This window comes from Streptomyces sp. NPDC088252 (assembly GCF_044740965.1).
Classification (GTDB): Bacteria; Actinomycetota; Actinomycetes; order Streptomycetales; family Streptomycetaceae; genus Streptomyces.
Map to the genome: position 1 here is coordinate 1 of NZ_JBIURS010000024.1, position 57,671 is coordinate 57,671.

Annotated in this window: 38 protein-coding genes and 7 pseudogenes; 16 read left to right on the forward strand and 29 right to left on the reverse strand. The window is 69.8% G+C overall.

Annotated elements, in window-relative coordinates; translation table 11 throughout:
• Nucleotides 1-235: pseudogene (locus ACIOHC_RS34415) on the forward strand (hypothetical protein); the annotation flags it as partial.
• A 21-nt stretch (nucleotides 236-256) separates the two neighbouring features.
• Here ACIOHC_RS34415 and ACIOHC_RS34420 read toward each other — a convergent pair.
• The 3 genes from ACIOHC_RS34420 to ACIOHC_RS34430 form a co-directional block, all read right to left on the reverse strand.
• Nucleotides 257-796: a GNAT family N-acetyltransferase gene (locus ACIOHC_RS34420; RefSeq protein WP_351086725.1), complete on the reverse strand. Its 540-nt coding sequence runs from the start codon at nucleotides 794-796 to the stop codon at nucleotides 257-259.
• Between the two features lie 135 nt (nucleotides 797-931).
• Nucleotides 932-1,132 carry a hypothetical protein gene (locus ACIOHC_RS34425; protein ID WP_351086727.1) on the reverse strand — a complete coding sequence of 67 codons (201 nt, stop codon included), beginning with the start codon at nucleotides 1,130-1,132 and terminating at the stop codon, nucleotides 932-934.
• Nucleotides 1,129-1,806, reverse strand: a complete 678-nt coding sequence (locus tag ACIOHC_RS34430) for an HdeD family acid-resistance protein (RefSeq protein ID WP_351086742.1) — start codon at nucleotides 1,804-1,806, stop codon at nucleotides 1,129-1,131. The genes ACIOHC_RS34425 and ACIOHC_RS34430 overlap by 4 nt, the downstream gene beginning before the upstream one ends.
• 1,118 nt (nucleotides 1,807-2,924) lie before the next feature.
• On the opposite strand from ACIOHC_RS34430, the gene ACIOHC_RS34435 reads away from it, so the two are divergent.
• The 5 genes and pseudogenes from ACIOHC_RS34435 (at nucleotide 2,925) to ACIOHC_RS34455 (ending at nucleotide 9,789) form a co-directional block, all read left to right on the forward strand.
• Nucleotides 2,925-3,977 (forward strand): sulfite oxidase, encoded by a 1,053-nt coding sequence (locus ACIOHC_RS34435; protein WP_351086729.1) that lies wholly within the window; start codon nucleotides 2,925-2,927, stop codon nucleotides 3,975-3,977.
• Between the two features lie 393 nt (nucleotides 3,978-4,370).
• A pseudogene (locus ACIOHC_RS34440) lies at nucleotides 4,371-4,686 on the forward strand (glutamate synthase-related protein); the annotation flags it as partial.
• Between the two features lie 1,103 nt (nucleotides 4,687-5,789).
• Nucleotides 5,790-7,421, forward strand: coding sequence for an MFS transporter (locus tag ACIOHC_RS34445; RefSeq protein WP_365694545.1), 1,632 nt, complete (start codon nucleotides 5,790-5,792; stop codon nucleotides 7,419-7,421).
• Between the two features lie 4 nt (nucleotides 7,422-7,425).
• Nucleotides 7,426-9,225, forward strand: a complete 1,800-nt coding sequence (locus tag ACIOHC_RS34450; protein WP_401845369.1) for a DEAD/DEAH box helicase — start codon at nucleotides 7,426-7,428, stop codon at nucleotides 9,223-9,225.
• A 3-nt stretch (nucleotides 9,226-9,228) separates the two neighbouring features.
• On the forward strand, nucleotides 9,229-9,789 hold the full coding sequence (locus ACIOHC_RS34455) for a hypothetical protein (RefSeq protein WP_351086734.1): 561 nt from the start codon (nucleotides 9,229-9,231) through the stop codon (nucleotides 9,787-9,789).
• 683 nt (nucleotides 9,790-10,472) lie between these two features.
• Here ACIOHC_RS34455 and ACIOHC_RS34460 read toward each other — a convergent pair.
• The 8 genes and pseudogenes from ACIOHC_RS34460 to ACIOHC_RS34495 all read right to left on the reverse strand — a co-directional run bounded on the left by ACIOHC_RS34460 (nucleotide 10,473) and on the right by ACIOHC_RS34495 (nucleotide 16,328).
• Complete coding sequence (locus tag ACIOHC_RS34460) at nucleotides 10,473-10,982, reverse strand: hypothetical protein (protein WP_351086736.1); 510 nt, start codon at nucleotides 10,980-10,982, stop codon at nucleotides 10,473-10,475.
• Between the two features lie 90 nt (nucleotides 10,983-11,072).
• Nucleotides 11,073-11,342, reverse strand: a pseudogene (locus ACIOHC_RS34465) (transposase); the annotation flags it as partial.
• Nucleotides 11,343-12,033: 691 nt separating this feature from the next.
• On the reverse strand, nucleotides 12,034-12,312 hold the full coding sequence (locus tag ACIOHC_RS34470; RefSeq protein WP_351086738.1) for a hypothetical protein: 279 nt from the start codon (nucleotides 12,310-12,312) through the stop codon (nucleotides 12,034-12,036).
• Nucleotides 12,313-12,513: 201 nt separating this feature from the next.
• Nucleotides 12,514-13,014 (reverse strand): S26 family signal peptidase, encoded by a 501-nt coding sequence (locus tag ACIOHC_RS34475; RefSeq protein ID WP_401845371.1) that lies wholly within the window; start codon nucleotides 13,012-13,014, stop codon nucleotides 12,514-12,516.
• Nucleotides 13,015-13,035: 21 nt separating this feature from the next.
• Nucleotides 13,036-14,928, reverse strand: a complete 1,893-nt coding sequence (locus tag ACIOHC_RS34480; protein ID WP_351081781.1) for an ABC transporter ATP-binding protein — start codon at nucleotides 14,926-14,928, stop codon at nucleotides 13,036-13,038.
• Nucleotides 14,925-15,524 (reverse strand): hypothetical protein, encoded by a 600-nt coding sequence (locus tag ACIOHC_RS34485; protein ID WP_351081779.1) that lies wholly within the window; start codon nucleotides 15,522-15,524, stop codon nucleotides 14,925-14,927. The genes ACIOHC_RS34480 and ACIOHC_RS34485 overlap by 4 nt, the downstream gene beginning before the upstream one ends.
• Before the next feature lie 35 nt (nucleotides 15,525-15,559).
• On the reverse strand, nucleotides 15,560-16,087 hold the full coding sequence (locus ACIOHC_RS34490) for a MauE/DoxX family redox-associated membrane protein (protein ID WP_365693782.1): 528 nt from the start codon (nucleotides 16,085-16,087) through the stop codon (nucleotides 15,560-15,562).
• A 19-nt stretch (nucleotides 16,088-16,106) separates the two neighbouring features.
• Nucleotides 16,107-16,328 (reverse strand): hypothetical protein, encoded by a 222-nt coding sequence (locus ACIOHC_RS34495; RefSeq protein WP_351081775.1) that lies wholly within the window; start codon nucleotides 16,326-16,328, stop codon nucleotides 16,107-16,109.
• A gap of 406 nt (nucleotides 16,329-16,734) precedes the next feature.
• Here ACIOHC_RS34495 and ACIOHC_RS34500 point away from each other — a divergent pair, with 406 nt between their 5' ends.
• A complete protein-coding gene (locus ACIOHC_RS34500; RefSeq protein ID WP_401845377.1) occupies nucleotides 16,735-19,341 on the forward strand; it encodes a BTAD domain-containing putative transcriptional regulator in 2,607 nt (868 codons plus the stop codon).
• A gap of 358 nt (nucleotides 19,342-19,699) precedes the next feature.
• Here the strand turns inward: ACIOHC_RS34500 and ACIOHC_RS34505 are convergent, their stop codons facing one another.
• Complete coding sequence (locus ACIOHC_RS34505; protein ID WP_401845380.1) at nucleotides 19,700-19,960, reverse strand: hypothetical protein; 261 nt, start codon at nucleotides 19,958-19,960, stop codon at nucleotides 19,700-19,702.
• 152 nt (nucleotides 19,961-20,112) lie between these two features.
• On the opposite strand from ACIOHC_RS34505, the gene ACIOHC_RS34510 reads away from it, so the two are divergent.
• On the forward strand, nucleotides 20,113-20,268 hold the full coding sequence (locus ACIOHC_RS34510; RefSeq protein ID WP_351081767.1) for a hypothetical protein: 156 nt from the start codon (nucleotides 20,113-20,115) through the stop codon (nucleotides 20,266-20,268).
• Nucleotides 20,269-20,333: 65 nt separating this feature from the next.
• Nucleotides 20,334-20,741, forward strand: coding sequence for a DUF6174 domain-containing protein (locus ACIOHC_RS34515; RefSeq protein WP_401845441.1), 408 nt, complete (start codon nucleotides 20,334-20,336; stop codon nucleotides 20,739-20,741).
• Nucleotides 20,742-21,202: 461 nt separating this feature from the next.
• Here ACIOHC_RS34515 and ACIOHC_RS34520 read toward each other — a convergent pair.
• Together ACIOHC_RS34520 and ACIOHC_RS34525 are read right to left on the reverse strand one after the other, a co-directional pair.
• Nucleotides 21,203-21,413 (reverse strand): annotated as a pseudogene (locus tag ACIOHC_RS34520) (transposase); the annotation flags it as partial.
• 691 nt (nucleotides 21,414-22,104) lie between these two features.
• Nucleotides 22,105-22,479, reverse strand: a pseudogene (locus ACIOHC_RS34525) (transposase); the annotation flags it as partial.
• Nucleotides 22,480-23,222: 743 nt separating this feature from the next.
• Between ACIOHC_RS34525 and ACIOHC_RS34530 the strand changes: the two are divergent.
• From ACIOHC_RS34530 to ACIOHC_RS34540, 3 genes are all read left to right on the forward strand, one after another.
• Nucleotides 23,223-23,654 carry an SH3 domain-containing protein gene (locus ACIOHC_RS34530; protein ID WP_351081763.1) on the forward strand — a complete coding sequence of 144 codons (432 nt, stop codon included), beginning with the start codon at nucleotides 23,223-23,225 and terminating at the stop codon, nucleotides 23,652-23,654.
• Between the two features lie 78 nt (nucleotides 23,655-23,732).
• Nucleotides 23,733-24,743 (forward strand): teichoic acid biosynthesis protein C, encoded by a 1,011-nt coding sequence (locus ACIOHC_RS34535; protein ID WP_365693786.1) that lies wholly within the window; start codon nucleotides 23,733-23,735, stop codon nucleotides 24,741-24,743.
• Between the two features lie 91 nt (nucleotides 24,744-24,834).
• Nucleotides 24,835-25,653, forward strand: a complete 819-nt coding sequence (locus ACIOHC_RS34540; protein ID WP_351081759.1) for a DUF2690 domain-containing protein — start codon at nucleotides 24,835-24,837, stop codon at nucleotides 25,651-25,653.
• A gap of 249 nt (nucleotides 25,654-25,902) precedes the next feature.
• Here the strand turns inward: ACIOHC_RS34540 and ACIOHC_RS34545 are convergent, their stop codons facing one another.
• Nucleotides 25,903-27,240, reverse strand: a complete 1,338-nt coding sequence (locus ACIOHC_RS34545; protein ID WP_351081757.1) for an RICIN domain-containing protein — start codon at nucleotides 27,238-27,240, stop codon at nucleotides 25,903-25,905.
• 188 nt (nucleotides 27,241-27,428) lie between these two features.
• On the opposite strand from ACIOHC_RS34545, the gene ACIOHC_RS34550 reads away from it, so the two are divergent.
• The gene (locus tag ACIOHC_RS34550; RefSeq protein WP_365693789.1) at nucleotides 27,429-30,215 is read left to right on the forward strand and encodes a BTAD domain-containing putative transcriptional regulator; all 2,787 of its coding nucleotides are present in this window, start codon (nucleotides 27,429-27,431) and stop codon (nucleotides 30,213-30,215) included.
• Between the two features lie 275 nt (nucleotides 30,216-30,490).
• Here the strand turns inward: ACIOHC_RS34550 and ACIOHC_RS34555 are convergent, their stop codons facing one another.
• Together ACIOHC_RS34555 and ACIOHC_RS34560 are read right to left on the reverse strand one after the other, a co-directional pair.
• Nucleotides 30,491-30,754 (reverse strand): hypothetical protein, encoded by a 264-nt coding sequence (locus ACIOHC_RS34555; RefSeq protein ID WP_351081753.1) that lies wholly within the window; start codon nucleotides 30,752-30,754, stop codon nucleotides 30,491-30,493.
• A 353-nt stretch (nucleotides 30,755-31,107) separates the two neighbouring features.
• Nucleotides 31,108-32,016: an MBL fold metallo-hydrolase gene (locus tag ACIOHC_RS34560; RefSeq protein ID WP_351081751.1), complete on the reverse strand. Its 909-nt coding sequence runs from the start codon at nucleotides 32,014-32,016 to the stop codon at nucleotides 31,108-31,110.
• A gap of 858 nt (nucleotides 32,017-32,874) precedes the next feature.
• On the opposite strand from ACIOHC_RS34560, the gene ACIOHC_RS34565 reads away from it, so the two are divergent.
• On the forward strand, nucleotides 32,875-33,186 hold the full coding sequence (locus ACIOHC_RS34565; RefSeq protein WP_351081749.1) for a hypothetical protein: 312 nt from the start codon (nucleotides 32,875-32,877) through the stop codon (nucleotides 33,184-33,186).
• Here ACIOHC_RS34565 and ACIOHC_RS34570 read toward each other — a convergent pair.
• A pseudogene (locus tag ACIOHC_RS34570) lies at nucleotides 33,122-33,490 on the reverse strand (hypothetical protein); the annotation flags it as partial. The gene ACIOHC_RS34565 and the pseudogene ACIOHC_RS34570 sit on opposite strands and share 65 nt — an antisense overlap.
• Before the next feature lie 511 nt (nucleotides 33,491-34,001).
• Nucleotides 34,002-35,213 carry a Dyp-type peroxidase gene (locus tag ACIOHC_RS34575; protein ID WP_365691263.1) on the reverse strand — a complete coding sequence of 404 codons (1,212 nt, stop codon included), beginning with the start codon at nucleotides 35,211-35,213 and terminating at the stop codon, nucleotides 34,002-34,004.
• Between the two features lie 78 nt (nucleotides 35,214-35,291).
• On the opposite strand from ACIOHC_RS34575, the gene ACIOHC_RS34580 reads away from it, so the two are divergent.
• Nucleotides 35,292-36,611 (forward strand): right-handed parallel beta-helix repeat-containing protein, encoded by a 1,320-nt coding sequence (locus tag ACIOHC_RS34580; RefSeq protein WP_365691265.1) that lies wholly within the window; start codon nucleotides 35,292-35,294, stop codon nucleotides 36,609-36,611.
• A 108-nt stretch (nucleotides 36,612-36,719) separates the two neighbouring features.
• On the opposite strand, the gene ACIOHC_RS34585 is transcribed toward ACIOHC_RS34580, so the two are convergent.
• Both ACIOHC_RS34585 and ACIOHC_RS34590 read right to left on the reverse strand, forming a co-directional pair.
• Nucleotides 36,720-37,550: a hypothetical protein gene (locus tag ACIOHC_RS34585; RefSeq protein ID WP_365691267.1), complete on the reverse strand. Its 831-nt coding sequence runs from the start codon at nucleotides 37,548-37,550 to the stop codon at nucleotides 36,720-36,722.
• Nucleotides 37,551-37,667: 117 nt separating this feature from the next.
• Nucleotides 37,668-40,448 (reverse strand): SdrD B-like domain-containing protein, encoded by a 2,781-nt coding sequence (locus ACIOHC_RS34590; protein WP_401845387.1) that lies wholly within the window; start codon nucleotides 40,446-40,448, stop codon nucleotides 37,668-37,670.
• A 473-nt stretch (nucleotides 40,449-40,921) separates the two neighbouring features.
• Between ACIOHC_RS34590 and ACIOHC_RS34595 the strand changes: the two genes are divergently transcribed.
• A complete protein-coding gene (locus tag ACIOHC_RS34595; RefSeq protein WP_351081787.1) occupies nucleotides 40,922-42,166 on the forward strand; it encodes a hypothetical protein in 1,245 nt (414 codons plus the stop codon).
• 128 nt (nucleotides 42,167-42,294) lie between these two features.
• Here ACIOHC_RS34595 and ACIOHC_RS34600 read toward each other — a convergent pair whose 3' ends face one another.
• The 8 genes and pseudogenes from ACIOHC_RS34600 to ACIOHC_RS34635 all read right to left on the reverse strand — a co-directional run bounded on the left by ACIOHC_RS34600 (nucleotide 42,295) and on the right by ACIOHC_RS34635 (nucleotide 57,609).
• Complete coding sequence (locus ACIOHC_RS34600; protein ID WP_401845390.1) at nucleotides 42,295-45,108, reverse strand: hypothetical protein; 2,814 nt, start codon at nucleotides 45,106-45,108, stop codon at nucleotides 42,295-42,297.
• Nucleotides 45,105-46,229, reverse strand: coding sequence for an AAA family ATPase (locus tag ACIOHC_RS34605; RefSeq protein ID WP_401845393.1), 1,125 nt, complete (start codon nucleotides 46,227-46,229; stop codon nucleotides 45,105-45,107). The genes ACIOHC_RS34600 and ACIOHC_RS34605 overlap by 4 nt, the downstream gene beginning before the upstream one ends.
• Before the next feature lie 99 nt (nucleotides 46,230-46,328).
• The gene (locus ACIOHC_RS34610) at nucleotides 46,329-47,702 is read right to left on the reverse strand and encodes a VWA domain-containing protein (protein ID WP_365691273.1); all 1,374 of its coding nucleotides are present in this window, start codon (nucleotides 47,700-47,702) and stop codon (nucleotides 46,329-46,331) included.
• Complete coding sequence (locus tag ACIOHC_RS34615; protein WP_401845442.1) at nucleotides 47,699-49,123, reverse strand: hypothetical protein; 1,425 nt, start codon at nucleotides 49,121-49,123, stop codon at nucleotides 47,699-47,701. The genes ACIOHC_RS34610 and ACIOHC_RS34615 overlap by 4 nt, the downstream gene beginning before the upstream one ends.
• Nucleotides 49,093-49,614 (reverse strand): hypothetical protein, encoded by a 522-nt coding sequence (locus tag ACIOHC_RS34620; protein ID WP_351081735.1) that lies wholly within the window; start codon nucleotides 49,612-49,614, stop codon nucleotides 49,093-49,095. Before ACIOHC_RS34620 ends, ACIOHC_RS34615 begins: the two co-directional genes overlap by 31 nt.
• A gap of 658 nt (nucleotides 49,615-50,272) precedes the next feature.
• Nucleotides 50,273-51,786, reverse strand: a pseudogene (locus tag ACIOHC_RS34625) (carboxylesterase/lipase family protein).
• A 214-nt stretch (nucleotides 51,787-52,000) separates the two neighbouring features.
• Nucleotides 52,001-52,759: a hypothetical protein gene (locus ACIOHC_RS34630; protein ID WP_365691276.1), complete on the reverse strand. Its 759-nt coding sequence runs from the start codon at nucleotides 52,757-52,759 to the stop codon at nucleotides 52,001-52,003.
• 239 nt (nucleotides 52,760-52,998) lie between these two features.
• The gene (locus ACIOHC_RS34635; protein ID WP_365691277.1) at nucleotides 52,999-57,609 is read right to left on the reverse strand and encodes a cation-translocating P-type ATPase; all 4,611 of its coding nucleotides are present in this window, start codon (nucleotides 57,607-57,609) and stop codon (nucleotides 52,999-53,001) included.
• Nucleotides 57,610-57,671 lie beyond the last annotated feature (62 nt).

Sequence of the window (57,671 nt, forward strand, 5' to 3'; positions counted from 1 at the left end):
GACGCGGCTTCTTCCCCATGCTCTCCATGATGAACATCATCCTTCCGAGGCCAAAGCCTCTGATCTCCGATGTCCGTCAAAGCGGATCAAGCCCACCCTGCACGCCTACCTGCGCTGGCGTAGCGCCAACGCCCGCCACCCGGACGTCCTCGCGGCGCACCGTCGCGAACGCGCCCGCATCCGCAGCGAGAAGGGCATCCACTGGGGCGGACGCCCGCTTCCCGCCGTGGCCTGACAAGCGACCGGGCCGAGAGCGTCAGGCCCTCGCACCACGCGCGATTCGGTACAGCACGTTCGGGCGCAGTGGCCCTTCGGGCGCGGTGGGGTCGTCGAAATCGTCAGCCGGGTCTCGGGTCATGCCGATCCGGCGCATCACTGCTTGGGAACGGAGGTTGGTAGCAGTCGTCACTGCAAGGATCTCGGGGAGTTCGAGCGCTTCGAAGCCGAAGGCAAGGCCAGCCAGGGCGGCCTCGGTGGCGTAACCCTGGCCCCAGGCCGAGCGAGCGAGCCTCCAACCGATCTCCACCCCCGTGAACGGCATGCCATCATCCACCTGGTCCAAGCCCGCGAAGCCGATGAACTCGCCCGTGGCCTGCACTTGAACTGCCCACCAGCCATAGCCTCGCTGGTCGAACTCGGCCTGGAAATGCGCCACGGAGGCATCGCTCTGTTCACGGGTCAGCAGGTCGCCCAAGTGCTCCCGGACCTCGGGATCAGCATTCATCGCCGCCCACGGTTCAAGGTCGGAGTCTTGCCATCGACGGAGTACGAGGCGATCGGTATGCAGTTCAGCCATGCTGCCCAGCCAACGTGAGCTCTGTCCCCAAGGCAATCCATTTCTTTCTTCGGGACTGCTACCGCCTGTCAGAAGGAGAATGCCCGGCTGGCTCCAAGACTGGCGAAGCGACCACCGGCCGGCGAACCTTCCCGGTCAGAGCACTTGCAGCAGCGCGACGAGCGCCAGAAGCACCCGCAGCCAGGCATACTGACGAGCGGTGCGTGGGTGCCGCGGGGTTGGGCTCACAAAGGGGCGTCTGTCGGCAACGCCCGCGTCTTTCAGCGCATCGACCCTGAAAGCCGCTCTCTCGGGCAACCTGCACGGCACGAAGTTGACGAACTGCACGGGGTTCATGCCGTGCGCGGGATCCGCTGTGCACGGCCGTGGAGCCTGAACGCCGTTACGCACTCGACGATGCCGACCGCGACCAGCCACCAGCCGGCGACCAGGGTGAGCACGGCGATTGAGGTGAACGGCGAGGTGATCAGCACGATCCCCGCGATGAAGGTGACGACGCCGAGGAAGGCCTGCCAGCCGCGCGCGGGCATGGTGGGGTCGTGAACGGCGGCCAGAGTATGGGTGATGCCGCGGATCAGCCAGCCGATGCCGATCCACAACGCGAGCAGCAGGATCGACTCCAGCCTGCCCCGGAAGCAGAACAGGCCCAGAAGGATCGACAGGGCGCCGCTGATGAACGCCAGGACACGCAGCGAGGTCGCCCTGTGCGTGCCGAAGGCGGCAGCCAGTTGGAGCGCGCCGCTGAGAATGAGGTAGATGCCGAAGAGGATCCCGGCGACGAGCAGGGACGGGCCCGGCCAGGCCAGGATCACGATCCCAAGGACCAGGGAGGCGATGCCGGTGATCAGAACGACCTGCCAGGCGGTGCGGGAGAGGCGGTGCAGGAACCCCTCGAAGGGTGGCTCCATGTAGCCCGGGGGCGGTTTCGGCGCGTGCACGTCACCCGTGGCATGGGCGTGGCGGTCGTCGTATTCCGGTCCCCGGGGGGAGCCGCTCGGTGCGTCGGTCATGATCCATGCTTGTACCGGGCACGGGCGCCCCGCCACCTTTGCCGGTCCACCCGGCTGATGGCGGAGGCACGGACCGTGCAGCACGGGGCCGGTGAAACGCGGATCGTGTCCAACCAGGCGTGCGGCGATTGAGCACTGCCCGTCCGGACCGGGCGCGGGCGACGAGACCGGCTTGGTGCAGCACGCCCAGGTCGTACGACACCGTGGCGGGACCGAGAAAGGGGCCTGCCGCGAGTTGTGCGGTGGAAGCCGGTGGCGCCAGCGCCGCGAGCAGCCCGGCGCGGGTGGTGCCGAGCAGTCTGGCCGGGCAACGCCGCAGCCGAGAGGATGCTCAGCGGACCCGGACGCAAGGTCTCCATACCGAGGGGGCGGGCTGGGCGAGGGCGCCTCGCCTTGCGCGGTGGACAACAGCCTGACCGGGCGGCCGGCCAGGAGCCGGATCACCGCGCAGAGCGCGTCGAGGAAGGCGCGGTCGCAGGCGTGGGCGTCGTCCACGCACACCAGTACCGGCCGGGACGCTACGAGTCGGTCCGGCAACGCCAGCAGGGCGGTCTGCACCTGCGCGTCGTCCGGCCCGCCGGCCTGAGCAGTGGGACTCAGGACGGCACTCGGCACCTGGCCGTGTGCGGCGGGCAGGCCGGGCAACTCGTCCAGGACCGGCGCCAGCAGTTGCTGCAGACAGGCACGGGCGTACCGATGGTCCGCGGCCCGGCCCTGCGCGGTCAGCACGAACATGCCGTCGCCTGCGGGCAGCAGGAGTCCCGGGGCAACGGCGAGGGCCGCGATTGCGGCGGACGCGTTCCGGGCGGTCTCCTTCGACGGCTGCAGCTCGATCAAAGTCCCGGACACCGCGCCGAACCTGGCCTGGTGCGGAACCTCGGGCCACGTCGGTTACCCGATGGCGGAGCTGATGACGCTCGTCGCAGGCACCCGGGCCCTGATCGGCGCGGTGTTCGGCACCACTCGCAAAGGAGAGACAGCCTGTGCCCGGCGCCCGCTGCACCGGGTGGCCGATGACGCCGACCACGCCTGCGCTCCTCGTGGGCGACTTGGCGTAAGCACTGAACACGATGAATAGTAGCTATATGGATATATCGGGCAAATGGAACGATGTACTCGTGCACCAGACCGATCCGTACAACGCCGAATCGCCTCCCGGCGCCCTCGCAAGTCAGATCACCCCCCTGGACAGCTTCTACAGTCGCAATCACTCGTCGATTCCCCACATCGCCCCGGAGGGCTGGCGGCTGCGAGTGGACGGTCTGGTCGATCGCCCGCTTGAGCTGTCGATGGACGAACTGCGGCGCCGCTTCCCCGAGCGGAGCGTGGTGGCAACACTGCAGTGCGCGGGCAACCGTCGCGCGGACCTCATCGAGATCCGCGACATACCCGGCCAGGTCTCCTGGGGCCCTGGAGCCATCTCCACCGCGTGCTGGCGTGGGGCAAGCCTGGCGGATGTGCTGGCCGACGCCGGAGTGCAGCCGGAGGCGGCCCACATCGCCTTCACCGGTGCCGACGTGTCGCAGCAGGCCGAGCCACCGCAGCCCTTCGGAGGCTCGATACCGGTGGCGAAGGCAACCTCCAGCGAGGTGTTGCTGGCCTGGGCCATGAATGATCGGGCACTGCCCACCGCGCACGGCGCGCCGCTGCGCGTGGTCGTCCCCGGCTGGATCGGCGCCCGCAGTGTCAAGTGGCTCAAGCGCATCACCGCTCAGGCCGAACCGTCCGACAACTACTTCCAGATCGAATACAGCATCCTGCCCGCCGAAGCCGACCCTCATCAGGTCAAGCAGGCAGACGGCATCACCCTCGGCCCGATCGCCATCCACTGCGCCATCCTGCACCCTGGCAAAAACGCCCAGTTGCCGTCCGGGCCGACCGAGGTCACCGGCTTCGCCTTCGCCGGGGACGACAGAACCGTGGAACGTGTGGATGTCTCCGTCGACCACGGCGTCTCCTGGGCCCACGCCGACCTGGACCCGCCGGAGAACCCCTGGACGTGGCAGCACTGGCGCGCCACGCTTACCCTGCCCCCGGGCGAGGCCGAGCTCATCGCCCGCGCCTGGGACTCCACGGCGGCCGTGCAGCCTGAGTCCTTGACAACCGTCTGGAACCCCAGGGGGTACGCCAACAACGCCGCGGCCCGGCTGCGCGTCACATGCCGTCCCTGACCCGGACACTTCGGTCGAAGGAGTCAGCGACTGACGCAGGGACATTTCCAACCTGGCGTGTATTTCAACGAGTTGGACGGTCTGACGGGACGACGGAGCCCCCTGACAGGCGGTTTCACGACCGAGATCCACCGTCCGCCAGGAACTCCGCGTTGGTCGACGAACCAACGTCGGCGCTCGACATCCATAGCTCCTCCGGTTCGGCAGGGACATGAGCCCGCGGCCCTGACCGGCTGCCTGGTGACCAGCATCCGAGAGCTGTAGGGACGTCAGTTATGTTCGTGATCACTATGGATGGGTACCGCGCCGAGAGGGCGCTGAGGCTGGTGGACGGGTCCATAGCCTGAGTTGTTGTGGATGACGGGTTCTCGTGGCACGAGGAGTCGTGTGCGTGACCGTGGTGTCGACTTCGTGACCATCGACGGCGGCGGCGAGGGCGGCACCGCTGATCTTCACCGACTCGGAGTCGCTGCCGTTCCGGATGGGCTGCTCCCGCGTCTACTGCACGTTCACCGAGCGAGGTCTGACCGACGAACTCACCTTCATCGGCTCCGGCAAGCTCGGCCTGCCCGAGAACGCCGCCGTCGCCTTCGCCCTGGGTGTCGACATGATCAACGTGGCCCGTGAGGCGATGCTGTCGATCGGCTGCATCCGTTCGCAGAAGTGCCACACCGACAAGTGCTCCACCGGCATCGCCACCCAGAACCCGTGACTGGCCCGCGGCCGCGAAGCACCCCCGAGCGCGGCACGGCCATCGTTACAGCCTGGTTTGCCCTGCTCGACGCCCAGGCCAATGGACTTCCCTCCCTGGGCATGGACCGTCCCGTCGGGCCAGGACCGCGCGCCATCGACCTCACGTCGCGGCAGGACTGGAGTCCGTACAGCCTCAACCTCCGCTGCCCCAAACCGTCCCACCGCACTCGACAGGGCGATTGCAAAGTCTTTTGATCAAGGGGAGGTGCAGGTCAGCTGAGGCCGACCAGTTCCAGGGGGCGTTCGTAGGGGCGGCGGGCGATCTTACGGAGTCCGGCGGCGATGTTGGTGTGGCCAGCGGTGCGGAGCTGGTTGATGGCGAAGCTTCCCCCTGAATTTGCAATCGCCCTGCTACTGCATCCCCTTTCCATGCACCACTGTCACGCAACGCATGGAATATCTCGAAGACGGAGCGGTTCAGTTCGCCACCCGAGATCGCAGCTGACCACGCCAGTGAAGAGCCGGACGATCCGAATCCAACGAGAACACCGAGAGAATACCCGAGACATAACTGTCGCTCTCGCTCCACCATTGGCCCTGCAGGGTCATCTCCTTGCCTCTCCGCGCATACCCCAGCGACTTTCGGTCCGCCGTCCCGGGTGAATTCCGATCCTCCCATTCGAAACACACACAGGAAAGAACGTTCGACCTGCTGAACCGGCAGGTCGAAAGAGCCGCCCGCACGGTGTAGCCGTCTGGTTACCCCGCCGCTCCCGGCGGCCCCTGCCCAGGCGGCGGCCCAGGCGTCGGCGGGCAACCGGGCCGCCGGGAGCAGCCGCCGGCGCCCACCCCCTGCTCCGTTTCAGGTTCGGGGCACGGATTTCGCACGAGGTCAACCGCAGGATCAGGAATTGACAAGGGGCTTGGCAACATGCCCTCGAAACTTTGATAAACCAGTGCCCCGTATACGCGTCCAAGAATTGACAGAGACCTTGGCGGCGTGCCCTCGACACCGCACCAAAATCGCCGACTGCGCACGAGTGCTCAGGAATTGACACCTGCCTGATGGTTGCCTACGGTCCGCTCGTCAGGTTTTCTCGACCGCGTCCGAGGGTATTCATGACTACATCTGCGTTGCCGAAGTTCAGGCAACAGTTGATTCTCGCCGTTCTCATGGTGTGTTCACTGCTGATCTGGCTGGACAACACCGTCCTGAGTACCACCCTGGAGACCCTCGCGGACCCGGTCCGTGGACTGAACGCCAGCCCGGCCGAGCTCCAATGGGCCACCGGCTCGTACACGCTGGCCTTCGCCACCCTGATGTTCACCGCGGGCGCGCTGGGCGATCGCTTCGGTCACCGGGCCGTGCTCGCGGCGGGCCTGCTGGTCTTCGCCGGATCCTCGGTGTGGGCGGCGTACGCGGGCGACGCGGGCCAGTTGATCGCCGCCCGGGCCGCGATGGGTGTCGGCAGCGCGCTGATCACGCCCGCCAACCTGGCCATTCTCATGTGGACCTTCACCGGCCCCGCGCGGTCGACCACTATCGCCATTTTCTCGACCTCCGCCGGTGTCGGCATGGCCGTGGGTCCGGTGCTGGCCGGGGTGCTTCTCGACCACTTCTGGTGGGGCTCGGTCTTCCTGGTCAATGTCCCGGTCGTGGTGCTGGCGCTGATCGGCATCGTCCTGCTGGTCCCGAACTTCCGCAGCCCTGTGGTGCGGCCGCTGGACCCGGCCGGGATGCTGCTGTCGATCAGCGGCCTCGCGGCGCTCGCCTACGGGCTGATCCGCGCGGGTCAGGTGGCGGCCTGGGGCCGTACGGGCGTCTGGGCGCCGATCGCCGTCGGCCTGGTCCTGCTGGCCGCCTTCGTGCTCGTCGAACTGCGCGTCAAGGTGCCCAGCTTCGATCCTCGGCTGCTCGCTCAACGCACCTTCGGCGGCGGCAACGTGGCGCTCGGACTGCTCCTCTTCGCCATGGCCGCCGTCACCTTCTACAACGCGTTCTACCTCCAGGGCGCACGCGGCTTCTCGCCAATCGAGGCGGGCCTGGCCAGTCTCCCCACCGCGATCGGCGCGCTCCTAGGCGCGCCCGTCGGCGCGCGTCTGGTGCGCCGCTGGTCGCTGCGGCTCGTCAGCGTGCCGGCCCTCACCGTGGCGGCGCTGACCATGGGTGCGTACGGGCTCTTCGGGCTGCGGACCCCCCTCGTCTGGATCGAGATCCTGCTGTTCTTCCAGGGCCTGTCCATCGGCATAGTGATCGGCCCGGTGACCGCGGCACTGATCAGCACGCTGCCGTTGGAACGAGCCGGTGCCGGCTCGGCCGTCACCAACACCGTGCGCCAGACCGGCAGCGTCATCGGGATCGCCGTCGGCGGCACGATCATGTCGATCGTGTACCGGCGCGCGATCGAGCCCTCGCTGGGCGGTACGCCGGGACCGGTGCGGGAGCAGGCGCGGGTCTCCGCCGAACAGGCCCGGCATGTCGCCACCGCGACCCACCGGCCCGCGCTCGCGCACGCGGCCGACGGCGCGTTCGTCCACGCCATGCACGTCGGCGCGGTCTGGATCATGTTCATCGCACTCTTCGGAGCGGCCGTGCTGCTGATCGCCCTGCGCTCGGACCGGAAGCCCACCGCTGCCGGGCGCGAACCGGAACGCGATCAGGAAGCCGGCCCCGCTGCGCACGAGGCGTCTCCCCGGGCCGGGGCCGAAGTCCCTCCCGCCCGCGAGGGCGACGACGTGGGCAGCCACTGACGCCATGGGAACCAGGCAAAAACTCCCTCAGGTGCAGCCGGGCAGCCAGGCCACGTATCTGCCCGACCGTCACATGTTCGCCCTGTGGACCTGGTCCGGCGGCACCGTGGGGGCGGCCCCGCCCCTCGGTGACATCGAGACCATCCCCCTGGCCGTCCCGACGCCGGACCTCGGCAGGCTCAAGGTGTCCGACGTCGACTGCGCACTGATCGAGCCGGACCGGCTCGTCGATGCGCCCCTCGACTCGCCCGGCCGGTCTGTGGACGCCTGGCGGTCGTGGATCGCGGGCGGCGAATCGGCCCTGCCGGTCGCGGCGCACGCTGTTCCCGATGCCACGGGTATCGCCGTGACGACGGCGGAGCACGCCGCCGCCGTCTTCCGGCACACCACCGCGATGGGGGCCGAACTGCGCACGACACTCACCGCCAAACTGCGGCCGTACCAGGTGCGCGGCGTGAGCTGGCTGCGCGAGACCATCGCCGCACACGGCGGCGCGGTGCTCGCCGACGAAATGGGACTCGGCAAGACGTTGCAGGCCATCGGCTGCGTCGCGGGACGCGCTGCAGAGGGGCCGCAACTCGTGGTCTGTCCCACGTCGTTGGTCGGTAACTGGGCACACGAGATCGCACGGTTCGCACCCGACCTGCGGGCCACGATCTGGCGCGGCGGGCCGCTGAAAGCGGTGGAAAGCGGCACGGTGGTGCTCACCGGCTACCCTACGCTGCGCACGCACGGCCCGACCTTGGCGGGGCACCACTGGAACACCGCGCTCTTCGACGAGGCACAGGTCCTGAAGAACCCCCGTACGCATGTGTCGAAGGCCGCGCGCACCATTGCGGCCGACGCGCGGATCGCCTTGACCGGAACGCCCGTCGAGAATCACCTCGACGAACTCTGGAGCCTGCTCAATCTGGTCGCACCGCACCTGTTCGGGCACCGGACGCAGTTCCGCCGTCGCTTCGTCCGGCCGATCGGGACCGGCTCCCTGACCGCCGCCGCCCGGTTGCGCGGGGCCATCGAGCCGGTCGTGCTGATGCGGAAGAAGTCCCAGGTCGCGGGGTCACTCCCGCCGAAGATCCACGCCGACCTCATCTGCGACCTCACCGAGGAACAGGAGCAGCTGTACGACCGGTCGCTGGAACAGGTCATCGACGACGGCTTCGGCAGTGGCGCCCAGCGGCAGACCAAGGTGCTCGCGGTCCTGACCACGCTCAAGCAGGTCTGCAACCACCCGGGCCTGATCACGGACGACCTCACTGAGCTGTCGGGAAGGTCGGGAAAGCTCGACCTCTGCACCGACATCGTGACCAACAACCTGGAAAGCGGCTCTCCGACCCTCATCTTCACCCAGTACCGGCAGACCGGTGAGCTGCTGGTACGGCACTTCGACGAACAGTTCGGCCTGAGCGCGCCGTTCTTCCACGGCGGCCTGAACCAGGAGCAACGGGCCGACATCGTCCGCCGTTTCCAGAGCGACGACGGCCCGAACGTGCTCGTGCTCAGCCTGAAGGCCGGGGGTACCGGGCTCACTCTCACCCGCGCGGCCGACGTCATCCACTTCGACCGGTGGTGGAATCCGGCCGTGGAAGCACAGGCGTCCGACCGGGTCCACCGGATCGGCCAGACCCGCACCGTCACCGTCACCACTCTGACCACGGGGACCACCATCGAGGAGCACATCGCGGCCATGCATTCCCGCAAATCCGCATTGTCGGACATTGCCGATATATCAAGCGTCGCCGAGTTGACCCATCTGGACGACGACCGCCTCATCGAGGTCCTGCGCCGGAAGCGAGACAGCTGACCCATGGCCGACCACGACTTCGGCTACACGAAGTGGGGCAAGGACTGGGTCCGGTTCGCCGAGTCGTTGCGCCAGACCCGCCCCGATCCGCAGCTGCCGAGCGCGCGCCGCGCGGCACGCGACGGGAAGGCGCAGATCACGATAGACGGCCGGACCGTGCGCGCCGTCGTACACCGCGGCCGCAGCACCGCGGAGGTCACGATCGATGTCGCCCCGATGTCCCAGGGGGCGATGGCCGAGATCTCCCGTCACCTGAGCGGCATCCAGCCCCTCCTCACGGACGACCTGTACCACGCGATCGCCGACGCGGGCCACCCGCCCGCGCCGGCCCTCGTCCGCGTCGACTGCTCCTGCCCGGCCGACACCCCACGGTGCATCCATGAACTGTCCGTCTACTACGACATGGCGCGACGCATCGATGACGACCCCCGCATCGCGCTCGACGTGCAGGGCTTCTTCCGCGCTTCGGCGGACGGCACCGAGGTGTCCGCCACGGCGACACCGCAGCGCTGGATTGCGCTCAACGCCCTTGATCCGGCGGCCTACTTCATGGTGACCGAGTGACCCGCACGGTGTGCGGGGGCGTGCCCCCACGCCGCTTCACCGCCCGCTGGGCCCGCGGACGCCTCCGCATCCCCCAGCCGTAAAAACCCCGCTCGCCCGGTCGGGCCGTGCCGCGGGGTCGATCGGAGGTCCGGCGAGAAAGGCGGTGATCTCGCCGGACACCTGCTCGGTCTGTTGCGTGTGACAGAAATGGCCGAGGTCGTCGCGCAACACGACCCGGGGATGGGGGAGGTCGGCGGCCGGCGCCTCGGCCCGACACCCATTGATACCGTCGTCGCTGGTCCCGCCGAGGACGAATGTCGGTATCCTGTTGGCGCGCGGCGATCGGCGAGTGGGGGGCGGCAGTTGTACGGCGCGCAACGACCTCCTGCTCCGGATGCCCCAACACCCGGTCGACAGACAGCACGACCTGCGCCGGCACCGGCCCGGCCGCTTCGTCGGATGATGTCGCCATGGCCCCACCGTAAACAGAGGGCCGGGCCCACGAGTAACCGCACAGAAGCGCTACTCGGAGGTACTCTTCTTCGCCTTCCGGTGTCGGCGCGCACAGTCGACCTGGTCGCGGATCAGGCCGGTGAACGTCGTCTCCGGGTCGCCGGTTCTGCTCAACTTCAGTGATGCACGCACTCTCAGTATCAGGTGAGGGGTAGCAGATGAACCGCCCCGTTCCGGTATGTCGACGGTCAGTCCTGGGGCTCTTCCACCGGTCTCTTGCTCAGGAGTAGTTTCGCGGCCTCGATCGCTTCCCTGTTGAGCTCCTCGACGGAGATGCCCCAGCTCTCCTCCCATCCGTCGAGGTTGTGTGCGCAGTGGACCAGTGCCTCCAGGTCTTCGGGGTAGTCGAGGTCGTAGGCGATGTCTGCCCAGATGAGATGCGCTCCGGTGGCAGGGTTGAGGGATCCGTCGACGATCTGTTCGGCGATCCAGTAGGCCATGGCCCACTTCGCGGCCCGGGGGTCGTCCGGCGGGTGAAAGAGCAGTCCTAGTTCGTCCAGGACCTGATCGAAGAGTTCAGGCGCTTCGGGCTCCTCACTGCGCAGGAGACCGGCGAGCGCAGCGAGCGAGGGACTGTGGACGCCGACGATCAGTGCGTCCAGCCCCGACTGGATGAGTCGGTCAGAACCGACATGTCTCCCGAAAGCCCTCTCGTGCGCAAGGTGGCTGAGTCGGTTGAGGGCGTCGTCCTGGGTCATTTTGGACTTCTTCGTCGGTAGCGGGGGCAACGAACTCTCGCACGGCCGTCGAGCTGTCGCCATCGAGTTCACCTGAGCCTGCTCTGACCATCAGGACATGAGGACACGCTTCCGGAGGCGTGGAAAGGCGGCACGACCGAACATCTGGCGTTTGAGCACCTTGATGCGGTTGACGTGTCCTTCGACGACGCCGCAGTTCCAGGGCAGGGCAAGGCCGGCGGTGACGGCGTCGTGGTCGCGGTCGATGCCCGCGCCGAGGGTGTGCAGGCTGGGCATATCGTCCTTGCGGACGGCGTCGAGCCATTCGGGAAGCCGTTGGCCCTGGCGCTCAGTGAGCATCTTTGCGAAGGACCGGACGTGTGGACCTGGGTCTGTCGGCTGCCTTGGCCATCGTGGGGCAGGAGACCTGGGCCGCGGCGCAGACTCGTACGCTGCGCAGCCCACCGCGGACCGTCCCGACGGGGTGGTTGTCGCGACTACTGCCCCGTCCCGGAGGGCCGGTGAGCCGGTCCGTGTCCTGGACCGCACGTCCTGACCGATCGGTCACGTGAGGCCGGGCTGCCGTGCCGGTCCCGGCTCACGCCTGGACGCGGCGGTCCCGAATGGCACCATCCGGGCGTCGGCCCACGCAGAAGCGCTGCGGTCAGGCCCATCGCTGGCCGATGGGTGTGCCCCTGGTCGGCGGGCTGGTCCAGTTGCCGCCGGGAGTGTTGCCGCTCATTGCGCAGTTTTCAACGCGCTGGGTGAACAGGGCAAGTGCCTGCGCCCACGCCCAGCACGGGCGTTCGCTTCCTCCTCGATGCAGTCGGCTGCCTCCCGGAGGAAGTGGCGCTCGCGGTTCCTGTAGTAGCCGGGTAGTGGTCGCACCGTTCCGCAGCCGTCGTGCTCGGTCGTGTCTGACTGCGCGACGCGCGCCAGCGCGCTCCGACACCAGATGTCGTTGTCGAACTCTGGCGCGCACCATGAATAGCCATCCTCCACCCCCGACACTTCGCGGGCCCAACGCGCGAGCAGTGAGTGGAACGTGCATGGCTGTCCGCCAGCCCAGCCCCTACGCGAGGATCGCCGCCCGGCCGTGGCCGCCTGACCTGCGCAACCTGGTCGCCAAGGCCAGCAAGCGCCGCGACGACGAGCACGAGCGTATCGAGACCGAGACCACAAAGTGCGGCAACGGCGCAAGGCGAGGATGTACGCCCGCACCCGCGAGCGCCTGCCGGTCCTCGTCCGCACGATCGACCAGCGCCGCAAGGACGCCGCCGTGGTATCGGAAGCCGCGAGGCAAGCCGGTCCCGGCGAGATCTTCACCGCTGCCGCTCAGCAACTTGTACACGCCGTGGTTCCGCACGGAGCGGCCGGCAGGGTCTGGGCCGAGGATCCCGACACCGGAAAACGCCTTTCCGCAGCAAGTGAAACCGTAAGGGAACAACAACCTGAACTGCACAGCGAGTTGACCACGAACCTCATCGGAGATGCCGATATCGCACCAACGAGCCGGATCGCGCGAAACAACGCCTTGACTCGCTGTGAGTTCTCAGATACTGCCGGGGTCGCGGTGGGGGAAGGCGCACAGCACCGTACCCAGTACGCGTTCCACCGGAAAGTAACCCACCAGACGGGAGTCGAAGCCGTTCTCCGGGTTGTCGCCGAGCAGCACCACAGCCCCCGGTGGCACACAGCCCCCGGGGGCTGTGCGCAGGATGGCGGGCAGGTGGTGCGGGACCGGGTCGCCAGATGTGGCTACGGCCCGTTTGATGAGCCATTCCCGCTGCGCCTGGCCGGCGCCGCCTCTACCGCGCGGTAGAGGCGGCGCCGGCCAGGCGCCCTGCGGGGTAGGGCGTTCCACCACGACGATCTGCCCTGCCGAGACGTTGCGGGTGCGACGTACGAGCACGCGGTCGCCGTGCTCGTACGTCGGTTCCATGCTGCTTCCCTGGACGGTGACTGCGGTCAGTCCTCGCCGGAGAGCCACGGGCACGACCAGACAGGCGCCCACGGCGATGCCCCCGGCCGCCAGCAGACCTCTGCGCACCATGTGCCTCCTGCCTCGTGATGGTTAGGTTGCGTTGTCCCGGTAGCCGGATGCCTGGAGGGCGAAGAGCCGGGCGTACTCGCCCCCCATCGCCGTCAGCGAGGCGTGATCGCCCTGCTCCAGGATTCGCCCGTCCGCAAGCACGGCGATCATGTCGGCGTCGCGCACCGCACCGAGCCGATGGGAGATCAGCAGACTGGTCCGCCCGGCGCGGTACTGGGTGAGCGAGGAGTGGATTTCGGCCTCAGCCTCGGCGTCCAGGCCTGCGGACGGCTCGTCGAGGATCATGAGGTCGCGCTGATCGCGTAAGAAAGCCCTGGCCAGGGCAAGCCGTTGCCACTGACCACCCGAGAGTTCGAGGCCGGTCTGCGGGGTGCCCTTCTCACCGTCCACGCTCAAGCTCGTGTCCCTGTCCATGTCCATGAAGAACATCCGGGACAGCAGGGTGTCGTATCCGCGCGGCAGCTCAGTCAACCGGTCGTGCAGGTCGGCGCGGCGCGCGGCGGTATGGATGCGTTCCCGGTCGTCGAGTGAGGACAGGTCCCCCAGGGCGATGTTCTCGGCGGCCGTCATGTCGTACTCCATGTAGTCCTGGAAGACGGCACCGATACGGTGGCGCAGATCGGCCGGATCGATCTCGCGCAGATCCGTCCCGTCCCAGAAGATCGCTCCGCGCGTGGGGTCGTAGTACCGGCACAGCAGTTTGATCAGAGTGGACTTGCCCGCTCCGTTCAGTCCGATGAGCGCCAGCGCCTTCCCGTACGGGACACGAAGGGTGACACCCCGGAGGATCCAGGCGTGCTCGGGCGAGTATCGGAACCAGACGTCCCGGAATTCGATGGCGTCGCGGAGCGGTGGCACGGGGCGAGGGTTCGGGGCCACGGGGAGATCGGGCGGGCAGCGGATGACGGACAGATAGTGGTCGAACATCAGCAGCGACTGGTGGGTACGGGCGATCTCCAGGGCGAGTACTGCGACGGCGCCTTGGATGCCGGCCACAGCCGCCACGAAGATCGCTACATCGCCGACCGAGAGCCCGCCGGACCGGGTGGCGGACACCGCCCACAGCAGTCCGCCCGCTGCCACCAGCGCGGCGAAGCCTCCGAGACCCGACTGGACCATGGCCTCCCTGCGGTCCATGGTCCGCAGGGAGGCGTTGACGGTGCGACGGTCGGCCAGCATACGACCGCGAAGGAACGTACCGATGCCGAACAGCCGTATCTCCTTGGCCGCTTCCACGCTGGTGAGCAGCTGGCTGTAGAAAAGCTCGCGCCGTTCGACGGGGCCGAGGTCCCAGTACATACGGGCCCGGCGTCGGGACAGCGCGAGTTCTGCTGCCAGCGTCGGTACCCCGGCCAGGAGGACCATGCCGGTCATCATCGGGCTGAGCACCAGCAGGGAGGCGAGGAACCCGGTGATGGTGACCACCGCTTGGAGGAGACCGAGGGTGCCGTCCACCACCTGACCAGGTCCCGACCCTCCCGCGTCACGGGCGAGCCGCACCCGGTCCAGGAAGCGTGGGTTCTCGAACTGGGCGAGGCCAACCAGCCGGTCCACGGCGCCGAACAGGCGGTCCTGGGCGAGGAGTCCCACCGCGCGGTTGAACTCGGCGCGCAGGTACTGCGTCAGCTGGGGCAGCACTGCGGCGACGAGTCCGGCGGCGCCCAGACTGGCGGCCAGCGGGAGCAGGGTGGCTGTCCGCGCTCCGGCGGCCACATCGTCGAGTACGAGTTTGGTGAGCCAGGCGATCACCACGGGCTGAGCGCCACCGACGAGCGCCACCACGACGTGCAGCGTCAGGGTCGTAGGAGCCGCTCTGACAGCGAGTGCTCCGGCGGCCACCCCCCGCGCGACCGATGAGCGGAGCCGGGTGCCGGGCCAGGCGGCACCGTTGCCGTAGCGGATGTCGTGGCTCATGCGCCGACGGGGGCTGACCGGTCGAGTCGCACGTCGTCGGAGGTGATGACGCACCGTCCGGTGCCGGCTCCGATGCCGGGGCCGGCGCCGGGTGCCGGTGCCATCCGGAGCACCGTCGGGAAGGCGGATGTCCGGAACGCCCTGCCGAGTGGGCCGCCGGGCTGCTCCACGAACACCCGTGCCACCGGTGCGAGTTCGGACACGAAGGGGGTGCACTCCTCGGCGTCGCCGACGACGACGGCCCAGGCCAGGTCACGGCTGAGCGCGGAGGCCCTGATGTGCTGGACGAGCCGGGGCACCTCGTCCTGGCACGGCGCGCATCCGGGCGAGAAGAAGGCCACCAGAGTCTCGCTGGTGACGGTCTCCTGGCTCACCGGCTCGCCGTCCGCAGAGGTCGCCGAGAACGGGCCCACCTCCTCGCCCACGGCGATGGCCCCGGGGGCCGGGCCGGGTCCTGACTCGTACCCGGCGTCGGGCCGAGCACTCGCCAGCAGGGCCGTGTGCTCGCGCAGCCGCTTCACCACCCCCACCGTGAGGACGAGGTCCAGTGTGCACAGCAGCCCCACGAGCACGACTGCGGCCACGAGGAAAGACATGCCGACTCCCTTGGATTCATTGGTATGTGCTCGGGTCAGGCGGGGCGGAACAGCTCGACGATGTCGTCGAGCGCCATGATCACCGCAGCCAGCAGCAGGCCGCACAGAGCCGCCGTGACGGCAGCCTCCACACGCACCTCTCCTCCGACCGGTGCGCTCATCGCGCCGATGATCGCGAGGATCCCCAGCACGCCGTTCCGTACGACATGCCGGGCACCGAGCGGAGCGGACGAAGCCCCGAAGCAGCGGCAGGAGGCGCTTACTCCGCGATGCCGGGCCAGGGCGATGGCGAGCGCGAAGCCGCCCACGAGGGCGGCGGCGCCCAGGAGCCCGCAGACCCCGGTCGCAGTGGATGGCGCCGCGACCAGCGAGCTCACGAGGAGCTCGCCGGCCACGACGCCTGCCGCGACTGGGCGAACCAGCACCGGCGGCAGTACCCGCATGCTGCGCACCGACGCCGCGAAGGCGTCATACGCCTGCCGTCCGTTCGCCTTGCTGAGGAACGAGGTGAGGAACACCGTCCCGATCAGTGTGCGGACCGCGACTTCCAGATACTGCTGCATGAGATGGTCTGCCCTGCGGTCAGCGGCAGTTGGAGCAGCTGTGGAACTTCCAGGCGGTGGTGGACCCGCTGGAACAGGCGGTGCGGGTCTGCCACCAGGTGTGGTCGGTGGCGTTGCACCCGCTCGTACCGATGACGCACTTCCACTCGGTCCAGCAGTCCTGGGCCGCGGCGGAAGCGTCGATCCGGGGTACGAAGCGCTCCACGACGTTGGATCCCAGTGCTTCGATCATCTTGAACACGTCGGACTCCTTCTCTCGGTCGTTCTCCAGGTGGATCTGCGCGGTGCAGCCGCTCGCCCTCCGCTCTCGGAGCGTCAGGGGAGAGTGCCTGGCCTTTCGGCCGTTGGAGATACTGGTCGGCGCATGTTGGGCAAACCTTGGAAGGAACTTGAATTCACAGGTCGCTCCCACTGTCTCGACAGCGGTGCTTCGGCCCAGGGGAAGGGTGTTCGTGGACTTCGTTCTACTCGGAGGCATCGAGGCGTATGTCGGAGGTGCTGCGGTCGACTTGGGCCATGTCCGTCAGCGGTCGGTACTGGCGGGGCTGCTGGTCGATGCCAATGCTCCGGTTCCGACCGCCAGGCTCGTGGACCGGGTGTGGGGGGACTGTCCTCCGCAACGGGCCCACGCCACGCTCTACAGCTACGTGTCCCGCCTGCGCCGGGCCTTGGCCACGGCGACCGAGAAGGTGCACATCACACGGCGATCGGGCTCCTACGTCCTGGCGGTCGATCCGTCCACCGTGGACCTGCACCGCTTTCGCGGCCTGGTCGGGCAGGCCCGCACTGCCGACGACGGCCACGCCGCGGTGCTGTTCGCACAAGCGCTCGCACTGTGGCGCGGCGACGCCTTCGGTGATCTGGACACTCCTTGGTTCAACGTCCTGCGCGAGTCGTGGCACCGAGAGAGAACCGCAGCCGAACTGGACCTCACCGATCTCCGGCTACGGCTCGGTCGGCACGCCGAGCTGTCGGCCGCGCTTCCCGCACGCGCCGAGCAGCACCCGCTGGACGAGCGTCTGGCGGGGCAGCTCATGCTGGCCCTGTACCGCAGCGGCCGCCGGTCGGATGCCCTGGCCCACTACCAGAACATTCAGCATCGATTATCGGAGGAACTCGGAACCGACCCCGGCCCGGCACTGCAACGACTGCACCAGCAGATTCTCACCACGGACGCTGCACTGGCCGTCCGCCCTGCCGCTGGCACAACCGCGCAATTGGGAACGGCCATGGTGCCGCACCAATTGCCCCCTCCACCCGGACACTTCATCGGCCGGGCCCGCGAGATCGCGGAACTCGACAAGGTGCTCAACGCGGGCGGTGCTCCAGGTGGCACCGTGGTGATCTCGACGATCGGCGGGATCGGTGGGATCGGCAAGACCTGGCTCGCCGACCATTGGGCCCATCACAACGCCGCGGCGTTCCCCGACGGGCGACTCCACGCCGATCTTCGAGGCTTCTCCCCATTGGGAGACCCCGCCTCTCCGGCAGAAGTGGTGCAGAACTTTCTCCACGCCCTCGGGCTCGCATCCACAGAGATGCCGGTCGACTTACCGGGCCGAGTGGCGATGTACCGGAGCCTGATCGCGGACAGGCGGATGCTGATCGTGCTGGACGACGCCCGCGATACCGCCCAGGTCCTTCCCCTGCTGCCGGGAACTCCTTCATGCACGACGCTGATCACCAGCCGTCGTGGACTCACCGGACTGATCACCGCGCACGGGGCCCGTCCTCTCGCCCTTGACGTGGTGTCCGAGGCGGAGGCCCGGGAGATGCTGGTTGATCGCCTTGGTCCCCAACGGGTTGCGGAGGAACCAGAGGCGGTGGCCACCCTCCTGGATCACTGCGCGGGTCTGCCCCTGGCCATCAGCGTAATGTCTGCCCGGGCGGGCATTCATCCCACATTTCCGCTGGCCGCGCTTGCTGAGGAACTCCATGACAGATCCGCCCGGCTGGACGCCTTCGGCACCGACGATCCCACAGCCGACCTGCGGGCCGTGCTGTCTTCCTCCTACGATGCCCTGGACACAGCGACAGCGCGGGTGTTCGGACTACTCGGCCAGTCGCTCGGCCCGGACATCAGCCTGGCCGCGGCGTCGGCCCTGACCGCACTGCCCGTCCCGGAAGTGCGGTCGCACCTGCGCGGGCTGGAAGGAGCGCATCTGATCCAGGAGATCCGCCCGGGCCGCTACCGCATGCACGACCTCGTACGGCTCTACGCGGCAGAGCGCGCGACACAGGATCAGCACAGGGAAGTCCTGGAGTCCGCGCTGCGCGGGTTGGTGGACTTCTACGCCGACACGGCACACGACGGCGACCGATTGTTGTCGCCGCTGCGAACCCCGTTCGGACCGGACCTACCAGACGTCACGCGAGGCGCCCTCCCACTCCGGGACATCGAAACCGCAATGCTCTGGTTCGAAGCCGAACACCTCTGCTTGCTCGACGCGCACCGCTTCGCCATGGCACAGGGCCACTACCGGCAGGCATGGCAGTTGGCTTGGTCCTTGGATACCTTTCACTGGCGGCAGGGGAACCTGGACGACCGCACTGCGATGCTGCGGGCCACGCTCGCCAACCGGGAGAGCATGCGGGACCAGACTCAGCGTGCACTGGCTCACCGGCTTCTCGGGCGCGCCCATGCCTCCCAGGGCCAGCACGCCGCGGCTCTGGAACACCTGCGTGTAGCTCTCACGCTGTTCGAGGAAGCCGATCACGCGGCGGGAAAGGCACAGACACATCTCAACCTCGCCCTGGCCTGGGAGAAGCACGGCGACGACCGACAGGCGCTGGCGCACGCCATCCAGAACCTGCGCATCCGCAGGACGCTCGACAGTCCTCCCCGGGAAGCCGAAGCGCTCAACGCGGTGGGCTGGTACCACGCCCGGCTGGGCCATCACCGGCAGTCCCGCAGCTACTGCGAGGAGGCGCTCGTCCTGTGCCGTCGGCACCACTTTCGCGAGGGGGAGGCATTCACTCTGGACAGTCTCGGCTACCTCGCCCACCGCACCAACGAACACACCCTTGCACTCGAGCACTACGATCAGGCCTTGACCCTGCGCCGGGAACTCGGTGACGCCTTCGAGGAAGCAGACACACTGGCAAAACTGGGGGATATCCGTGACTCCCTGGGCCAGCACGCCCAGGCCTGCGAGGCGTGGGAACAGGCCCGTTCCCTCTACCGATCCCAGCGGCGACTCAGGCCGGCCCTCCAAGTCGAGGAGAAGCTGGCTCCCAGAGGGCGTTTGATCTAGGCGAATACGCGCCTGCATCTACCTCGGCACCGTCACCCTCGCAGCGCTCCTACTGCTTCCCGCTGCTGCACTGGTGTCCCAGCGACAGGTCACGTGCAACGTGCGCAGGTCGCTACAGGATGCTCCGATGGTCACCCATGGGTCTCTGGGCAGTCCTGGATCGAGGAAGGTGCGGGTCAGCAGCACCGATCCGGCCAGCAGCACCGAGCGGAACCGGTCCGTCTGCGATGCGGTCATGCTGCGACGGTCACCTCGACGACCGTGTCCTTGATCCGTTGGTGCGTGGCGACGGCTGGTCCACACCTGCATCTGGCGACGATGCCGATGCCGATCAACATGGCCAGAGCGAGGCGCACAATCACTCCGGGATGCGTGTGTGTCCACCGTCCGAGGCAGCGACGTCGGTCTCGCCGTCCTGGCGGAAGGTGCTGATGGCGAGGTTACGCAGGCTGGCCATGGTGCGGGGCAGGTGGCCGGTGCGGATCTCGGAGCCGTCCTCGCGGAACGTGCGGTCGCGGACGTGGTGCAGGAGGTTCTCGATACCCCAGTGGCCTCTGATCCAGGCGGCGACCTTGAGCCCGCAGATCTCGTCGCAGTGCGGGCAGGGACATGACGTCACATGCGCGAGACCGGCGAACCGGACCGATCCCGAACACGCAATGCACCCGGTCCGTGCATGGCTGCCCCGTACCCTGACCGCTGCCGCCGGACTGCACATTCGGCGGGCCCCGCTTGAGTCACTGGGGCAGGGACGCGTGGTCACGTGTGAGCATGACCGGCCTCACGGGCACGATGAGCTGCTGCCGGGACTTCACCGCTTGGGATGCCCATCATGTCGTCGACGTGGAAGAGGAAAGCAACAACGCGCAGGCCTGGGCAGGAACCGAATCAATGGCGACGCCGTCGAAGGAGCAATTGAGCTGCTGAAAGGCCTGGCCGTGACGAAATCCAGCACGTATCTGCTCGCCGCATCCGCTGCGCTTGCCCTCGCCGTGGTCGGCTGCGACGCAGGGTCCACACCGGCCGCCTCCGGAGGCGGTGCCAAGGCAGAGGCAGTCCGATGGTCCGAACCGGATCGGTATTCATTCCGGCTTCTCTCCGAGTCCGGAGAGCGGGGCGGCCTTGGAAAGTACCGGATCACCGTGGGGAACGGGAAGGTCATCAAGGCGATCGGCCTCGACGAGCCGGCCCGGCGTACCGTCAAGGAGAATCCGCAGGATGTCCCGACACTTGGCAGTCTCCTCACTGACGTCCAGAAGGCCCGTGCAGGCCAGGCTGAGGTCGCGGAGGCGGTATTTGCCGCAGATGGACACCCCACTGAGATTCACATCGATTGGCTGGCGAATGCCATCGATGACGAGGCCGACTACCTCATCACCGAATACCGCGAACTCCGCTGACCGGCGCTCCCAAACGTCCAGGTCTGCAACAGTGATGGCTGCACCTCACAACGACGTCGTACGCCTAAAAGGAGCGCCTGCTGACCAAACAGCCGAAGCCCTGCGTCGGGTCTCCCCCATCGCGGCGACATCGGCGAGCGGTCGACCGACACCTCTGACGAGCGACGCCGATTTCCGCAGCCTGAGGCCGCTGTTGAAGAACGGGTAGGTTGACACGCCGCCGGGGCGCCACTCTGCCGTGCGACGAACATCCTTCAAGGCTCAGCACCAGCCGTGCGTTTCAGCCAAGGTAGTGAAACATGCCTCTGCAAGTCGAAGAGCGTATCCGATTTTCCACCACACGCCCCTGGGCGCCACACGACGACGGCGTGGTCGGCGCCTACCTCGCTCAGCTGATCGGGACCTTCACCCTGGTCTTCGCCATAACCGCCACCGCCACCTCCGCCGGACTGGTCGGCCGGGTTCAAGCCACCATACAAAGCTCCGTGTCCACCGGCGGTGTTCGGGCGGCAGCGTGAGATCCGCCAGGGATTTCACCGGGTCGTCCGCGCACAACACCGCGTCCGTCAGCATGAACAGTTCATCGCGCCGGACGGTCAGAGACGCGTAGAACCCGCCCCGGAAGCGTGACGCTTCCGCGAACGCTTCCCTCCGGACATCGTCAGGCGGCAAACTCGCTCTCACGGCCTTCGTCTCGGTCACGTGCACCTTGGGCGGAGCACGTGATCAGACGAGGAGCGCCCGCACGTCCGGCGAATGCCCGGGTGAGCGATCCAGTTCGAGACGCCGTTCGAAGCCGGAACGACCCGTCTCATCCGATGCGTGGTGGACATGCCGGGCAGCCAGGATTTCCCGAAAGGCGCTGAGACAGGTGACATATGCTCGACCCTCTGGTGGCCGTTCTGCTGGTACAAGTCCGACCAATCGCCGTGACTCTGGCGAGCGCGGTCATGACCGTGGACGTGTCCGCCAACTACTACGTCAACTGGCCGCAGATCTCACAACACCCGGACTACCTGCTCCGGCCTTTCGGCTACTGCCGTTCACCCTGTTCGCGCTCTTCATCGCCGTGACCGCGTCGCCCCTCCACCGGCACCTGGACCGCATCGCCGGAGCACGGAAGCCGATAGGCGACAACACGGGTTGATGCTGTCTGTCCCCATCCTCACCGCGAGCGACAGCACTGCGTCTGGCTGCGAACTCAACAAGTCTCGCGAGAAGGATCGCCTGTTGACTTGCCCGATGACGGTCTCGTCGGAGACCACGACGCCGGGCCATGCGAGCCCCTTGTCATGGGAGGCCAGAAGGGATTCGATGAACGAGGCTTGCCCGTCGGGCGTTCGTGTTTCTTCGTTACCCGGCGAGGGTGGAGTTCGGTCTGACCTTTCTCGCGATGGTACGGGATGACCAGGCCGGTGCCCCGGTACCCGCCGTCCGCGATCACCGTGGTGCGGCCGACGGCGGCTTTCGCGCCGGACAGCTCCCATGCCTTGCGGTCGTTGCGGTTGCCGGGCAGCGGCCGGCCGAACGCGACGACGAGCCCGGTGTCGGCGTCGATGACGACCTGATGGTTGGTCGAGTACCGGTAATTCTTCGACTGCTCGGCGACCTGGTGGTCACGCGTGGGGACCAGGGCGCCGTCCACGATCAGCACGGTGGGCTTGCGGAACCGCCGGCGGGGCCGGGGCACCAACGACGGGCCGAGGTGGTCGATGATGCGGTCGGCGGCCGACTCCGAGGATCACGTCCGCCCGCAGACGGACTGTCGGAATTCTTCTGAAACTCCGGCTGCCTCTGGGTGCCACCGGAGACCGGAACGCCCAGCCCGCGACGGAACAGCAGGCAGCAGCAGCTCCGTTACCTCCTCACGAATCCCAAGCGGCACAGTCCACCGCATCCGCAGGGCGCCACGGCGCGGACCTCGTGTCTGCGGGATCTGCTCACGGACATCCACCCCGCCTGGGACGCGCCGTGGACCCCACGACGAGGTCCGGACTCATCCTGCCGGGCCGCCACGTCATCGCGAGCGGGATCCGGCGCGCCGGAACCACCCGCGTCGCCGGCCACCTGGGCAGGCACGGCGTCAGCGGGCGGACCGTGGCGCAGGCCCTCGCGGTCGCCCGCCGTGAGCTCCGCGCAGGCCCACCCCGCGTCGCGCCTCCCGGCGAGCGGCGCACCGCCGAACTCATCCGCGAACCCGCCGACCAGCCGGTGGCTGGCAAGGCCCTCCTCAAGGCATTGGAAGGCGAGATCGAACAGTTGGCCACCGCCCGCCCTGACGGAGCCCTCATCGGCCGCCCGGCGGGAAATGGGGCTGGTCTCCCGGGCGACGGCGGCTGGGACTCAACCGTCCCTTCGGGTGGGACGTCCCGCTTTCTCCCGGAAACGCGTGGGACGGAATCTTCGTCCGAAGGCCAGGAAACGCTGAGCGACACAGGGTCTCACTCAGCCGATCCTGAAGACACCCTCATAGGAGAGTCCATGAATCGCACGATCCAGCGCAGCCTCGTGGCCGCGATTGCGGCGATCTCGATGTTGCCCGCCGCATTCGTTTCCGCCGACACCGCCGCCGCGCAGCAGCGGCACACGGCGCCTCACCAGCAGATGCCCCACCGACGCACGGCCCCGCCCCAGCTGTGGGCGCCGAGTCACTCCACGAACCGGCCCGTCACCTGCACCGGCTACGCCCAGGGCCGCGTGGTAACCCGCCACATGCCGCTCAGGATCCGCTCCGGCCCGGGCACGGGCTACCGGGTCATCGGCACGCTGCGTCCCGCCAGCACGGTCCACATCCCCTGCAAGAAGTACGGGCGCAACGTCCGCGGCAACCACCGCTGGTACAAGCTCTCCCACAACAAGGGCTACATCTCCGCCCGCTACGTCCGCAACGTGAGCTCCATCCCCTGGTGCTGAGCCGCTGTGCCCGCCCGTCCCGCTCACGGGGCGGGCGGGCCCGTTCCACGAAGCTCACGAGCAAGCGAGGAGACCCCCATGTCCCTTTCCCTTCCGTCCGATCCGGGCCGCAGAGCCGTCCTCGGCTTCGGAGCTGCGGTCGCACTGGCCGCCACATTCCCCGCCGGCAGGGCAGAAGCCCAGCCGAGGGATCAGCCGGCCGGCCTGGCGCCGCCGGGCAAGCCGTGGCTCCAGGGTGTACGGCTGCACCACTCCACGGTGCTGCAGTCCTTCGCCTTCGACGAGCGGCACGGCCACATCTACGCGCTCCAGGTCATGGAGGGCGGCCACCGACTGCCGGGCGAGCCGCGCGCGTACACCCGTGCCGAGCGCGCGGCCCGCGGCGACATGTGCCTGAACCGGCTCACCATGGGCGGCGCACTCACCGGCGACATGTACCTGCTGGGCTTCGGCCACGGCAGCGCCCTCGGCGTGGAGGACACGGCTCGCCGTGCCGGCGCTCTGTGGACGGAGTGGGACGCACAGCCGGGATCCGGCAACGGCCGCGGTATCTGCCGCTTCACCTTCACCGCGGGCCGGGTGCTGACCCGCGCCAGCCGCAGGATTGCCACGCATCGCCCGCTCCCCGGCTCCACGAACAACCAGGTGGTCCTCGACCCGGCGCACAACCGGCTGCTGCTGCGGTACAAGGTGGGCGCCGTACCGCGCTACGGGGTGTACGGGCTCAAACAGTTCGCGGCCGGGGACTTCCGGCCGGTCGCCGACTTCGCCCAGCCCGGCGCCGAACTGGGGCTCCCCTTCCAGGGCATGGCGCTGTACGGCCCGTACGCCTACCAGCTGCTCGGCCACGGATACGGCGCTGACAACCCCGCCGGCTCGGCCGGCGACGTCCGTCTGTTCCGCATCGACGTGCGTACCGGCCGCGTGGTGCAGCAAGTGCTGGACCACACTGCGAGAGGGCTCTACCCGCGCGAGCCGGAGGGTCTGGCTGTGCTGCGCCGGGGTGGGCCCTGGCTGTGCCTTGGCTTCACCCAGGGCCCGCCCTCAAACCGCACCTTCTCTTTGTACTACAAGCCGATCGCCCGATGACTCCGGCCGTGCGTGTGGCCGCCCCGCCCCCAGGGCACACATCACGCGATCCGGAATGAACCGGATGCCTGATAGAAGGATTGGGAACGGCATGAAGGAGCAAGCGACGGCTCGCCGGCAGCAACTGCCCGACTCGCTCGGCCCCGACGGGCTGCTGCTGGTGGAGCGGCTGCGCGACCTCAAACAGCAGACCGGGCTGAGCCTGGCCGCGCTGGCCACACGCACCGCCCACAGCAAGTCCTCATGGCACCGTTATCTCAACGGCGTCAAGCTCCCGCCGCGTACCGCTGTCGAGGCGCTGGGGCGACTCGGCGACACGGAGATGGCGCCGCTGGTCGCCCTCTGGGAGAACGCCTGCCGGGCCGAGACCAGGCCGCTGAGCGCGGCGCCCCAGCCCCCTGCGCCGCGGCTGCCGCTCGACGCAGCTGCCCGGGCGCGACGGCTACGGACGGCCGTCGTGCTGGCTGTCTCCGCCACGCTGGGCGCCGTGGCCTGCGCCGTGGGTGCCCCGGCCCTGTCAGGCGGCAGCCCGGAGCGGCAAGCGGCGTCCTGCCGCATGGAAAGCTGCCGGGGGCAGTATCCGGGCTCCTCCCACTGCAACCGGGATGCCCGCACTGAGAGCACCGTCACTGAGGATGCCTACGCCGTACGGCTCCGGTTCAGCCCGTCCTGCGCCACCGTCTGGTCCGAGGTGGAGACGGACGCGCGCGATGGCGCCCTGGAGGTCTCGATCCGATCCGGAGCGGACGAGCTGCTCGCCTCGCGCCGGGACAGGGTGACGCACGGCAAAAGCAGCCCGATGCTGCCCGCGACCAGCCCGAAGGGGGCCGAGGCATGCGTAGAGGTGGCGGACCGACTGGCCTGCACCGGGGCCGTACAGCTCTCCGCGGATCTGCCGGAGGCCCGCTGAGGCTCTCCTCCACCCATGTGCCTTGTGCGGGGTAGGCCCGTGAAGCTTTCATTTGGACGGACTCGGGTGATGCGACAATGCGGCGAGGTGCCGTGCCGGGCGTCGCGAGCCGGTGAACCTTTCCGGTCACAGCACCAGCGACCGGACTCTTCTGGCGGCGAGCTTCAGCCCTCTGCCGGCGCCGCGGACCGTCGACCGAGCAGGCTGAGCCCGACCAACGGAACGTGACCGGTGGCCGGGCTCAACAAATCAGACCATGCGCCAGTCCCAGGCCTGGGGCAGCGTGCCGTTGCAGTCGTAGAGCTGAAGGTCGCGCCCCGGGCTGAAGTCACCGGACGGCACGTCGAGGCACTTGCCGGACATGGGGTTGCGCAGAGCGCGGTTGTCGTGCCACCAGAGCTGCGAACCGGTGCCGTTGCAGTCGTAGAGCTGAACCCGGGTGCCGTTGGCCGTGGACCCGCCTGCCACGTCCAGGCACTTGCCGAAGGCACGCATCTCGAACACTTTCTGCTTGAGGATCGGGACGCGGCTCCACGCCTGCGAGTTGGTCCAGTTGCACGAGTGGATCTGTACGGGAGTGCCGTTGTCGCTGCGGCCTCCCTCCACATCGAGGCAGAGGTCGCGGCCGCCCACGTTCCAGCCCACACCCTTGTCGGTGTCGTTCACGAACCGCCACGCGTCCTGGTTGTCATAGCCGATCCAGTCGGTGGAGATCATGTTGGGCATGCGCCCGAGCGTGGCGGACTCGCAGGCCGTCTTGACCGTCTGGTAGAAGTCGTCGTAGGTACGGGAGCTGAACTGGTTGTTGAAGAACAGCTTCTGGAATGCCCGCTGTCCGCTCGCGCCGTACCTCCCGCCGACGTCCAGCGGGTCGGAGATGCCGTCTCCGCTGCGGTCGGTGCACTGGCGGATGCCGTTGTCGTAATGGTTCTGGATCGTCCAGTCCCTCATGGGGAAGATGCCGATGTCCTCCCGGTCGGCCTTGCCGGACAGGACCAGCAGCCGCTGGTTGGTATTGACCATGTCCTGGACGCGGGGCCAGCCGATTGAGTCGACTCCCCAGGCGTGCGGGTCGAGCATCATCGAGCGGGCGCCGGGGACGGAGTCGAACGCCTCGGCCAGCAGGTCCTTGGAGGCGTTGTCCTCCAGCGTGAGGACGAAGACCTCCTGTCGGTTGCTGTTGAGGAAGTCGACGATGGTTCTCAGGTGGTCGGCCAGCGGGCGGCCCCACTGGCGGAACACCTCGCCGTGGCCGGTGCGCGCGAAGGGCGGGCGGTCGTCGCCCGTGCCGTAGCTGTAGTCATAGACGTCGAGTTCGGTGGCGCGCACGCCCTGGTTCCACAACTGGTCGCGCAGCGAGTACGTCTGGTTGGTGAACGGCGCGCTCATGCCGTCGGGTCCGTTGGCGTAGCCGTTGTGGCTGCCCAGCAGGGTGACCTCGTCGAGGTGTCGCTCGCCCCATCCGCCGCCGGGCAGTTCGGCGTGCGCGGGCGCGGTGAGGACGGCGGAGAGCAGGCCGGCCAAGGCGAGTACGGGCAGGAAGCGGCCGAGGACGGACCTGCTCCATCTGCCGATGGTGTGCTTCATGGATCCGCTCCGTTTCGTCGTGTGTCGTTGCGGGCTGTCCAAGGTTCGGCGCGGGTTGCCAGGAAGAGCTCAACGTTCGATGAACGTCGCGGCGGGAACTCGGCAGAAAGGTGGCGGGAAGGCGGCGGCGTGTTCCAGGGCGTGCTCGGGAAGGCACACGGCTACCATCCTGGCCAAGGGGTGCGGTCATGCGGGGGATTGAACAGGCACAGGGACCGTCAGGGAATCTGACGGTGCGTCTGCTGGGACCGGTCGGTGCAAGGCGTGGCGGTGAGCGGATAGCGCTCGGACCGCCGCAGCAGCAGGCGGTGTTCGCGATGCTGGTGCTGCGGCGTGGGCACGTCGTCACGGTCGGGCAGTTGGTGGGCGGGGTGTGGGGATCTGCCGCGCCGCGCTGCGCGTCCTCGGCCGTACGGACCTATGTCTCCCAGTTACGCGCGGCCCTGGAACCGGACCGGCCCGCGCGGTCCAGAAGCCGGTTGATCGTCGCCGCGGAGGGCGGCTACCGGTTCCTGGAGTCGGCGGTGGACGTGGACACCGAGGTGTTCGCGCGCGAGACCGCGGACCGGCGCGATTGTGCCGAGGCCGTGTACGAGCGGCTGTCACGCGCGGTCGGACGTTGGCGGGGCATCGCTCTGGCCGGGGTACCAGGGCCCTGGGCGGAGCACCACCGCGAGCTGTTGGCCGAGTCCCTGGTGGCGGCGCGCGAAGACCTGTACGCCGCAGCCGTCGAACTGGGACGGCACGAGGAGGCCGTGGCCGAACTATCAGCGATGGTAAATGAGTTCCCCTTAAGAGAGCGGTCGCACGGGCTGCTCATGCTGGCGCTGCAGCGGGCCGGACGCCAGGCAGATGCCGCTCGTGTGTACGACGAGGCGTGCGAAGTGCTGGAGCGGGAACTGGGGACGCGGCCGTCAGCGGAATTGGCGGAGCTGCACCGCGGACTCCGCGCGGGGCACACGGTGCGTTCCCCCGCGTGGCCCGTGGGCACCGACGTCCGTCCCGCGGCCCAGCTCCTCCGCCCGGACCAGTTGGCAGGCGCCTTCGGGCTCCAGCGGCAGTCGATGGGCGCGGACCGGCGGCCCGGCGCACCCGCGATCGTCGACACTCTGCGAGGCGGCGCGGTGCTGACCGCCGCACCGCTGCCCTCCGACATCGGCTGCTTCACCGGGCGTGGTCGGCTTGTCGAGGAGATTAGGGCGCACCTGCTCCAGACCCGCCCCGGGCACAGCCGGGCCGTCGTCATCGCGACCGTCACCGGCATCGGCGGCGTAGGCAAGACCGCGCTCGCCGTCCATGTGGCACACGGCCTGCGCGAAGCCTTCCCCGACGGCCAGCTGTACATCGGCCTGCGCGCAGGCTCCCATCCGGCGGATCCGGCCGGTGTGCTCGCCGATCTCCTCTCCGCGCTCGGCACCCCGCCCGACCGGCTGCCGCTGGACAGGGAAGAGCGGGCAGCACTGCTGCGCACCCTGCTCGCCGACCGTCGTGTGCTGCTCGTCCTGGACGACGCCCGTGACGCCGCCCAGGTCCGCCCCCTCCTGCCCGGCACCGCCGGTTCCGCGGTACTTGTCACCACCCGGGCTCCTCATCTCGCCGTGCCCGGCGCCCGCTCCTTCGCCGTGGACATCCTCGCCGAGGCCGAGGCGGTGTCGTTGCTCGGCACGCTCGCGGGCGCCGCACGAGTGGCCGCGGAGCCCGAAGCCGCCCGGGACCTGGTCGACTCCTGCGGCCGCCTGCCGCTCGCCGTGCGTATTGTCGGTGCCCGCCTCGCCGCCCTTCCCTGCCAGGGCCTGCGCGCCTTCGGCACGCGGCTGACCGACACCCGCGTATTACTGGACGAACTGAGCCACGGCGACCACATGGTGGAGTCCGCCTTCCGGCTCGGCTACGACGCCCTGACCCCCGACCTGGCCCGGGCCTTTCGTTTCCTGTCCCTCCTCGACGCCCCCGACCTGCCGCTGCCGGTCGCCGCCGCTCTGCTCGGCACGGAGGAGCACGCGGCCGAGGACCTCGCCGAGGCCCTGGTCGACGCCGGGATGCTGGAGTCCCCCGCCCCGGGCCGCTATCACCTGCACGACCTGCTCCGGCTCTACGGCCAAGGCCACGCCGAATCCACGGAGCGCGCCGAGGACCGGACGGAGGCGCTGCGCCGGGTCCTGGCCCTCCTCTACGGCAGCGCGGTCCACGTGGCACGCACGGCGCTGCCGGACAACACCCCCTCCCCCGCCTGGCTCCACCCAGCGGACCATACGGGCATCGCCTTCGAGGACACCGATCAGGCCCGGACCTGGTTCCGCGCGGAGCACGCCGTGCTGACCGCTGCCGTGGAGCAGTCGCTCGGGTCGGTCCCCGACGCCCTGCGGATGGCCGTGGACCTGTTGATGCTGATAGCGGTCTGCAGCCTCTTCCCGAGCCGTGGCCACTACGACGAGGCTTGCCGGCTCGCCGGATCGGCCGCCCACAGGGCAGCGGAAGCCGGCCAACCCGAGTACCGGGCCAGGGCGCTGCACACCCGGGCCTGGCTTTCATGTCTGGTGGGCAACTACGCGGCGGCGGAGGCGGACCTGCGCGCCGCACTCCGCTGGGCGGAGGCCACCGACAGCCACCGCCGCCTTCACATGTCAGGGGTGCTGCTGGCACTCGTGCTGCGCGCCACCGGACGCGTGCAGGAGTCGGAAGTCGCGATGGCCAGGGCCGAGCGGTACGCGGGCGACATGGACAACCCGGCCAGCCCTGCCGGTCTCGCCCGGTTCATGGCCCGGCTGCACGTTGCCGTAGGCGCGGACCAGCCGCCCTCCGGACTACCCCTGATGACACCACTGATGCGTCAAGTGGACGCCCACGGCACATCGCTGGTCAGGGCCGATGGAGTGATCCGGCTGGGGGCCACGCTGAGCGGCACGGCCAAGTCGGTTGACCGGTCACGGGCGGAGGCGGAGAACGGTGCGAGGACCAGCAGACAGGGGGCTTGACCCCGAATCCTGGGCATCGGCTGTGCGGATGGGGCCAGGGTAGTACTGCATCCGGCAAGCTGCAGAAGGAAGTTGCCGCGGTCGTCGCTTGCGCGTGGGCACCGACCAGGAGGCCTCAGACCAGCAGCGCCTCGAAGCCCACCGCCGAGTCACGCCCGCCTCGCCGTGGAGAGCCGATACGTCAGCTCCAATCCAAGGACGCCGGGGCGCGAAAGAGGACGAGCGGGTGCGTCCGCGCCCTCGCCGCTGAGCGGGGCCCGCCGGATCACCGGACATCAACTCCGCGTGCTCGACCCCGTGCCGCCTCCGGCGCGCAGGGAGCGCCATGCCGGGTTTCTGCCGCTGAGTGCCAGCGTGCGCTCGAACAGGGGCGCGCGGGCGTCTTGGGATACTTCGTCGGCCAGGAGGCCGAGGCTGCGCATGCGGGGCGCCTCACACGCATAGGTGTCGAGCATGGTCTTGGCCAAGGACTCCGGTACGTCGAGCTGTCGGCCGGTGGCTACTGCCATGTCCCAGGCGTGGATGGCGAATTCCGCCATGAGGATCTCGCCGAGCGATACTCTGCACCAGCTGTTCCGGTCTGGCCAGTGGCATCATGTGACGTCTTTCCTTTTCGCGGCCGGATCCGGTCGAACGATCCTGCGCGGCTGGTTCGACGATGCCCCGTGCCACGGGTCGCTTCGGGGGCGGCAGAGCCCGCAACTTCTTCTGAAGGCTCGTTCGACGGGCGCTGCCGCGACGTCGCCGGCCCGCTGCCGGTTCCTGGCTGGGGCAGGGCGGTGACGCAGGCGGGGCGAACCCTGTGGTCCTGTGAGGACCGGACTTCCATGGCGCACGCCTCGCGCACGGATGGACATACCGCGGCTCGCCCTTCGTCACGTAGGCCTTCGGTCTAGTCGATGAAGACGCTCCAGGCGACCGCGTTGAGGTTGTCGCGCAGGAAGATGTCGGTTCCTGCCAGGCGCTCGTCCCAGGAAGGCATCAGCTCCCCCGCGCGGGTGACGACCGCGTCCATCCAGACCTTCAGTTCGGCCTGTCGGTTGTTGTGTGGAACCCTGGCAGCGGCCGCGCTTTCCTTCAGGTCGACCGTCCGCAGCGCCTCGGCGGCGGCGGTGCGCAGGTCGCGGATGAACTCGCGGTTCGTCGCCACGTCCTCCGGGGTGCCGGGCAGGGCCATGTGGCCGGTCACGATCGTGTCGAAGTCGTACTGGAGCAACTCGTCCATGGCCTCGTAGTACGCGGGCACGTGCGCGGAGAAGTACAGCCGGAAGAACGGTGCACTCTTCGGTGTGAAGCTGTCGATCGCTCCCATGAGCCTCTGCTGCGGGAGGTGGATGAACAGGTTGCCGGCCACGTGCCAGTCCCTCGTGTAGTCGAGGACGAACCGGACCCCGTCGATGTCCATCTCCTTGTGCCGGCCGCTGAAGGTCTCGGTGGGCAGCGGGCGCCGGTCGTCCTTGGCCTCCTTGATGAGGTCGCCTGTGATCTCGTGCGCGATGATCTTCAGACCGTCCCGGTTCAGCAGGTGAGCGGCCCCGATGTGGTCGGCGTGCGCGTGGCTGTAGATGAGGTGGGTGAGGGGTTTGGGGGTGACCGACTCCATGGCCTCCAGCAGTTTGTCCCCGAGGAACGGCGAGGCGTCCACGAGCACGACGCCGTTCTTGGTCACCAGGAACATCGTGTTGATCATCCCTTGCGTGACGAGGTAGGCGTCGCCGCCCAGGTCGGTGACGGCATACCCGGTGGACTCCGGGATGTCCGGCCCGAGGGCGAAGTCGGGCACAGGTTTGAACTCGGTCACGGTGATCTCCTCTTTGCGGTTCCGTCCGGCGGACGGCGTGGCGATGTGGCTGTGAACGGAGGACGTTCGGGGCCTGTTCGACCCCAGGAGGCCGGGGACGGCGAGCTCGTCGATGGCGGCGATGGGCGTTCCGGCTTGCCGCCACTCTTCGAGGCCGAGTCGGCCAAGCGGGCGGCAGTCCTTGAGCCCGTGCCGCGTCGGCCGACTGGACGGTGCGGGCGCAGGCTCCTGCGGAGTCCCGCCGTACAACGCCGAAGAGGCCGACGGGGCCGTATCCAGAGTGGCAGGTGATGCGTGGCTGCGCAGGAGTTGTTGGAGGCATCGGGAGGTCCTCGACCCAGCTAGTGGTTTCTCACGTAGACCGCATCTCCCCAAGAGCTCCGGTGTCCGATGGAGTCTTATGGCGGCGGCTTCTACAGGGGGCGGGGGCGCCTTGAGGTGCAACGGAACACAACGCCGTGCCCGCTCAATGGCTGCCCCAGCGGACTCGATGACCGCGAAGTCAACGCTCGTTGGCCTGCCTTTGTCGGCCGCCGACGAACGGGCCGAGCGGGTGCCGGTGACGGTCGCCTGTCGGCAACGGCCGAATTCGGGTTCTGGATCGCTTTCCGTGCCAGAGCCACGGAGCGTCACCGCGATCACGAACGGTCGTGGCTGCCGATCTCGCTCAGAGCCTGTCTCCTTGGTGAAGAGGCCGCCCCGCCGAGCGGAAAATCAGGCGATCCGAGGGGTCTGCTCGGCTACGGTCGCCGGGGAGGTATGCGCGTGTCCTGGCCATCTGTGATCATCCTTGTCTCCGCGGAGCGACGCCCGTCGCTTGAGGGGCGAATCCGCGCTTTTGAGCTCTTGCCGGATCCTGTGACGGGTGACGAAGGGCTGCACTGGCACGGGTACTCGTTCTACATCGACCTCTCGGGCGGGATCCTGGCGGACTATGAGCCGGACGAGATCGAGCAGGTGACGAACCGAATCGGCGAACCGTATGCGGTCTATGTGTCGTGCCAGTCCATGGACGCGGCCCGGGAATTTCTCCGTGACGTCCTCCCTGGGCTCGACGGTCTTGTCGACACCAACCACTACGAGATCCCGCAGGCGAGCGAGTTCCTCACGCTGATGGACCGCCACCCCGGATGGGACTGGCGTCGCCAACCAAGCACAGACCTCCAGTAGACCGGAACACGTCGACGTCCTGTTGCCTGCGGGTCCGGATGAGGACGGCGGCGAGGTGGAGTGCGGCCTGGTGTGCGATCGCGAGTTTGCCCGTCCGCATGGCGAGGCCGCACCCCTGCTTGAGTCGGGCGATGCACCGCTCGACGGCAATGCGCTCCTTGTACGTCCCAGCGTCGAATCAGGGTGGGCGGCCTCCGGCGCGGCCTCGCCGCAGACGGTGGCCGACCTGGGCGGCGCGCTGCGGGATGACGGCCCGGATGCCGCGTCGGCGAAGGTGTCCGCGGATGGCGCGGGCAGAGTAGGCCGCCGTCAGCGATCCGCGCGTGGACCGCCCGTCCCGCACCGCAGTGGCCGCCGACGAGCAGACGCACCGAGATTCTCGCCGCCGGTCCACCTTCGGCACCCTCGTCGACGAAAGCAACTCCAGCGCCCTGGGAACCTTCGACATGACCGGGACCCACTTCGGTCGGCTCCCGCCATGGCGACCCAGTATGGGGGACCAAGATCCGGGCCATGCGCGGACCAGTACCCCACGATCTGCTCCCCAGATCGCCGTTCGTCCTGGTCAGAGGGGTGCGGCCCCCGTACCACCAGCAGACGAAGAACCTCCTGGTGTCGTACTCGCCGAAGAATCCGGGCTCCTTCCAGACGCAGGAAAAAGGGCGTCTGACCAGGGAAGATGTCTGGAAGGCGCCCTTGTCCGGCTCTCCTGGCGCAACCTGTCGACATCCGGGCCGCTCCCGATTCCTCCCAGGTACGTCCCACCTCCGACCCAAGGTTCCGGGCATTTCCGGGCGGGGGAAGCGAGGCGGACTTCATGTCCAGAGCTGTTCGCCGAGAGTCCCGGCGGGTGCGGCGCCGGGCAGGACGTAGACCACGGCCGAGGCCCGGTGTTGGAGGAACCGGTTGAGGGCGTCTCGCGCGGCCAGGCGGTTCTGGACGCGGGTGAACTGGGCGGGGTCGCGCATGAAGGCGCAGAAGAGCAGGCCGCGGTCGGTCGGGTCGTCGTCGTAGCTGTAGCTGCGGCGGAGCATGCGGGCGCCGGCGTCGAAGCGGGGGCTCGCGAGACGCACGTGGGCGGTGGCGGGGATGACGTAGGAACCGTCGGGGTTCTTGGCGTAGATGTCCGGCTCGTCGTGCTCGGCGGTACCGCTGAGGGGGACGCCGTCGCGGGCGCGGCGGCCGATCACCCGGTCGTGCTCGCCCTCGGGGAGGGCCGCGAAGCCGGTGACGTCCATGCGGATCCTGCGGTAGACCAGGACGGTGCCGTTCCGGTGAGCTCCCGTCGGGCCCCAGACCCACTGCTCGGCCGTCGCGTGATCGGGGTTGGCGATGCCGTCCTTGGAGCCGAACAGGTTGCGAGGGGTGGTGCCCGGAGGCGTGTGGGGCAGGAAGCCGGACTGGGTCCAGCGCGGCACGGCGCCGGCGGCGTGTGCGGCCGTGCCGACGAGTTCGGCAACGATGGTGAGCGTCCAGCGGTCGGCTGCGCACAGTTGGACCAAAAGATCGCCGTTGCTGCGACGCGGGTCGAGGCGGTCGCCGGGGAAGGACGGCAACTCGCCGAAGGAAGCGGGGACGTTGAGGCCGAGTCGGGCGGCGAGGGCGGGGCCGATGCCGACCAGGGAGATGAGCCGGGACACGCCGCCGCTCTGGAGTCGCGGATCCGGCGGGGCGGCGGAGGCCGCGGCGGCGAGCGTGCGGGTCAGCGCGCCGAGGACGCCGCGCAAGGTCGTCCGGTCGGTGGCGGCGGAGGTCTTCGGGAGGTCGAAGGAGAGCAGGTGCGTAGCCGGTTGCTGGGGCGCCGTGACGCCCGCCTGGCGGGCGCCGTGGAAGGGGATCGCGGTCTCGGCCGACGGGGCGCCGGTGGCGGCACGGCCGGCCGTCCGGTCGTCGCTCACCAGTTCGTCGGCCGCCGCGCCCATCCCCGCGGCGAGCACCGCCCCGCCGGCGAGCAGTGCCCGACGCCGCCCGAAACGGGTTGCCGCGGGTCTGGATGAATCCTGCGCATTTCCCTGTTCGATGGGCATACGCCTATTGGAGACGATAAAACAACTGCCATGCAAATCCTGTCTGCAGAAGGCCTGTTAGCGCGTTCAGCGGTTTCGGTGGCGGTGTTCCGGGCGGCGCTGCGCCTGTCGGCGCCGGTCGTCGCGGTCGCACTGGCGGCCACCGGTTGCTCCGGCACGGAGTCGACGTCCGCCGATGCGCGGCATCCGGCGGGGAGCGTGTTGCGCGTTCCGGAGGACTTCCGCTCGGTGCAGCAGGCCGTGGACGCCGCTCGTGAGGGCGAGACGGTGCTGATCGGTCCGGGCGTGTACCGGGAGAGCGTGCGCGTCACCAGGCCCCGCGTGGTACTGCGCGGAACGGACCGCAACAAGGTGGTCTTCGACGGCGGCGTGCGTCTGGCCAACGGCATCACCGTGACCGGCGCCGGCTCGGTGGTCGAGAACCTCACCGTGCACGGCTACCTCGCCAACGGCGTGCTGTTCACCGGCGTCACCGACGAGCGCTTGCAGCAGCGCGGCGCCGGCGGCTCCGCCTACGACCCGCTGGACACCACCCGCTTCCCTCCCGTCCGGGGCTTCCGCGCAACCCGGGTGACGGCGTACAACAACGGTCTGTACGGCATCTACGCCTTTGACGCGCGCGACGGCGTGATCGAGGACTCCTACGCCTCCGGGCACGCCGACTCGGGCATCTACGTCGGCCAGTGCAAGCCCTGCGCCACCGTCGTCCGCGGCAACACGGTGGAGCGCAACGCGGTCGGCATCGAACTGACCAATGCCTCGGACGGCCTGTCGGTGCTGGGCAATCGTGTCGCCCGCAACCGGGTCGGCGTCACAGTCAACTCCAACGACCTGGAGGCCCTCGCCCCGCAGCACGGCGCGGTGATCGCGGGCAACGTGGTCGCCGACAACAACGCCGCCGACACGCCCGAGCAGGCGGACGGGGGCTTCGGCATCGGCATCGGCATCGGCGGCGGCACCGCGAACCGCGTCCAGCGCAACCTGGTCCGGGGCAACCGGGCGGCCGGAGTGATCGTCACCGACCCGCCGGGGCATCCGGCGAGCGGCAATCACGTCGAAGGCAACCGCGCCACCGGCAACGGCGTCGACCTCGTGCTGGCCTCTGTCGACCCCGGCAACTGTTTCGTCGGCAACCGGCCCGGCACCCAGAGCCCGGACGGCCTGGAGGGTCGCGCGGGCTGCGGCAATCGCGGTCGGGGGGCGCTGCCCACCGGCCGGACGGCGTCGGTGCAGGCGCCGCCCGGCGTCCCGTTCAGCCAGGTACCGGCCCCACCCGCCCAGCCGTCCATGCCGGACCCGACGGCCCCGGGGAGCCCGGCGACCGGCCTGCCGGGGGCCGTCGACGCGGCCGCGTACCCGCTCCCGAAGGACGTGGACGCAGTGCCGCACTCGCGCTGAGCACGGTGCTGCGGTGGACTCGGTCCGTGTTCACCGTGCCGCCCCGAAGGGTGGGCCGAGGAGCGTCGTCGGCACCCACGGAAGCCGGGGCGCATCGGCACGGAGATGTCAGCCGGTGGCCCACGGCGCCTCGGGGAGCTTCGCGCGGTCGTCGCGTCCGGAGAACTCCAGGGTGGTCGGGGTCCCCAGGCCCGACATCCGCATCGTCACCCGCCGCAGGCCGCCGTCACCGTCGACCCAGTACGTCAGCGGCGACCGTCCGCCGTCGGGCCCCGCACTGGGCGTGGCACCCTGGGCTCGCGGCCCGGCGAACCGGTCGTAGCTGCGGCCGTCGATGCGTTCGCGCCCCAGTCGGCGAGCCCCGGACTGTGCCAGCAACAGCGGGTTGTCGGGGCGGTCCGCGCCCAGCCCGATCAGCAACTGAAGCCCGGCGTCCAGAGGATCGGTCGTGTAGGAGCGCGCGGACCAGCCCGAGCGCGGGATGTGCTCGGCCTGCTGCCAGGCCGGGCTGTCGTCTCCCTTGGGCGCGGGGGCCAGGCCGAGGCCGCCGGTGTCCCAGACGATCAGCCCGTGGTCGAGCTGCCCGGTGGCGGGCCCGGACGTCCCGGAGGATCCGGAGGCCCCGGTGACCTGGTAGCTCCCCACGGCCCGGTGGGTTCGGTAGTCCACGACCCCCTTGACCCGAACCACCACTCCGCCGCCCTCGGTGGCCGTGAGGGTCACCGCCACGGGACTGGCCTGGTACAGATTCAGCCGCGACAGCGCCAGCCTGGACGCCTCCTCCGTCGTCACCGGCCGCTCGGTGGCGGTGTCGTCGGAGAAGGTCCGGTAGGCGGCCAGGCCGCCCACTGCGACACCGCACGCCGTGATCGCGATCAGTGTTCTCAACCAGAGGGCCCGACGCGGCGTACGGCCGTCGGTCCTTCTCTTCCGAGCCATGCGGTCGCCTTCTCTCGTCGGTCGGTCACACAGGAGGGCGGGTTCGCGAACCGCTGGTCCGCGAACCCGCCCAGTCCGGCCCGGAGGGTCACCGGTGCCGGTCGCCCCGCTTCGGGGCTAGCGGTGCTGTGCCCTACGCCTGCGCATCAGTACGACCAGAGCCCCGCCGAGGACGGTGAGCGCGGCGCAGCCGGCCAGGGCCAGCAGAACCGCCTGGCTCATGCCGGTGGACGCCAGGCCCGAGTTGGACGCGTGGCCCGGTGCACCCGGTACACCCGGGGCGCCCGGAGCCCCCGGCGAACCCGGTTTGCCCGGTGTGTCCGGTGCCGGCGTCGTCGGTGTCGGCGTCGGAGTGGGGCCGGGCAGCCGCTCGTTGACCGCGGTCACCGAGACCCCCTCGTCGAGGTTGTCGGAGGTCAGTACCAGCGGCCCGAACACCGCTACGTCGGGTACGGCGTACCCTTCTGGCGGGCTGACCTCCTGCCAGTAGTACGTCCCCGGCGCGCCCGCGCCCTGGCAGATGCCGTCGGTCCCGGTCAGACAGGGCTTGTCGACCGGCGTGTCCGGCTCCGTCCCGGTGGCCTGCAAGCCGTCGGAACCATTCGTCTCCTTCCACAGCTGGAACTTCGCCTTCGCCAGCGGCTTGCCGTCCTGGTCGTGCTTGACCAGGCGCAGCACGCCTTCCTGTTGCCGGAAACCGAAGTCGTAGGTGTGGTCATTCTCCCCGGGCCCGCCGGTGGTCAGCGCCCTCTCCGGGAACTTCGCGTCGCGCGGGACGATTCCCTTGGAGTCGATGAAGTGGTTGTCGCCGACATCCGCGTCCGTTGGCACCCACTGGTAAAGCGGGCCGCCCTTGGCGTAGTCGGCCGGTTCGTCGAGGCGGATGGTGTACTTGGTCCTCGGCTTCAGGCCGCCGGTGACATTGGAGTCGTCGAAGTAGTACTCGCCACGCGCCGTCGTCTCGGTCGTTCCCACGAGCTTGCCCGACTCGTCGTACAGGTTGACGGTCGCGCCCACGACCGGCCGCTGACCCGGGTTCTGGATGCCCTTGCGCTCGGGGTCGTACCAGACCCGGTTGCCGATCTGGAGCGGGGCCTGGTCGCAGAGCACTTCCAGGTCGCCCATCGAGGCGCCCTTGCCGAACGGGGCCACGGTCCCGGGCGGGTTGAGGCGCAGGCCGCCCTTCGGGTCCTGCTTGCCGTCGCGCTGGACGAAGGAGGTGCCGTACCCGAAGGCGGTGCTGTTGGGGTCGAAGCCGGAGGTTGCGATGGTGTTCTCGACCTTGGAGAGCGCCATGCCCGCGAAGGCCGCGTTGTGGTGGGAGCCCATTCGGCTGTTGTCGAAGAAGCGGGTTCCCCGGGGGGAAAGCCCGCAGCCGTTGTTGGTGTCCATCACATACACCCCGCCCGCCAGGCATGCCTTGTCCAGGTCACCGCCTGACAGGACGTTGGCGGGTGTGTTGGGCGTGGGACCGGCCGGGGCGCGGTCGCCGAAGCGGTCGCGGAAGGCCAGCAGCATGGAGCCGTCGGCCTCGAATCCGATCTCGCCCAACTCCGGTTCGGGTTGGGCCAGATAGCTCTGGCAGGCCTGTCCGTTCTGGGAGGTCGGGAAGGTGTTGGTCCAGGGGAACCAGCCCGCGCCGTCGCATGGGCCACTGCCAACGGTGGACTGACGAGGGTAGTCCAGCGGCTGGTCCAGCACCGCCTTGCGGAACGCTCCGGTGGCGAGGTCGAAGGGCACGACCACCGCGCGCAGGTCCGAGAGCTTCCCGGTGGACTCGCCGGAGCACACGCCGCCGAGGTAGCCGACGCCGTCCTGCAGGCCGAGGCCGAAGGGGCGCCAGTCCCCGGCCGCCGGACAGCCCGGGTCCGGGATGGCGTAGACGGCCTTGGGCGCCGCCGCGGTCGCCACCGTGGCGTCGTAGCGGTAGAGCTTGCGGTTGTTGAGGTTGACGACGAACAGGTCCTTGCCGTCATCGGTGATCTTGATGCCGCCCAGGCTTTCCTTGCCCGGTACGGCAAGGAAGGCGTCGTCGGTACCCGACCCGTGCGCCGTAGTCCCCGCGTCCGGGACGACGGTGAACAGCGTGGTCTTCTTCTGCGTGAGGTCGGTCACGTAGATTCCCCCGGCGCCACCCGGACCGTAGTCCGTGGTGCGCTTGGCCACCGCCGAGGAGAACACCCGCTTGTCGGCCTTGTTCCACGCGATGCCGAACAGCGTGCCGGTCTCGGCATTGGTGGCGATGTCCGTGACGTCGACGTCGACGCCGTCCTGGCCGCGCGCGTCGTACGGGAAGGAGACCAGCGTGCGCTGGGTCCCGCCCTCGCGCGTGGCGGGCTGACAGGTCGTCACCAGCGGTGCGTTCTTCTGGCAGTAGTCACCCGGGCTCCACAGCCCGGTGGTGTACGCCACGCTCTTCCCGTCGGAGAGATCGACGAACTCCTCATTGCTGCTCAACTGGTTGGGCGCACCGTCCAGCCCCTGGCGCGAGGCGAAGGCCGGGAACAGCACATCCGGCTTCGGATTCACCACCTGCACCCGGTACTTGCCGCCGGCCGCCTCGCCCGCCGCCGGAGTCAGTGTCACGGTCCCGTCGGCCGCCGTGACCCCCTCGACGCCGGCCCCGGCGTCGTCGGTGAGGGTCACCTTGACGCCCGCGATGCCGGGTTCCAGCGCGGGTTTCCACACGCCACTGTTGTCCACCGCCCGGATCACCCGGACCGTCACCGATCCGTCCCCCGCCTGCGAGTGCGCCGCAGGCGCCGCGGCTAACGAGCCGCTACCGATTCCCAAGGCGAGCGCGGCCATGCAGCCGGCGGTGCGGCGACCGAGCATGCCCGGCCGTCGCCGACGCGGCTCGGGCGCGGCTCCCTTCGCTTGTTCATTCGTAGATGTCATCTCCTGCTCTCAGCGTTCAGAAGGGCCTGACGCCCTGCTCATGGGGGAGTACATAGAGATGCGGAGAACCGCCTTGCCAGCGATCTTAGAAGGGCTTTGGGCAAGATCGTGGCAGAATGGCGAACTCGTCCTCCGCCGAACTTTCGTGCAACGACCTCCGAGCACATCGCGGACGGGGCGGCGAGATGGCGGGCGAGACTCACGCTCCTGTCGCACCGGGTTCCCGTTGTGGACCCGTCGGTCGTCCGGCCACTTGCGCCGCCGCGACGAAGGGGGCAACCGCACCCGGACGAACTGCCGCTCTGTGACCCGCGGTTCATGGCGACGTACAGCCCGACCGTGGCCCATTGATCGCGGTCCATGAAGCAGACGCGATGGGAGCAGCCGAGTCGCCACGGCCCGGCCTGGGTCCCGGTGGTCCCTGGACGACTGGTTACATGCACAGGCCGGGCAGCCGCTACGGTGCAGTTGTGATGATCAACAGGGGCACGGCATCCGGGACGGCGCTGGTGATCGCGGCTGCCCCGGCCGGCAAGGGCTGTCTCATCGACGCGACCAGCGTCCTGTCCACGCTCGCGGCTGTCCCGCCCAGCATCCTGACCGGCACGACGGCAGCCACCGTCGTCGAACTCACCGACCCGGCCGACCCTCAGACCGTCCTCACCCGCATCCGCGCCGCGGCCGCCGCACCCGGCCCGCTCTCCCTCTACATGACCGGACAACTCCACCTCGACCACAAGCAGCACCTGATCCACCTCGCACTCGCCCGGACCACGCCGACGACCCTGCGCTACACCGCATTGCCCTGGCACTGGCTGGCCGGCGAGCTCGAACCGCGCCGGCCGGGCACCACCACCGTCGTCATCGACCTGGTCGCCACCCCGGACGCCTGGCAGCAGCTCCGTACGGAGGGCCTCGCTCTCGGCCACGGGATCCGCGTATACGGCCGGATCGCCCCGCCGCCACCCCGCCGCCAAATCACAGAACCGGCCTACCTGAAGGCCCTCGCTGCCACCTGGCGCAGCGGCATGAACCCACCACTCGCCCAGCTCCACGAACAGGCCGCCGCCGAGTCCGGCCCAGACGACGCACTGTTCCTGGCCGTCGACCGCACAACCGTCCCCGCCCCCGCGGCATCGGCCGTGCCGGTTCCGAAGCGTCCACTCCAGGAGCCTGCACCTGTTCCGATAGTGCCTGCTCCGGTATCGGAGAACACCGGGGCGACCGAAGAGGACCCGTTGCCTGCGATCTTTGCCGCCGCCCACGCCGGGCGGCACGGCGAGGCCGCATCGCTCGCAGCCATATGGGAGGGGTGGGCCCTGCGCACCTACGGCGCAGGTTCCGTGCAGAGCACGCACTGGACCGAGGTCCGCGCCGACCTCGCCCGTCTGGCCGACGATCCGGCACGCAGCTGCGCACTGTGGATGGCTGCCGCCAACGCCCGCCTCGCTCGGCAGCAGCCTCCGGACGACCCCGCCGTAGAAGCCGCCGTGGACCGCGCCCACCACCAATGGCAGGAACTTCGAGACCCGCAGCAGGCCCGCGAACTCGGCCCGCCCCTGGTCTCATTGCGCCGCCGGGTACCTGGCCGGCGCCCCGGAGCGGTCGAAGCCACCCAGCGCCGACTGGAACTGCTGCACACCATGCCCCCGGCAATGGCCCGACGTACGGAAGCATCCAGCCGGGAGGGGGCCGTTCCCCCCTTGAACGGGCGATGACCGGGCCCTCCCGGGGGCCGAACGTATTCGGGGACGAGCGCGAGCAGCGCGTCGACGGCCCCGCACCCGTTGCCGCCAACCTCAGGCATGGCCGCCGGGACGCGATGTACCGGCGGCCGATGCCGGTGTCACGGACCCGTGAGCAGGGCCGCCAGTGCTTGTGCTGGGGCGGGGTGGCGGGCTATCAGGGTCACAGTGCCGGGAGCCTGGGCGGGCGGGGCCCATCCGTCCGCGCAGCCCAGCAGGTCCGCCAGTGCGTCACAGGTCGCAGGGTGGGCAGGGAGCAACGACACGCCATCGGTGGCGCGGACGGCCGGGGCCTCCGCCGGTCGCTGCCGCCACGGCGGCAGCCAGGTGTCCAACGCCGCGAGCCGTGCCGGGAAGATCCGCCCGGCCTCGCGGATCAGCAGTGGGGCGAGCTCCGTGGCGTTCGACCGGAGCGTGGTGATCAGGACCGGCAGCCATGGCAGCAACACGGCGTCCGGAAGTCGGCCGAACGCGTTCGACACCGCCTCCACCACCATGTCCGCCAGACCCGGCACCGGCTCCAGTGCGTGCACGAAGCCGCTGAGGTAGTGCGGGTAGAAGGGCACCACCAGCGGGTTGGCCAGTAGTTCGTCGCAGCGGGTCCGCAACTGCTCCCGGGAGAGCGTGCCGAGCTGTACCTGCGCCGCCCACAGCAGGGCCGTCTTCGCCGGGTCCTGCGGATGCGACTGGGCGACGGCCAGTTCCAGCTGGGTCCGGTCGCAGCCCAGCGAGAGCGCGAGGCTCTCCATGCTGAACAGGAAGCCCAGCATCGCCGCCACCTGGCGGACGGTGGCGTCCTCGTCGGTGAATGCCATCGGCAGCAGGGTGCAGTAGTGCGCGTACCCGGCCTTGACGAAGGACTCGATCCACGGAGGCAGGACGGGTTCGTTGGTGCGGTAGTACGCCAGCAGTCCGCGTACCCGGCGCAGCACCTCGGGTGCCCCGTCGACGGTGCGCTCGGCCGCAAGGACCTCGAGTGCGCGTGTGCCCAGATCGTCGGCGAGGCGTCGGCCGGCCAGGTGGAGCGTCGCGTCCTCGACCGCGGCCAGCACGTCCGCCGTCGTCGCCTGCGGCCCGTACGCGGTGCGGCGGAGCCTCTGCTCCAGCACCTGCTCAAGACTCACGCCCTCGTAGCCGATTTCGATGAGCGCCCGCTGGTGGGTGCCGAGCGACAGGTCCCAGGACTCCTGGATCGACCGCTCCCCCAGTCGCCGCTCCCCCATGATGGGCCGTGCGGCGCCGACGGGCATCAGCCTGCGCAGCATCCAGAGCACGTCCGAGCAGGCCCGGAGCTCCGGGTGGGACGCCATGTCCAGCAGGGCCCGGCGCACCCCGCGCTGCTGGAGGTTCAACTCCAGTGGTGCCAGCCGGTCGTGCACGTCGCGGGCGAGGGGGGGCAGCGCGTCGTAGCCGACCTGGCCGATGCGGTCGCCGCCCATCATGATCTCGACGAGGCGGCGTACGTCCCGCCGTCCGGGGACGGTGTCCTTCTCGATGCAGGTGATCGCCGCGTCCTGGAAGTCGTACGGCGTCGGCTTGGCCCGGTCTCTCATGCCGGCGAGCAGGATCGACGTCTCGAACACGGCGATGGCGTCGGCGGTCGAGGCGAGATAGCCGTTGCGGCGCGCGGCTCGGGTGATGTCCACGGACCAGCCGAGCAGTTCGGCCTCGTCCAGGGTGTCGAGGACCGGTGGCCGGCTCAGGAAGCCGGAGAGCTGGTCCTCCGCCGCGGCGGGTGCGACGGCGGCGGGGGGCGCCACGGCCTTCGTGGGGCGTTGCTTCTTCGTACCGGCCTGTCCCTGCAGGCGGTACGGCTTCACCCGGGTGCGCTTGAGGTTCTTCGCCCACTGCGTCGCGGCGATCGACACCGAGCCGGAGGCGAGGCCGAACTGCGCCTCGATCGCGGCGTGGCTGGACGGGATCAGGCCGTACTGCCATCGCGTGGCGGTGCGCGGGGAGATCGTGAAGCCGTCGGCGCCGTGCACGCCGAACTCCTCGACCCGGCTGGCCGCGTGGAAGGCACCGCAGACGTACAGGCAGTCCGCCGGGTCGGTGCCGGTCGTGGTCAGGTGCTCGCGCATGCGGGTCCACATGTACCGCTCGCGGTCCTCGTCCACACGCACACGCTCCCCGTCGCCGGGGGCGAGCCGCCGGAACAGGCTGCCGATGAGGAACATGACCTGGCGGTAGGTGTCGTGGTCGCTGTCGCCGAGCGGTATTTCGACGTACTGGTGCCACCATTCCGACCAGTGCCGCACCTTCCCGTGGCGCAGCAGATGTTCCTCCAGTTCGGCGAAGCGCGGGCGCAGGTCACCGATCTCGACGCCGACGGCCTCGCCGTGCAGCGCGGCCTCGGCGGGCTCGGTGTCGGGGCCCGTCGTGTCGTCGCCGGTCGGATCCCCCGCCTGCTCGTGACGGGTGTCCCACTGGAAGACGTGGTCGCAGGAGCGGTCCACGAGGACGAGTTCGACGCCCGGTGTGTCCAGTGCGTAGGCGATGGCCTGGTACTCGGCGGATGCCTCCGTGATCGGTGCGACGACCGACAGAGGGGCCCACTCGGCGGGGAAGCCGTCGATCTCGCTCGCGAACGCCTGCACCGCCACCGGCAGCCGGCAGTTGCGCAGCTCGGTGAGGAGCGGCGCCATGTCCTCGCACAGCTCCAGATAGACGACTTCTGGCTGCTTCTCGCGCAGTCGGCGGGCCATGGCGAGCGCCGAGGCGGGTGAGTGGTGGCAGACGGGGAAGATCTCCAGTGATTCACCCACCGCGCGGTCGACGTCGTCGACCATGCCCAGCAGGATGCCCTCCAGGGCTTCGGGGCCGTCGGCGAACCGGGCTGCTGCCTCGTGCAGTTGACCGCGCAGGGAGGCGAAGGTGGTCGCGGCGGCCGCGCGGTTCTCGGGGGCCTTGCTCATGACAGCTTCGCGATCGCTTCACGGCCGCCCTCCAGGAACTCGGGCCAGGAGCCGCCCTCCTCCTTGCCGCGCGGCTCGACGACGCCGTGCAGGTACTTGTTGAGAATGGCCAGGTCCTCTGGCTCGCGCCGGGCGAGGGAACCGACCAGTGAGGCGGCGAGATTGCCGGCGGTCAGGGTGCTCTCGCCGAAGAAGTTGCTGTGCAGGACGGCGTCCTCCAGCACACCGATCTGTTCGGCGGTGGACAGCGCGGACTCCAGCTTCTCGTCGTCGCTGCCGGCCGCGGCGGCCGAGGCGCGCAGATCGGCGAAGCTCTGCAGGAGGACGTCGAGGAGGGTGGGCGGCACCTCCAGCTCGATCTCGTGACGGCGCAGCAGTTCCTCGGTGCGGAAGCGGACGATCTCGGCCTCGCTCTTCTTGTTCGTCACCACCGGGATGCGGACGAAGTTGAAGCGGCGCTTGAGTGCGGAGGAGAGGTCGTTGACGCCCCGGTCACGGCTGTTGGCGGTGGCGATGATCGAGAATCCGGGCTTGGCGAAGACGATGTTGTCGCCATCGCCGTCGCTCTGCAGCTCGGGGACGGAGATGTACTTCTCGGAGAGGATCGAGATCAGCGCGTCCTGCACGTCGCTGGTGGAGCGGGTCAGCTCCTCGAAACGGCCGATGACGCCGGCCTCCATCGCGGTCATGATCGGCGAGGCGATCATGGACTCGCGCGACTGCCCCTTGGCGATGACCATGGACACGTTCCAGGAGTACTTGATGTGGTCCTCGGTGGTGCCGGCCGTGCCCTGGACCACCAGGGTGGAGTTGCGGCAGATCGCGGCCGAGAGAAGCTCGGCCAGCCAGCTCTTGCCCGTGCCGGGGTCGCCGATCAGCAGCAGGCCCCGGTCGGAGGCGAGGGTGACGATGGACCGCTCGACGAAGCTCCGGTCGCCGAACCACTTCTGCGACACCTCGCGATCGAGGCCGTCGGCGCGCTCGGAACCGAGGATGAACAGGCGGACCATCTTCGGGGACAGGCGCCAGGAGAACGGCTTGGGGTTGTCGTCGATCGACTCCAGCCAGTCGAGTTCCTCGGCGTACTTGATCTCGGCGGGGGCGCGCAGCAGGTCGGACACGGGAAGGGCCTTTCTGGGCAGGTCACGGGTGGCGATGCGGGGGCCGGCGGGCGACCACCCCTTCGACAGGGACGGCGGACGACCGGGCCGTGGGTCGTCTCAGGTGAGGAACGTCTTGAGTTCGTGCACGAGCTTGTTGATGTGGCCGGAGACCACCGGGGTGCCGAGCGCCTTGAACCGCTCGCGGAACCAAGGATTGACCTCCTGTCGTCCGGAGCTGGTCACCGAGCCGACGGGGATGAATCTCACCCCGGACCGGTGGACCGCCTCGATGCCCTCGAACAGCGGCTGGGAACGGTCGAACTCGTAGAAGTCCGAGATCCACACCATGACGGTGTTCTTCGGTTCGGCGATCTTCGGCCGGGCCATGGCCATGGCCACCGGCCCGTCGTTGCCGCCGCCGAGATTGGTGCGCAGCAGTACGTCGAACGGATCGTGCACCCAGGGGGTGAGGTCGATCGCTCGGGTGTCGTACGCGATGAGGTGGACGTCCACCTTCGGCAGCCCGGCGAAGATCGAGGCCAGAATGGTGCAGTTGACCATGGAGTCGACCATGGAGCCCGACTGGTCGACGACGACGATCAGCCGCTGCGGCGTGGTCCGGCGGACGGTGTGCCGGTAGTAGAGGCGGTCGACGTAGAGCTGCTCCTCCTGCGGGCTCCAGTTGGTGAGGTTCTTCCAGATGGTGCGGTCGAGGTCGAGGTTCCGGAAGACGCGCTTGGGCGGGACCGAGCGGTCCAGCTCACCGACCGTGGCCTTCTCCACCTGTGTGCGCAGCACCTCCGCGACCTGGTCCACGTAACGCCGGATGAGGGACTTGGCGTTGGCCAGCGCGACACCGGAGAGGTTGCCCTTGTCGCGCAGCAGTTGCTCGATCAGGGACATGCTCGGGGTGAGCCGGGCGGCCAGTGCCGGGTCGGCCAGTACCTCGCGCAGGTGCATGCGGTGCACCAGATCGGCCTCGATGGCGCCGAGCTCGGGCCCCAGGCCGTTGCCGCCGATGCCCGCCCCGGCTGATCGTTCGCCGGGTGGGCTGCCCAGCGCGCGTTCGAGCCAGCTCGCGTCGGACTGCCAGCGGGCCAGTTGGCCGGCGGTGACCGTGCCGGAACCGGTGGCGAACACGTTGAGCAGCAGCTTCGACGCGAGCGCGGCGCGCCGCACCTCGGCGGCACGGTCGCGCACGCCGTCCGCTTCGGGCTCCGGGGTCATCAGGCCGTCGAATTCATCGGCCAGCTCCGGGTGGCGCTGAACGACGGAGTCGACGGCCGTGCCCGGGTCCAGCAGTGCGGACGGCAGGCCGATGTCCTCCACCACGGCGAGGCTCGCCGCTTCCAGCGCGCTCTGCTCCTCGTGGTCGAAGAGCCGGGCCAGGAGGCGCCAGTACAGGACCTGCCGGCGGTTGTCGTCGGGGGCCGGCTCGGCAGGCGGCGGGGCAGCGGAACCGGGGCCGCTCCCAGGGGTGTGATCGGTCATTTCCGCAGCAGCCTTCCGGCGCGTTCACGCAGGACGGCGACGGAGTCGGTGGCCGCTTTCTCGGCCCGTGCTCCGGCCTTGTCGGTGGTGCCACCGGCCCACGCGCCCGCGTGGACGGCGACGGTCCTTCTCCGCACGGTCGTCTCGACGGCCACCGGCTGGAGGACGAACTCCCCGGCGTCCCAGCGCAGCAGTCCCACGCATGCGCCGGAGGCGGCGACGGCCTCCGGGGTGAGCGGGCCCGCGGTCGGCGCGCGGTCGGTGTCGACGGCCAGCCGGTGCCCGGTGAGTCCGAACGCCAGCGGCCCGTCGTCCTCCCGCTCGGCCGCGTATCCCTCCAGCAGGACGGGTATGGCGATCCGGGCCGGATGGCGGTCCAGCGGGGCGGTGACGGGATCGGTCGCGGTGGAGAGGATCACCCGCGCCGTCGCGAACGGGTCGGCGGCCTCGCCCGCGCGGGCCCGCTCGTCGTCCCAGACGAGGTCTCCCTCGGGGGTGAGGGGCATGGCGTCGAGCTCCATGGAGCGGCCCTCGCCCACGGCGGCGAGAAGCGACATGCGCGGGCGGAGCAGCTGCCACAGTCCGGCACCGACGACGGTGTCGGGCTTGGGCGCGGACACCGAGGCCCGCACCAGGCGCGGTGCCGTGCCGTCGGCGGGCTCGAACACCGCGTGGACCTGGGCCTGCACGGCGGTCGCGTGTTCCTGCATGTCGACGCCGAGCGGCAGCAGGCGGCCGGTCGCGGGGGACGTGGCCGGTGTGCGGGCGGCGCCCGCCAGGGTCAGGAGCAGCGCGCGCGACCACAGGTCGGCCCAGCGGCGCTCCGCAACGCGCTCCAGGGCGGCCCCCGGGCAGGACGCGGCGAGTTCGGCGGCGAAGCCGTCGAACAGTGTCGCCTGCCGCCGCAGCAGCGGGTCGGACAGCATCGCGGAGACCACGGGCGCAGCACCGGCTATCAGTTCGTGGTCGATACCGTGCCAGCCGGCGCGGGCGAGGTCGCACAGCCAGGCGCGGGCGGCGGCGAGCACGTTCGCGCCGTGCTCCTCCCGGTCGACGGCGGGGGCGGTCTCCTCGGCGCGCGGCCGCCCGGTGACGTCCCCGACGCGGGCCGTCAGCGCGTCGTGGACGGAGCCCATGAGTGCGGTGCGGGCGGCGGCGAGCACGACGAAGTGGTCCTCGGCGGCGGCACCGGCCGCGGCCTTCTCGGCCGCCTCGACGACCCGCGAGGCCAGCGGAGTGCCCGAGAGGGCGTCCGCGATCGCGGTCAGGCCTGCGACCTGCGTGGGCTGCGGGCGGAGGAGCCCGTCGACGAGTACGCCGTCGAAGGCGTCCACGGCCGCGAGTGCCTCGTCGAGCCCGTCGACGGGGTCGAAGAGCAGGTCCGTACGCATCAGGCCACCGCCCTCGTCGGCGGGAACCAGTGCATCTCGGGCAACGGTGCGGTGACGGGCTCCAGTTCGAGGTAGGCCAGGTGCCGCAGGAACCGGCTGAAGACCGGGGCGGCGGCCGAAGTGTCGCCCTGCGCGGGGCGCGTGGCGGTCATCATCGAGACGAGCCCGGGGCCGTCGAGCTCCCCGTCGGGTGTCTCGGCCTTCAGATACCGGGCGACGCGCCCGGCGCCGTACTGGAGGACGGCCTCGCCGACGAGCGCGCGGATGTGGTTGCAGAAGGTGCCGCGCGCGCCGCCGCAGGGGCGGTTGTTGTTGGTGCTGCACGCGAACGCGTATGTTCCGGCCGCGATCGAGGACACGTACACACGTCCTATGTCGGACCCGCTGGACACCACGCCTTGCAGCCGCCCGTCAGCCAGCTCCACGAACGGTACCTTGGCAAGTTTCCGCGGCCGCGCAGGCGATACCACCCGCACCGTGCTCGCCCTCTCCCAGACCGTCAACGCATCTCTCCTATGCATGTCAAAAAAAGGGGGTGTTCGCGCCGTCGCGGCGGAACATGAACGAACCTATCCCCGCCCACTGACAACGGCTTCGGGCGCAGCGTGGCGACGACCCGGCGAAACCCGATGAACCCGGCAGCTCAGAGCCCCTGCCGAGGCCGCCACTTCCGCGGCCGAGGCCCAGGGACTGTCGGGCTCATGCGCACTCGGCCGGGGACAACGTGACCCGGGGCAAGGCCACCGGGTGCAGCATCCCGATCCGGAGCGGCCGTTCCCGGCGGGGATACTGCGGATCCACGCAGGGGCAACCGTCCGGGCCGTTCCGGAGCCGCGGGGCCGAAGGGTTCCCAGGGCCGGCCAGGGCCGCCCCGCCACCGGTCCACGGGTTCACCGGGAGCGCCGAGTACATCCGTGTCGATCCATTGTGCCGGACCACGACGTGATCGGCCTGGACCCGTTCGAGCCCCCTCCGCCACCTGGCGCACGCGACCGACCCGTGCCGGGCCCTCTCGCGCGCGGTGCCTGCGCGTCCGGCACGTGAGGTGTGATCCGCCGTGCAGGGGGCGGCAGATCGTCCGGCCGAAGCGGGAGCGGGCACCGGCTCCGAACCCCGCATGTGGCTGTGCCGCTTCCCTCGGCGCCTGCGAACCCGACTTTCGGTTCAGGGCCCAAGGGGTCAGATATCCAGGCCGCGCCACAGGGCACGGGCCGCGGTGTTGTGTGCTTCGGCGGGGCTGTCTGCAGTGTCCCAGACATGGGGAGTTGTCGTCGGGCCGTTGAAGGGGGCCCATCCGGGTTCACCAGTGGTTGCGAAGCCGACCCACGCGCCCACCATGCGCCGGGACAGCTCATGGTCTGCGGCATCGGGTGGACCTCCGATGAGGAACTCGACGCTTTTGAGGGTGAGGTTGCCGAAGGCAAAGGGGATGTCGGCGCAGTGCCAGGCGCGTACCACTCCCTCGGGGCCCTCGCGGTGGCGGGCGAAGCAGGATGTGAACGCTCGACCACCGGCCTGAGCGTGCCGCTCTGCCAGCCGACTGGTGTATTCGCTGAACAGCAGGTCGCCGAGGATCGCAAGATGGATGTCGAGGACCGGGGCATCGGGCATCAGGTCCCGGTAGCCCTGTACCAGGTCATCGGGGAGGCGGAAGTCCCGTGCGAAGACGGTCAGTTGTTCGTCGGTGGTGACCTTCGCACTGCTGCCGACGGCGTCCATCAACCAGTACTCCTGACTGGTGTGGGACACCAGAAGGTCCACCCCCGTCTCCGAGGCTCCGGCTGCCATCGCGGACAGGGGGTCGCTGGGCAGGATGTCTCCGTCGACGACCGGACCGTAGATGACAGGGTTGTAGTGGCGGGGCCCGGAACCCGGATCCTGCCGGCAGCTGTCGACCACACGATCGGAAGCCACGACCAATGCGTGCGGGGTCGCGGACCTCAGGCACGTGGAGGTGGCGGGGATGCCGGCCGCCGCAGCAACCCTGCGGGTTGTCTCGGCTGCGAGTTCCAGTGTGCAGCACGGGCCGACGGCACTGTGGGCGATGACGCGGCGGAACAACCCGCGTGCCGGTCCATCACCATCAGGCAGGCAGCCGAAGCCGCCCCGGAGGACTGCCCCGCCACCGTGACGTTGGCCGGGTCGCCACCGAAGGCGGCGATGTTCTCGCGTACCCACTGCAACGCGGCGATCTGGTCGAGCAGGCCCCGGTTCTCCGGGTACGGCGGCTCGGCACCGGGCGGGACGTGACCGAAGCCTTCAAAACCGAGCCGGTAGTTGAAGGTCACCACCACCAGCCCGGCGCCGGCCAGGGCGGTGCCGTCGAAGTCGGGCTGCGCGGAAGAGCCGAAGGTGTAGGCACCACCGTGGATCCAGACCAGAACCGGCGACAGCCCGTTGTGGGATGCCGAAGCCCAGACGTTGAGCGTGAGGATGTCCTCCTCGCCGGGCGACCGGAACGGCGCTCCTGGCAGCCGCGCGGAGTGCGGGGCCACCGGTCCGAAGTCCTGGCACTCACGGACACCCTCCCACGCCCGAACCGGACGCGGCTCTCTGAAGCGGTTGGCCCCAAAGGGCGCGGCAGCATAGGGAATACCGAGGAATGCCACGATTTCGGGGGCCGGCCGACGGCCCCTGACCAATCCGTCCTTCGTTGTGCGGACATCCACGGTCTTCCTCCACCACACGGACATGGTCGGCTGCTCGGAGCGACATCAATGCGAGCATTCCGTCGAACACGGCTCCCAGCCTGCCAGGGAGGCAGAGTCCAGCACCAACACCGGAATTCGACCGATTGACACACTTGTGATGTCAATCAGTGACGGGCTGAAGCTCTCCGGATTCCCCGTCGTGGTGGTGGGCTCGTCCGATCAGCCGATGCAACGAAGGCCGCGCGGCGAAGCCGGTTCAGTAGCGGTGGTCGGGCCAGTGCGGGTCCTCCCAACGGGCAGGGCCGGTGAGTCCGATGAGCCGTATCCGGTGAAGCAGTTCCTCGGAAACATCCTGGGCTCGAAGCCGCGCAGGGGCGCGACGGACCAACCACGCCGCGAGCTCGGCGCGCAGGGCGTCTGCGTTCTCCCACGCCTCCCATGGAAGTTGATCACCCAACAGGTCGTACTCCCAGTGGGCAGCCGCTTCGGCCAGGTGCCGGTCGGCAACGCGGTGTTCGAGTGCCTCCCAGGTGTTGAGCCAGGGGCTGAGCGTGCCGGATGCCTCGGCGCACAGCGCGAGGACCTCATGCACGGGGACGGCGGGATCCGATTCGGCGAGGGTGCGAGCCCACCAGGCGTGCAGGAACTCCCGGACCGCCGCGCTCTGGTGCGTGGACCACTGCCGCCAGTGGCCGCGAGCGAACGAACGTCCGACCTCGTACATGCCGAACATGGGCTCCACGAGGCCACTGACCAGCGCCCTGGCGAATTGAGGCAGGATACGTCGCAGCACCGAGCCGTGGTCGTTCCAGTCGGGGGCATCCCAGGTGCGACGCAGAAGGTCCGGGTCGAGCACCACGTCCGGGACCTTCAGTTGCGCAAGCTCTTCGTCACTGCCCCAGTGACAGTCACACTGGGTCTCGTCGCTGCGGGCGGTCGACCCGCGAAAGGTGACGTCCAAGCGTTCCAGAGCACGGTCGAGTCGGAGCCGTGCGGGAGTGTCGTCGAGGTTCATCGTTGTCGGCGCAGCCTCAGGGGGACTCCGGGTGGCTTCCGCCAGCCGAAGATCACAATTCTACCGGGTGTCGTTCACCATCGTCACGGCAGTCGCCCTCTCTCCCGGCCGCTTGCGACGGCCCGGGCACCGGTCGCGAGATCAGCGACAGTCGAATCACTCGGCTGTCGACAGACTCCACCGCCTTTGGCGGCGGTGTTTCCGGCGCCGGCCGGGCAACTGCGGTACGCGGACAGTCCTCAGCGGACGAACCGCACCACGGGACGGACCCACGAGGCGAGGTCGGACAGCAGCCGGTCGGCGTGCGGCAGTGCACGAGGCCCGCAGGCGGCCGCGCCGACGGCGACGGCCACGCCTGTCCACGCCAACGGTCCCAGAGGCGTACACCCGAAGAAGTGGCTGACACCCGGCGTCTGGACGAGGGTGATGAGCACGGCGGCCGTGCCGAGGACGGTGACCAGCACCAGCGGGCTGTGGCGGCGTCCGACGACGGTCTGGGTGAGCTGGGCTCCGACCACACCGCACAGGGCCATCGTGCTGGTGCGCCGGACCGAGCCCGGGGTGAGGGCGCCGAGCAGCCATGCGACGGTCGCACCGACTCCGGTGATCAGGCCGCGATGAAGGATCTGGCGGGTCAGCGGCGGACCGAGGACGGCGAGGCCCACGGGGACGTCGAGGACTGCGGTGGACTCACCGGGGGGTTCCGGATCGTGGGGGGTGACCGCGACCGCCATCGCCGGGAACATGTCGGTGAGCAGGTTGACCAGCAGCAGCTGACGCGTCGACAGCGGCGAGGTACCGGACAGCAGGGTGCCCAGCACGGAGAAGCCGACCTCGCCGGCGTTCCCGCCGAGCAGGATGCTGATCGCGTCGGCCACGCTGCGCCACAGGGCACGGCCCTCGCCGATGGCATCGATGAGAACCGACAGCTCGTCGTTGGTGATCACGAGGTCGGCGGCATTGCGCGCGGCGGCCGACCCACGCGCCGCGATGCCGACCCCGACATCGGCGGCGCGGATGGCGGCGGCGTCGTTGGCGCCGTCTCCGACCATGCCCACGACGCGTCCCGACTCCCGGAGAGCCTCGACCACCAGCAGCTTCTGCTCGGGTGCGACGCGAGCCACGACGCCACAATCCCGGAGCAGACGCGCTCGCCCCGCCCGGTCGAGCGTGGCCAGTTCGTCGCCGGTGACGACCGTCACGTCCGACGGCCAGCCCAGGGCCACCGCCACGGAACGGGCGGTTTCCGGGTGGTCGCCGGTGAGCATGACGGGTCGTACGCCGACGTCGCCGAGACCGGCCACGAGCGGGGCCGAACTGGCACGAGGACGGTCGGCGAGCGCCACGAACCCGACGAGCTCCAGCAGTTCGAGCGGCTTCTCCAGTGCCTCGGCCGCCTCCTCGGCCGCCAGGTGGCGCCGGGCGACGGCCAGCAGCCGCAGGCCCCGGGCGGCAAGGGCGCGCGCCCTGTCGACGGTTGCCGGATCCGCGTCGGGACAGCACGACAGCATGACCTCGGGAGCTCCCTTGACGACCAGGGTGTCCCCGCCGTCCGTTTCCCTTCCGACGGCGGCCGCGTAGCCCCGGCTCGCCTCGAAGGGCTGGGCCCGCACGACGGTCCACCCGGTCTCGCGCGGGGCAGCCGCCAGGACGGCCTCGTCGGTGGCGTGGGCGTGGACGCCCGGCTGCTCGGCTACGCGCGGGCAGGCCCGGGCGGCGATGCGAAGGATCTGTTCCGCCTCCGGGCCGGACGGCGGGTGCTCGGCGCCGGTGGCGGTGAGCAGGCGGACGACCCGCAACCGGTTCTCGGTGAGGGTCCCGGTCTTGTCGAAGCACATGGTGTCCACGCGCCCCAGGGCCTCCAGACTGCGCGGCGTGCGGACCAGGACTCCCAGCCTGCTGAGCCGCCGCGCCGCGGCCATCTGCGCCACCGTCGCCACCAGGGGCATGCCTTCGGGGACGGCGGCCACCGCGACCGCCAGCCCGCCCTGGAGCGCGGTGCGCACCGGGCGGCCGCGCAGCAGGGACAGACCCGCCACCGCGGCGCCGCCGGCGAGGGTGAGGGGCAACGCCCGGCGGGTCAGCTGGTGCAGCCGCGCCTGGACCCCCGCCGAGGCGGGGACCCGGGCGGCGAGGGACGCAGCGCGGCCGGCCTCGGTCTGGTCGCCGGTACCCACCACCACGGCGCGGGCGCGCCCGGCCACCACCGTGGTGCCTTCGAATGCCATGGAGCTGCGGTCCGCCACGGATGCCTCCGCCACGGGCGCCACCTGTTTGTGCGCGGGCAGCGACTCGCCGGTCAACGAGGACTCGTCGACCTCGAAGCCGCTGACCTCCAGCAGACGTGCGTCGGCCGGCACGACGTCGTTGGTGCGCAGCTCGATCACCTCGCCGGGTGCCAGTCGTCCGGCCTCGACGACGGACGGCTCGTCCGCCGACACGTCGGACAGGCGGCGGGCCGTGCGCCTCTGCCCGGTGGCGAGTTCGGCCAGCGCCCTCTCGGCGCGCAGCCGCTGTACTCCGCCGACCAGTGCGTTCCCCGTGACGGCTCCGACGACGAGGAACGCGTCCACCGCGGACCCCAGCAGCGCGGACGCGGTGGCACCGATCAGCAGGACGGGGGTGAACGGGTCGTCGAGTTCGGCCCAGGTGGCGCCCGCCAGACGCGCGCCGACCCTGGCCGGCGCGAGGACCGGGTGAGCGGCCGCGGCGTTCAGTGCGTGGCCCGTCCGGCCTCGCACCACCGCCCATGCGGTGGGCGCGGCCCGCGGCGCCCTCGCCAGCCGGGCCATGACCTCCTCCGGGTGCAGAGCGTGCCACGGCACCCGCGGCCCGGGGTGTGGGGGCGCACCGGAAGCGGCCCCCAGAGCGCCGCACCAGCCGGACACCAAAGCCGCGGCGGCGGCGATGCTGACCGGACTGATCCGCAGTTCGAGCGGGAAGGGGACCGGCTGGGTCCGGGCCCCCCGGGTGAGCACCAGGAGTTCGGAGAGCGTGGCACCCGCCTCGGCGAGGAACTTGGCCCGTCGACCGGCCGCCCGCGCCGCAGGCACGGCGGACAGCAACCGCCACGCGCCCTCCAGACCGCGCAGGGGCAGCACGTCCGCGCCCCAGACGACGGCGCCGCGCTCGTCGGCGACGGCCACGGCGATGTCGCTGCCGAGCAGCCCTTCGAGCACGTCGCGGGCCGCGTCGGTCGGCGCCCCTTCCGCCGCCCTCCGGTCGGCCGGTACGCGCGCCACCGTCAGGACTGTCCGCCCGCCGTTGCGCAGACCGGCCACCACCTCGGTCAACGGAACCCCGGAAGGGACGAGTTGGTCGGCCAGGGTCCCGAACTCGCCGAGCGAGTGGTCGTCCGGAACGACGACGTGCAGGCCGGCCCGGCGCGCCGCGTCCAGCACGGCCTCGGCCATCGGGTCGAGCTCCCGGCCGACCAGGACCGTACCGACGTCGATGCCGCGCACCGACGCGATCATCAGGCCCGTGTCCTGCGGTTCGGCGTCCGACGCCGCCCCGTCGGGCACCGGGCGCAGGCCGATTCCCGGCTTCCTGGTCCGGGACGCCGCCGCTCCGTCTTCGGGCGAGCTCAGGGCCGCGGTGGCCTCCCGCCACAGCCGGCGGTGATCCCACCCGGTCCTGCTGGGATGGACCTCCAGCACGGTGGGCCGGATGCTGCGCAACGCTCCGGGATGCAGGACGACGGTGTCCACGAGCTCCAGCCGACGCAGCCGCTCCGGGCTGCGGACCAGCACGTCCTCGCGTGCCAGGACACTGCCGAGCGCCGCGGTGAAGGCCGCCGGGCCGTAGCGCGCGGCCTTGGGCGAACCCGCGAGGACGGTCTCCGCCGCCCCGTCGAGGCTGCGGGTGAACAGGAGCGCGGTGACGGCCCCGCCCAGCATTCCGTTGATCGCGGCGTCGGCGTAGTCCTCGCCGGGGCACGAACGCAGCGGCGGACGCACGGTGTCGTCTCCGCCCACCGTGGGCCTGCCCGGCACGCACAGCGTGTCGTGCACCGCGTCGAACGCCGCGAGCTGGGCGACGGACTCCGTCAACTGGGCGATCCGCAAGCCCGCGTCGAGCAGCAGCGGGCTCGGGGACTGCCCGATCCCGCAGGCGGCCGCATGGGCCGCGGCGAGCACCAGGTCGGCCGGATCCGGACCCAGTGCGCGGCTCAGGACCGCCCGTACCCGGGAGTCTTCCCGCATGACGACGGCCGCGGCCACGACGATCTCCGGCACGGTCCCCAAAAAGGCCGCCCTCGCCACGAGGGCCGTGGCGATGCCCGCCGCATCGCAGGCCACGGCGATGGCATTGGCGCGCACACCCCCGGCCGCACCCGGGTGCGTGTGCTCCAGTGCCTGGTCGTCGACGCGCATCAGCCCGTGCCGGGCGGCGATTTCGGACACCTGGTCCACCAACTGCTCACCGACCGCGCCCTCGGTGGTCTGCACGACCAACCGTTCCAGGCCGCTGTCCCAGTAGGCGACCAGCACATCGGGGTGTTCGGCCAGCTCGACGGCCACCTTCTCGCAAACGGCTCCGACCTGCTCCACGGCGGGTTCCCTCGCCTCCGGGTGCCGCCGCAGCGCGAGGTGCATGCGGGACCCGGCACGCCAGTGACCGGTCCGAGGAGTGATGGCGTTGCGGGCGACCCTGCCGACCCGCAGCGCGGTCGCCGACACCGCCGCCGCCCCGCTCACGACGCCACGCGCACCGGTGCTCACGAGTTCGGCGGCCATTTGGGCCGTGCCGGTGGCCGGCGGGGCGATCCGGCGCGCGGCCCCGACGGGGGCCGCCAGGGCGTTCTGAACGACCACGGCGGGCAGCCCGGTCAGTAAGCGGAGCAGCATGTCTCACCTTCGCGGGCCTGCCGTACGGGCCGGGGGCAACGGACGGTCGTCGGAACGGTCGA

What these genes read in the sequence shown, in the direction of transcription:
- ACIOHC_RS34420 (WP_351086725.1), bottom strand. Translation starts at nt 796, where the DNA reads ATGGCTGAACTGCATACCGATCGCCTCGTACTCCGTCGATGGCAAGAC.
- ACIOHC_RS34425 (WP_351086727.1), bottom strand. Translation starts at nt 1,132, where the DNA reads ATGAACCCCGTGCAGTTCGTCAACTTCGTGCCGTGCAGGTTGCCCGAG.
- ACIOHC_RS34430 (WP_351086742.1), bottom strand. Translation starts at nt 1,806, where the DNA reads ATGACCGACGCACCGAGCGGCTCCCCCCGGGGACCGGAATACGACGAC.
- ACIOHC_RS34445 (WP_365694545.1), top strand. Translation starts at nt 5,790, where the DNA reads ATGACTACATCTGCGTTGCCGAAGTTCAGGCAACAGTTGATTCTCGCC.
- ACIOHC_RS34450 (WP_401845369.1), top strand. Translation starts at nt 7,426, where the DNA reads ATGGGAACCAGGCAAAAACTCCCTCAGGTGCAGCCGGGCAGCCAGGCC.
- ACIOHC_RS34455 (WP_351086734.1), top strand. Translation starts at nt 9,229, where the DNA reads ATGGCCGACCACGACTTCGGCTACACGAAGTGGGGCAAGGACTGGGTC.
- ACIOHC_RS34460 (WP_351086736.1), bottom strand. Translation starts at nt 10,982, where the DNA reads ATGACCCAGGACGACGCCCTCAACCGACTCAGCCACCTTGCGCACGAG.
- ACIOHC_RS34475 (WP_401845371.1), bottom strand. Translation starts at nt 13,014, where the DNA reads ATGGTGCGCAGAGGTCTGCTGGCGGCCGGGGGCATCGCCGTGGGCGCC.
- ACIOHC_RS34480 (WP_351081781.1), bottom strand. Translation starts at nt 14,928, where the DNA reads ATGAGCCACGACATCCGCTACGGCAACGGTGCCGCCTGGCCCGGCACC.
- ACIOHC_RS34485 (WP_351081779.1), bottom strand. Translation starts at nt 15,524, where the DNA reads ATGTCTTTCCTCGTGGCCGCAGTCGTGCTCGTGGGGCTGCTGTGCACA.
- ACIOHC_RS34490 (WP_365693782.1), bottom strand. Translation starts at nt 16,087, where the DNA reads ATGCAGCAGTATCTGGAAGTCGCGGTCCGCACACTGATCGGGACGGTG.
- ACIOHC_RS34510 (WP_351081767.1), top strand. Translation starts at nt 20,113, where the DNA reads ATGACCGGCCTCACGGGCACGATGAGCTGCTGCCGGGACTTCACCGCT.
- ACIOHC_RS34530 (WP_351081763.1), top strand. Translation starts at nt 23,223, where the DNA reads ATGAATCGCACGATCCAGCGCAGCCTCGTGGCCGCGATTGCGGCGATC.
- ACIOHC_RS34535 (WP_365693786.1), top strand. Translation starts at nt 23,733, where the DNA reads ATGTCCCTTTCCCTTCCGTCCGATCCGGGCCGCAGAGCCGTCCTCGGC.
- ACIOHC_RS34540 (WP_351081759.1), top strand. Translation starts at nt 24,835, where the DNA reads ATGAAGGAGCAAGCGACGGCTCGCCGGCAGCAACTGCCCGACTCGCTC.
- ACIOHC_RS34545 (WP_351081757.1), bottom strand. Translation starts at nt 27,240, where the DNA reads ATGAAGCACACCATCGGCAGATGGAGCAGGTCCGTCCTCGGCCGCTTC.
- ACIOHC_RS34550 (WP_365693789.1), top strand. Translation starts at nt 27,429, where the DNA reads ATGCGGGGGATTGAACAGGCACAGGGACCGTCAGGGAATCTGACGGTG.
- ACIOHC_RS34555 (WP_351081753.1), bottom strand. Translation starts at nt 30,754, where the DNA reads ATGGCGGAATTCGCCATCCACGCCTGGGACATGGCAGTAGCCACCGGC.
- ACIOHC_RS34575 (WP_365691263.1), bottom strand. Translation starts at nt 35,213, where the DNA reads ATGCCCATCGAACAGGGAAATGCGCAGGATTCATCCAGACCCGCGGCA.
- ACIOHC_RS34585 (WP_365691267.1), bottom strand. Translation starts at nt 37,550, where the DNA reads ATGGCTCGGAAGAGAAGGACCGACGGCCGTACGCCGCGTCGGGCCCTC.
- ACIOHC_RS34590 (WP_401845387.1), bottom strand. Translation starts at nt 40,448, where the DNA reads ATGACATCTACGAATGAACAAGCGAAGGGAGCCGCGCCCGAGCCGCGT.
- ACIOHC_RS34595 (WP_351081787.1), top strand. Translation starts at nt 40,922, where the DNA reads ATGATCAACAGGGGCACGGCATCCGGGACGGCGCTGGTGATCGCGGCT.
- ACIOHC_RS34600 (WP_401845390.1), bottom strand. Translation starts at nt 45,108, where the DNA reads ATGAGCAAGGCCCCCGAGAACCGCGCGGCCGCCGCGACCACCTTCGCC.
- ACIOHC_RS34610 (WP_365691273.1), bottom strand. Translation starts at nt 47,702, where the DNA reads ATGACCGATCACACCCCTGGGAGCGGCCCCGGTTCCGCTGCCCCGCCG.
- ACIOHC_RS34620 (WP_351081735.1), bottom strand. Translation starts at nt 49,614, where the DNA reads ATGCATAGGAGAGATGCGTTGACGGTCTGGGAGAGGGCGAGCACGGTG.
- ACIOHC_RS34630 (WP_365691276.1), bottom strand. Translation starts at nt 52,759, where the DNA reads ATGAACCTCGACGACACTCCCGCACGGCTCCGACTCGACCGTGCTCTG.
- ACIOHC_RS34635 (WP_365691277.1), bottom strand. Translation starts at nt 57,609, where the DNA reads ATGCTGCTCCGCTTACTGACCGGGCTGCCCGCCGTGGTCGTTCAGAAC.